The organism is Maribacter orientalis (assembly GCF_900109345.1).
GTDB classification, from domain to species: domain Bacteria; phylum Bacteroidota; class Bacteroidia; order Flavobacteriales; family Flavobacteriaceae; genus Maribacter; species Maribacter orientalis.
Window position 1 is genome coordinate 1 of sequence record NZ_FNZN01000005.1, and the last position, 57,671, is coordinate 57,671.

A 57,671-nucleotide genomic window follows, 5' to 3' on the forward strand; every position below is an offset into this window, starting at 1 on the left:
CCATTTGCTGAACGTACCTTGTATAGCTTTATTATCGAATGCCTTGAACCTATCTTCCGCTGGTAAGAAATCGTTACGGGAAGTTATGGTTCCGCTACCAACGGGGTCCGTCATATCGGCGAGAGCTCCGTTGCAGGTGCCATCATTATCTAAATTGACTCCATTGATTATTGCAGAAATACCACTGTAAGCAACATCGCTTCTAGAATCGTCTACTGTGATGTTGATTGTATAATTTTGAGTGCCATCAAGGTCTGTATCATCAAGTCCGTTAACTGTTATAGTTTGTGCTTCGTTCCAGTTGGCAGTGGTAAAGGTAAGTTCGGTTATAGATAGACTATACTCATCTATATTATCAACGCCCGAAATTAAGAGTACAACATTATTTAAAGGCGCAGTTTTTAAATTTATAGTGAAATCTGCTGTACTACCGTCCTCCGATGTGGATACCGAGGTAGTTGACAACGCTATGTCATTTTCTATGGGGGCGTTTGTTGGAAGGAACTCCCACCGAATAGCATTACTTGTATTATTGACCATGACAGTTACGTTACCATTTGGGTTTTCTCCAAGGTAATAACCGGAAAGCTTGCTTACGATATAAAAGAGACCGTCTCCGGCATCCAAAATTTCCCATAGCTGTGCGTCTGTACTGTTCCCTGCATATTGCCAAACATTTGAATCTGGTGCTGTATTGCCCATTTCTACATCTAAATACTTGCCACTATGGAGTGCCTTAATTTGATAATACCCTTGTATACTAGCATCTTCTAAGGCAAATTGCTGATGTTCGAGGCCTGTGTAATCACCAACTGCTACATTGGCACTATTAGCAAGACCCGCATCAGGTACTTGGAGTGTATTGTTACCTGCCCGGTTTACAATCCGGTAATCACCAGTGCTTGGTGGAGGTAAAGAAGGTTCTAATTGATTAATCCATTCTTCAATTAATTGGACTCCAAGTACGTCTACTTTGTTCTTAGCAATAGGGGGCATCATGATGGTCTGGTCAATTGTGTTCATCCTATGAAACAAAATAGATTTTGACGCGTCTTTTGGAACAAGTATTTTTTCACCTTCAATGCCTATCGGTGTATTCGTGCCTGCCTTAAGTAAATTAGTTTGATTTAAATTATTGAATAATTGAAGATCAAATTGTGCTCTTTGACCGGTAGCTCCAGGTCTATGACAGTAAGCACAGTTTAAATCTAAATAAGATCTTGCTCGTTCATCCAAACTTGCATTGACATCAGTTAACGCTTTATAGGTTTGATATTGTTGGGTTTTCGGATCATCAATAATTTCATTTAAAATCCCTAAATGACTTAATGTTATTAATTGATTGGCGTTGATACCTGTTTTTTCATAAGTAAAATTAGCATTTAAATACCTGGTTCGTGGTCCCAAAGACCCACCGGTGGCAGGATTGTGACATGAAATACAATCTTGTGTGGATGGGTATTTCCATGTTTGAAAAGCAGTACTCCCGTTTGCTTGTTTTATTGGGATGTCTTCCTCAATGCCAGTCTCCAGTAAAAAAGCTTCAGTTTCTTGTTCATTCCACTTGTAGGTTACGAAATAAAACGATCCGTCACTTGCTTTAACGGAAAATCTGGTTTCTAATTTTTTAGTTTTAGAAGGATCATTTACATCAATAGGAAGCTCAAAATGTTTCACGAGAACGGCGCCTACAGGAAACTGCCAATCTCCATTTTCAGAGAAAGAAATCTGCTCTCCTTCAGTATTATAGGTGCCATTGTTAGGTATCGCCATCCACCGTTTCTTTTCGGCACCATCTGACCAAAATGATTCTATCAGTTTATATGGAATAAGACCTTGACTAGGATCCATATTTTGTAAATCAATAAAAGCACCGGTTTCAGATAATAGCTGTGGTACAGTACCTGTCAATCCTGCGCCTTCAACCATCTTATACAATTTAACATTGTCGCCCTGACTCAAAAGATATAATTCACCTTCATTGTCTTCACCAAAGGAGATGATGTCGGTAGGCGAGAATTGTGTAATTACTTCATATTGACCAGTAGAGGTGTCTACCGCCCAAATTTCTTCACCAATTCCATAATCCGCACATATATACTTGCCGTAATATTTCGGCATGGAAGTACCCCTGTACACATATCCGCCTATTAACGCATTAGCCTCAGACCTTGGAAACGCAACCAAAGGGCTTTCGTGAGCCATATCATCCAACAGAGTTGTACAGTCTGTACCCCTAAAATAATTGCCTTCATAAACCGGCCATCCAAAATTCTGCCCCTTTTTAAGCACGTTGATTTCTTCATGACGTGATTCGCCTACTTCCCCAACTATTAAATCACCCGTTAACTTGTCTTTCGTCATTCGATGGGGGTTTCGATGTCCAACGGTAAAATATTCTTCGAAGCGACTTCCGTTCGAATTCGTAAATGGATTTTCATTAGGAATTCCGTAACCAACACCTGAAATTTCATCTGGAAAACGACCATTTTCTGTTAATGTTCTTATAGGGTCGTAACTTTTAGTTGTGTTTTGGTCAACATCAATTCTAAGAACGCCCCCATCTAAATTTGTGGTTACATTTTGGGCTTTTGCATATGCTGATTGATCGCCCGTTGCCAAATACAGAAAACCGTCATTTCCAAAAGTAAGACTCCCGCCCCTGTGGGTAGAACTGAACATCCGCATTTTTATCATGACCATATCATCATTGGGGTCAACGGATAGTGTGTTTGGGTCAACTGTTATTCGTTTTAGAATAAGAAAACTTCCCCAATAGTCTTCCCTTTGACAGCCAAATCCAGAAACATATGTATCAGGATAGTCACGTCCTTGACTATCTTTTGTAGTGTAATAGGTATAAATATAATTTTTATTGGATTGACCAAATTCTGGATGGATCGCCAGACCAAGAAATCCACCGTCCCATACCATGCCCACTTCATTGGACATATCTCTTAAAATATTTTTCTGTGTAACGTTATCATTGTTGTCAAACCAATACATTTTTCCGTCTCGTTGACCAACGATCAATCGATTGGAATTGGGAATACCAGTGAATGTTAAAGGAGAATCGAATGTCAAATTTGGAAAAGCAGGCCTGTAATCTTGATTTGAAGCACTAATATCAGGAAAATTTCCATTAAGAAATGGCGCTATTGGTTCTGCAATCGTTAACCCAGGCTCGTCTAATAATGGCCTAAAGCTAAAATATAAACATGCAGTAATCAATAATAGGGATATCCCTAGAGTAATTTTTCTCATTCGTTTGTTGTTTCGAGTTAATCTGGGGAGATGCTAAAATTATAATAAATTAATGTTAATACCTACGAATTCTGAATAGATTATATGAGGTAAAATGCAATATTTCAAAGGATTACAAGAGGTTTCTCTAGGTTTGAGACATGTCGAAAATGAATAGTAAAGAAACAGTGTATTTTAGCGATTTTATTTGTAATTTGTCTATAAAATTAGGTATTCAAAGTATATTGAATTTAAAAATAATGCTTGAAAAATTCAATGATTAATTGAGCGCTTATAAAATCATTTTGATTTTAAATTTCTTGTTTAAGGAAAGAAAAGTCAATATTGTATTTTTGTATTCGAAATACATAATAGAAAAAGGTTTTATAAGACTATTTAACTCGCTCATAAAAACAATTCTTTTGTATTATTGGCGTTCTATTTTACAAAATATTAAAACATGCTGTCTACTGAGACTTTCACATTAAATCATTATTCATTAAAGGGTAGTGAAAACATTTCTTTATATAAAAATGCTCTAAAAGAAATTGGGTGCGAAAGTGCTTATTATTGTTTCGAGCTTTTAAACAGTGCACAAGTTGAAAACCAACAGCTGCAATTTTTTATTTTTAAATCTTCGGATAATTCTGCGGTCGCAGTAATGCCATATTTACTTAGAAACATTATTTTAAATAATGTGGATACTGGTTTTTTTGATGTAAGTAGCCCATGGGGTTATAATGGGCCCTACTTTAAAGAGGGTTTATCTGCGGAATTAAAGATTCAATTTTGGAATACTGTGGATGATTGGTACTCAGAAAACAAAGTAGTGTCCGAATTCTTACGGTTTAATTTGTTTTTTAATTTCAAAGAATATAGTGGCGAATCAATACATACGTTATATAATGTTAAAGGTGATATTACAGATTGGGATTTATTCTGGTCCAATCTTAAATCGAATACTAGAAATCAATTCCGTAAAGCAGAGAAAACAGGTTTAGAGTTTAAATTGTTCTATAAGAATATTACTGAAAAACAGGTAAAAGACTTTTATCAGGTTTATATCGGTACTATGGATAGGAGGGATGCTATAGATTCTTTCTATCACCCATTAGAATATTTTCTTGATTTTTGGAAGAATAACGAAGAAAAATGTGCAATTGGTTTAGTATATCTAGATGGTTTACCAATTTCTACAGAACTTTTTCTAATTTCTGAAGCTACAATGTATTCTTTTTTAGGAGGGACTGATGCTAATCATTTTAAACTACGCCCTAACGAATATTTAAAAATAAGCGCAATACAATGGGCTAATAAAGAAGGGTTAAACTATTATATGATTGGTGGTGGGCTATCAAATGGAAAAGAAGATAACTTATACTTGTACAAGAAAAAATATTTCCCGTTCGATGATGATATAGATTTTTATACAGGGCGAAAAGTTGTTATGCCAACAAAGTATTTAGAATTTTTAGAGATTTCTGGTATGGATAATAAAGATGCGTTAGAGAATATTAAAGAAGGATTTTTTCCAAGGTATAGAGCTCCAAAATAATAGTTCTAAAATTAGAAAAGTGTTTACATGTGAATTAGCTCTTCATAGACTGTCAAAGTATTCTTAATCATTTGGTGGTTTGTGAAATTAGACAATGCTTTTTCTTTCCCCTTTATGGCAAGGCTATTGCGTAATTTTTCATCTGAAAGTACTTGTGTTAATTTTTGTCCTAATGCTGATGCGTCTTCCATTGGGAATATCATGCCATTAATACCATCATCAATTTGGTCGTATGCGCCATTAGAATCGGCACGTATGGTGCAGCAACCGCTCATCATTGCTTCTACGGCGACTAAACCAAAAGTGTCTGATCGTGAGGGTAAAACGAATACATCAAACAGTTGATAGAAGGGTTTAGGGTCTTGAAAAGATACAATCGTTACCTTTTCTTCTAAATGCTTTTCATGAAGCATGTCATCCAACCATTTTACTTTGCTTTTTGTTAAGTAATCTCCCACCAAAACAATATGTATGTTTTCTTTAATTGTTTGTGATAAATGACTACCAATAGCTTCAACCAGAATATCCGTGCCCTTCATTTCTGAAATCCTACCCACAAAACCAATTATTAATTTATCGGTTGGGATGGCATGTTTTATTTTTAACTTTTTTAGCTCATCATCAGGTATTGAATTTGCAAATCGGTCAGAAATACCGTGGTACACCATTCTAATATGCTCTGGTGGGGAATGCATTACAGATTCGGTGAATTCTTGTGAACCTTGGCTTACCGCTATTAATAGGGTAGGGTGTTTATATCTTGCATTAGGTCTAATGGTATCTGCATGTACAGTAGAAATGAATTTTTTTCTGAGCAACCAAGGAATGAAAGTCAAATTCGGCGAATGGCAATGTATAACATCAGCATTCAATTTTATAAGTAGACCACTTATTATCGAAAGACTTGTTACTGAAGCAAGTATTTTTTTTAATGGATTCCCAGAAGGTTCGGTAAAATAATGAAGATGAACCCCAAGGGTGTTGAATTCAGATTTTAATTCCTCAAAAAAAGTGGTGTCACTTGTAGCTATACTTTTGAAACCACTTGTTATAATGTGTAACTCATGCCCTTTGTTGATCAGTCCTCGCGTAAGTTCTAAAATATTGGTAGCCAAACCATCTTTACCAAAACGCATTACAACAAAGACAATTTTCATTACGAATGCTTTTTTATATGTTTAAATTCCTCCCATGAACTACGTTCAATATCTAAAAACTCCATTTCTGGATTTCCTTGTGGGTCGACTTCAATATCTTCTGAGGAAATTATTTTCATTAATGTTTTCCAAAATATTTTTACATCGGTGGCAAAAGTTAAATTTTCATAGTATTCAACATCTTTTTCAAATCTATCTTCCCAACTAATAAAATTTCTACCAGAAATTTGTGCCAAACCGGTAATGCCAGGGCGTATTAAAAAGCGTTTTTTTTCTCTTTCGGTATGGTAGGGTAAATAACGAATCAATAACGGTCTAGGGCCAATTAAGCTCATGTCGCCCTTTAGTACATTTATAAGTTGTGGTAACTCATCTATAGATGTTTTACGAATGAAAATACCCATGGGTGTTAAACGGTCAGTATCTGGTAATAAATTACCCTGATTATCTTTTTTACTGTTCATGGTCTTTAACTTTAAGACCGAAAATATTTTCTCGTTCTTACCTGGTCGTTTTTGGGTGAAAAAAGGGCTTTCTTTAAAACTAATTGTCAATATAATTATGGAAACTAAAATAATAGGAGACAAAATTATGAGACCGACGAGGGCTAGAATAAAATCTAATGGTCGTTTAAAATAATTCTTATATATCATTTTGGGGAGAATGTTAGTATATGTACTGCAAAACGGCTAAGTTAAGCCATTATTATACTTGCGCAAAAACTTGTAATGGATAAGGCTATTTTTAAGTTCAATTGATGCAAATTTATAATTCTTGCTCTGTATTTATATAAGATTGTTGTAAAGTCCATTGGTTAATAGTATTGGACATATACTCTAAATCTTCTTCGTTATACCGAAAATCTAAATGAATGTTTAGGAGAAATTTATATTCTTGTGCTATTCGATTTTGTGGCCACAACTCGGCCGGATAAATCATGTTAGTAATTAAAAACTGCTTGAAATTTGTAAACAATCCCCAATCTTTAAAGGCTAGTAGGAGTCCAAAAGGGATGTTTTTATCGCGAGTAATTACCTTAAATATTTGTGAAGATTCTAAAGTTTTTAATATAAAGTTCAAATTAGCTCTTTTGTAGGCATTAAAATCTTTGAATAGATTACTACAAATAACATCCTCATGCCTTTTTAAAAGAGGTACAATTTCTTGCGTATTACGAAGTAGCGTTTCACCTTGGCTATTGTTTAATAAAAAGTCAATTTTTTCCTCTTCATTGGTGCAGGTAGCTTTAGTTTTCATCGCGTTTTCAATCAAATCCCACGATTTTAGCATTGGGTTTATTTCCGTATCAATACTAGTGTCTTTCAGAGATTTTAAAGGAATGTCACAATTTCCCATTATCGGTTTCCATGCAATGCCACCAAGTGGTATAGGTAAGGTTTTTCGTAACGATGCAATACAAAAATCAGCATTACTTTCTATACATCCTTTTGAAAGCCAACCATGAGAATGATCTTCAATTACGATTGGTCGCTCCCCCTCTGGTAATACATTTTCTTTGAGCCCCCAAAAGTTATTTGCAATTACAAGGTCTGAAGAAGAAAAGGGAGACCAGTCTATTTGTGCGTCGGCATCAAAAGGATCAATGTCGTAATATTTAATGGCACTGAATTCTTGCTCTAACCAATTTTTCACATAGGGGCAGTAATACTCGGGTAACCAAATATGTTCTATAGCTTTATGCTCTAAAATACAATAAATGACATGCTTAATAGCAAAACGCCCAGCATAGAATAGTTCATGTTCTCCTAGAAAACCAGTATTTGAAATATTGGAAATATGAGCCGTATCACTTTTATGAAATATCGATCCATAACCTATTACACTTTTTTGCATAGTATAAAGAAAACAAAAACTAATGAAAGATAAATTAGAATTCGAAGAAGTTCTTAAATTATGGTTGAAAGGTTGTTTTAAAGCTCAAAAGCTTTTTGAAATTTCTAAATGCTAACCTACCTGCTGTTCAATACTTTGGTATTCCTTCAAAACGGCTGCCCAGACCTCACTTTTTTCAAATCTGGAAGCTATCATCGGACGAGCATTTTTTGCTAGTTTTGTATTCAAAGAATTATCAGTCAATAAAATTTTCATAGCCTTAAAAAGTGCATCCTCGTCTTTTGAAGGGATGATTAATCCATTTTCTCCGTCTACTACGATTTCATTACTACCATTAATATCGGTCACTATAGCCGGTAATCCCATGGCTCCTGCTTCTAGAACAACATTTGGAAACCCTTCTCGGTAACTAGGAAATACAAAAACATTAGACATTGCTAAAAAAGGTCTCACATCATCTTGGTGCCCCACATAAAGTATCGAATTATTGGCATTAATTTTTGCCCATGTTTGATCAGGTAATAAATCCGTTTCACCTATGTGAGCGCCGACCATTACCAATTTAACATTTTCATGTGTTGATGAGAGTTTATCAAAAGCATTAGCCAATTCGTTAACACCTTTATCATTAACTAATCGGCCTATAAATAAAAATACGAAGTCCTCCTCTGAGACACCAATTGTTTTGCGTAACTGGTTATTGTCTTCTTTCGAAAAAAGTTCAGCGGTATACTTATCTAAATCAATACCATTTACATTGCCGTTTGCAATAACTTTCAGTGGTTTTGTAGTCACCTTATAATTTAAAAGGTCATTTTTTACACCGTTCCCTTCTGGATATACATGGGTAGCAAACTTGCAAATTATTTTATCAAAAAAAAGTAAAACTTGTTTCATTGTTCCCGTTTGGGTTGGGAAAATTAAACCGGTGAATGTATGCACCCGTGCTGGTACTCTTGCAAAATAGGCTGCTATCATGGTCAGTAAGCCTGCCTTTGGGGTAATGCTATGCACCATAAAAGGTTTTTCTTTTCTGAATACCACATAGAGGCGATAAAGTGAAATAAGGTCCTTGAAAATACTTATTTTTCGTTCTATGTTTATCTCCTTACCACGAATGCCTTCTCGTTCTCGTAATTTTTGTAGATATTCATGACCAGGGTCAGAACCAATTGCTAGAATATCGTAATACTGGTTTAAAAATCGTAATTGGTCTTCAAGTAACACATATAACGACCCAGATAAGGCTGCTGTACGAATGACTTTTTTTCTTTTATGGGCGTGTATGGGGGCTTTCATAAATAGATTACGATAGAATGTGTTGGGTATAGGAATTTAAAATTGTTTCTTTTTCAAAATCTTTGGCACGTTCTATAACTAGTGTACGGCAATTTTGTAAGTATTCTGGATTTTCAAGACAGTATTTTAGACCTTTTTGAAAAAGTTCTAGATTACCTATTGGAGATAAAATACCAAAATCAGAAATCATAATGTCATCGGTTTTAGGGTCTTCTAATTTCATTATTTCATCTGGCCCAGATTTACAATTCGTCGTTAAAATAGGAAGCCCACAGCACATGGCTTCCAGTAAAACATTTGGAAAACCTTCGTGATTAGAGCCAAACATGAAAAGGTCAGCTTCTTTTAAAAACCGAAAAGGGTTGTTATCAAAACCTAAGAATGTGACTCTATTGCTAATACCTAAATTTTCTACAATTGTATGAAGATGCATTCTTAATGGACCATCACCTAGAATAAAAAGATGAACATTAGGAAAATCTGTAATGGCGGTTATTAGTAACTCTTGATTTTTACCAGCATCCATTCTTCCAACTGTAATGACATTGAATCTATCTTTTTGAAAAATAGAAGTGTCTGGCTTAATTTCATTTATTTTATCAATATTAATTGGATTATGCACTACGGTTATTTTAGATGCATTTATTTTATAATTTTCAATTAGGTCATTGGCATTACCATGAGAGTTACAAATTATCTGATCTGTTTTGGGGTACAATCGTTTAATAAGAAAATTATTAATTTTAGATTGCAAATTACCATACCCATATTGCATACTAGGGTATGATCGTTCACTAATACTTATTTTGTAGGTTTTTTTGGTGAAATATTGAGAAAGAATATTTATATAACTTGGTCTTGTTAATAAGGCAAACGAGTGTGTGATTTTCAACTTTTTCAGCAATCGTGCGTACTTATAAGCTAACCAAGGTAGCTTTAAAAGTTTCAATAGCCCATGTTCATCTCCTTCCGATTTTTCAATAAAATGAATTGGAATATCTTTGGGGATATCATAGCTAATGGTGCTATTCATAAGCAATAAATGCACTTCAATACCTCTGTTTTTAAGGTAGGGAAGGAGGTAAGAGACCACACGTTCAGCTCCGCCACCGGCCAATGAATATATTAAGATTGCTATTTTCATTATTCTGTTTATACGATCGTAATTCCTTTTCCATTACTGGATAGCCATTGACTTAAAACCAATAATTTCCAAATTAAGGAATAGTTATTGGCTTTGCCTGTCATATGATCATCTATAGCTTTAGAAACTTCCTTAGGTTTAATTCCAGGTATTTTACGTAATTCATTTTCATTCAAGGAGGATAAGACGAAATCCTTTAAATCTTTACGAAACCATTCTTTAAAGGGTATTTCAAAGCCTGCCTTTGGCCTATCAAATATTTGTCTAGGTACATACTGATACAAAATATCCTTAAGAATTTTTTTCTGATTATGGGTCACATATTTAAAGTTGGTTGGTAACTTTTGAGCATATTCCACCACTCTATAATCCAAGAGAGGTGAGCGAGCTTCTAAAGAATAGGCCATAGTGGCCCTATCCACTTTTACATTTATATCATATGGTAAATATGTTTTTAAATCAAAATTACCCGCACGCTGATAAATATCGTTTGCAGCGTCAATTAGATAGTTGAATTCAGTTAGATCAGTATCAAATTTTGAAGGTAATTTCCAATTGGGACTAGGGTCATGTACGCTTTTTAAATAGGCTTCTTCCACTGTTTTACTGTTTATTACCATCGCTACCATCTTATAACGGTAATTAGGTAATTTTGACATGCCATTTGCTATAATCTTTCGAATAGAGTAGGGTAGTGCCATGAAGTAATTGATAATCCGTAACCAATCATATCGGTGATATCCTAAAAAATTTTCATCTCCAGCATCACCCGTTAGGGCTACAGTTACCTTTTCTCTAGTATGCTTGGCCAATAACATAGAAGGTATAGCAGATGAATCAGAAAAAGGTTCATCATAAAAATGATTGAAGTTCTCAATTAAATCAAGTCCGTCATTTTTATCGCAAAGAATAGTATGATGATCAGTTTTTAAATGGTTTGCAACCTGTTGGGCATAACTACTTTCGTCAAAGCCTTCATCGTTAAATTTTATGGAGAACGTCTTAACCTTCGTATTAGAGGTTTTGCATGCGAGGGCAGTAATTAAAGAGGAATCTATACCCCCTGATAAAAAAACACCCACTGGAACGTCGGCAAAAAGTCTAATTTTTGTAGCATCTGTTATTAGTGTTTCCAACTCACTTTTAGCATCATTGTAGTTAATACTAAAGTCTTGTTTTTGTTGCCTATCTAAATCCCAATAACAGGTTGTATCAAAACTCCCCGATTGAAGGTCGAAATCGAATTTATATCCTGGCTTTAGTTTCTTTACCTCATTAAATATACTATTCTCTGCAGGTATATACCCCCAAGATAAATAATCATCTATAGCTTTTGAAGATATGGTCAGGTTTTGGTTGAATAATTGTATGCTCGAAATTTGACTTGCAAATTCAAAATTTGTTCCATTCAAATAATAGTAAAAAGGTTTTTGTCCCAACCGATCCAAAGCACCAAATAGTTTTTGATTTTTTTGATCATAAATGACAAAAGCGAACATCCCATTAAAATGGTCTACACATTTATTACCATATTCCAAATAAGCGGCGCAAATGACTTCTGTATCACTACTCGTGTTAAAAGCATACCCTTTTTTTTGTAACTCGCTCTTGATGTCCCTGAAATTATAGATTTCCCCATTAAACACAATGTGAATATGTTCCATATAACTAAATGGTTGATCTGATCGTGTATCTAAATCTATAATAGAAAGTCTATTGTGACCTAAAGAAAGAATACCGTTCTTTGTCTTAAGCTGTGTATATTTCAAGCTATCAGGACCTCTAAAATTGGTGCGTTCCAATTTTTTTTGAACTTGATCTTTAGAATAGGGAATGGTACTACCGTAAATTCCACACATAGTTTATATACTATTTAATTTTTAATATTTCTTTGAATAACGTTTCCCATTGACTACCAATTTTATCGATGGAAAAATCCACACTCGTTTTTAGAGCTTCATTCCCTAAAGAATTTCTGTATTCTTCATCTTCAATAACTTTCATAAGTTGCTTCGACATTTCTTGTTTGTTTTGATTAGCAACCAGAACTCCATTTTTTTTATTTTCAATTATGTCAGAAGGACCCGAAACACAATCATAAGCTATACAGGCGATGCCTTGCGATGTAGCTTCAATAAGCGCCATTGGCATACCTTCATTTCGGGAACACAGTATAAATATAGATGAATGTTGAAGTAGTTGATCAATATCTGAACGATACCCTGTAAAGAGAATAGTATCTGTTAGATTAAGCTCTTTGACTTTATCTTGAAGAATTTTTTTGCCTTCATCTCCCTCACCTACAATTTTAAATTTCCAATCCGGATGGTATTTATTCACTTCGAACGCAATGTCTATCAAATTGTCAAATCCCTTGACTAAATATCGATTAAGATCTCCAATGGCAAGAATACTTTTGTCTCTATTCTTAATTTGTTTATTTATTTTTTGAAAGGAATTAGGATTATGCATTACCCATACGTTTTTATTTCTCCTTTTGAAAAATTCCAAATCGTATTTGGTCAATACAGTTATGGCATCAGCATATTTATATAAAAAATTCCATACAATTTTCTTTTTCCAATCAAGTGCAGTCTCTTTATGGTTTGAATGCTCTGAGGAAATTACCTTAATATCGTAAAGTTTAGCCAAAGGGATGGTTACAGCAGCCATGAAATTAATATGAGAACAGATGATATTGGGTCTATTTTCTTTGAAACGGTAAAATTGTATTAGGTAGACTAAAGCTCTTATTAATGCATAGTTGAATAATAGTAATTTCTTATGAAACCTTTTCCGAATAATGCCTTTATTTAAGGGATATCGATCTCCTTCACTAAACGTGAAGATTCTCACTTCATAGCCAATATCATCAAAGTAATTAGCAAGAGTACTAACCACTCGTTCTGCACCACCACCTTTTAAGCTTCCAATGATTATATCTATTTTCATTTTAGGGACAATTTTTAATTATTATTTTAGATTGAGCTGCTTCCCTAATTTTAAATCCCATTCCTTCGGAAAAATTGGACGATATCCCCCATCGTGATGAAAAGTTAATTCGCCAAAGTATAATTTACCATCAACGTCATAGAGATCAACACGAACATATATAAAACTACTAGCTAATTTTTCTGCTAAATTTATCATTTGATCTAAATTCATTGGCTTTTCTAAGTCTTCATCACTAGGGTCAGTATTTTTGCCATTCTCTTTAGGTGATGACCATTTGAACTTTTCTCTTTCCCAACTTGTTGTATACCAATTTCTATAATGTTGATCTGTTCCTCTGCCCATATCTACACTGATCATTCTAACCTTACCATTAAAACAGTGTAATTTATAATCAAATGGAATATTACCATTTTTATCTTGTAAAAGTTTTTCTACAATTATTCGGGGTTCGATATTTTTATATTGCCATTCCTTAGATTGCTGATAATAATTTTTAGACAATCTTTTCTTTAAATTCTCTCTCAATGATGTCCAGTTTATTGACTTTATGTTGTATACAAAGAAACCACCTCCACTGTCATGATTTGTTTTAATTATTAGCGGCGTATTTTCTGGCAAATTATTTTCATTAATATCTTCGGGATTTTTGGTGTGAAATAATAATGGTACTAAATATTCTTCCCCAATTTTTTGTTTTATAAAATCTCTAACCAAAAATTTGTCAGCACATTGTGTATGTAATGACGTTCGATCATTCAGCTTTAACCATAAAATTTTTTCATTCAAGCTTTTTGGATTCTTAAGATTTGGATATACCCCAAAAATTTTTTTATAGGTAAAAAGAATATGTGCTCTATCAGAAAATAATCTATCCTTGGTGCTATGGAAAAAATAAATTAATACCCTACCAAACAAAGTTTCGTGATAGATTTTATTTAATATTTTATACATGAATTTCAACTTTTTTTACTTTAGATTGAATAAAATTTTGTTTAACTTCTTTTTTTAATTTCTGTATTTCAATAAAAATATACATGGACAAAAAGACATTAAAAAATATAAAAAAATAGCCATGGCTAGCCATGAGTGATAATGATATTACAACTAGAATATATAATAACTCTGGTTTTTTTCTGAATGACCTAAAACTGTTGACAAATAGATAACTATATATTCCGAACATTATTATAAATGGAATAATTCCTGATTCACCAATTACCATTAAGTAAGAATTATGTACGCCTGGATATCTCGAATATCTTCGTTGAAAACTCATATATCCATTACCAATTAATGGTTTGTCCATAATCTTATCATAATAAATTGCCCAAGTCTGGTCTCTTGTATCATGCTTAATAACTTGAGTATTTACTTTTTCATTGCTGAAAATATTTTGAAGTGCTTTAAATCTTTGCTTGTCAAATTTTATACCGGATGAAAACATAAAGATTAGTATTAACGCTAGTCCTCCTATTACGGGGGCCAAAAAGTTTTTTTTATTACGATAAATCGCAATTATGTTAATAATCACCCAAATTATAATAAAGGTTCGAGATAGTGTCAAAAGACCACCAAATGTAAAAACCAGTTGCCCAATATACTTCCATTTAATATTTGTAATTGAAAATGATAATGCAAAACCAATTAAACAAATACTACCAGCGTAATTTGGATTCAAATAAAATCCACTAAACCTTCCGGATGCAATACCAGGAAATACAAGACCATTAAGCACAACACTAAGGCCTCCAATTAATATCACAAAATAAAGATTTTCATTTGATGTTTTTTTAAGAACCTCTACTCCACATATTACTACAAGCATGAAGCGAAAAAATTCTTTGATAAAATAATTATCGGTATCCAAAACATCATAATTTATTGCACTTATTAAAAAATATGATATTCCAAATAAAATAAAGGGGAAAAGTGGTTTACTCTTGGATTTGGTTAATATAAAATATGCAATTAGAAGAATTGAAGTTAAGTAGCTAGTAATAGAACCTATTGACCCTCCAATATATTCTAATAAAAAACCAGGAATATTACATAGCAAAAGTATAAGTATTGCAAATCTTATTATTTTTTCGATAACTATCATTCTAGTTTTTTTTTGGTTAAATACTATAACAGGCAAGTAAAAAACTAAAAAAAATATATAAAGTAAATTACTATTGATACAAATATAATTGTAAAAAAAAGGTTTATCGTCAAATAAAGTCAAGTGGTTAAAAAAACTGATGAAAATAAATATAATGTACTTGACTTCGCTATATGCTGTAGTTAAATTGTGTGTTGGATATATATTTTTTTAGTGCAGAAATGGAATTTTATATTTTATATTTTGTATCAAGTTTTTTATAATGTATAACAGAATAAAAGAGAGCAATATTTTTTATTATAACAACCAAAGTAGTGCAAATTGCAATTCCATAAACCCCGTAATATTTTATTAGAAAAAAATCTAAAATACCATTTAAAATTACGGCAACAAATGAAATATATGCCATTACCACGTTTTTATTCATGCTAGTTAAAAAGTTAACAGATACCATACCACAAATAGTAAATGGAGTATATACTAGAAATATCTGTTGTAAATTTGAAACTACAATTGAATCTGACTCTGTAAATTCATTTCTTTCGAAGAAAAGTTTAACTAAAAAATCAGATAGTATTATACCTATGAATGCGCAAATACTGGCAGCTATAAATAAGGTTTTAATTATTTTCAACCAATATTTAAATGCATTCTCTCTATTTTCCATAATCATTTTGGAAAATTTTGGTAAAAGTACATTGGTTATAGCAACAACGAGTATACTAATTAAAAAAGCGGGAATTTTTAAACTATAATTTATTGCAGATATTGAACCAATTATTAATTGTGCAGCAAAAAATTGATCAATGACACCATTCATTCCTGTTAAAAATCCAGAAGATATTTTGGCAGGTATTTGTTTGAACATTAATATGGCATTGTGATTCTTTAAGTTGGGTCTAGCTATTCTTATAGTTTTCTTTTTAATCGAAATAAATACAAGAAACAGAAATGCTAGAATAGTTCCAGTTAAAGTGCCTACAGCTAAAATTAATTTATCAAAATAGTCCTCAAAGAAATAAATTATAATTATAATTGAAATTGGGATAAAAATACCCTCAAAAGAGGTGAGTTTAAATTCACCTGAGATATTTAAAATACCACTTAAAAGTGATGAGACACCCCAAAAAAAGACACAAGGGAGTAAAATATAAAATTGAGCTTTAACTAGTCCATAATATTCTTCATTGTGACCAGAAAAGAAAAATTCTAAATAAGTATCTGTGAAAATAAAGGCAATAATGATAAAAGCTAAAGATATTACACTTGTAATTAACAAACCTGTTCCTTGGAATGAATCAAGGGAGTTTCCTGTTTTTGTCTCTGCAATATAATTTGGAATAAAAACGCTTTTAAAAGAACTTATAAATACACTCTGAATAAATCCAGGAACTAAAATTGCAATAAAAAATGTATCTAATACTAGTGAAAGTCCAAAATAAGAAGCAACGAGCATTTCTTTAAAGAAACCAAGGAAACTTATTAATAACGTAATAGAGGCAACCAAAATAATGTTTTTGACAACTTCGTTATTACTTAATAAAACAATTTTTTGATAGTATTTATTCAATTCTATAAATTAGAGTTTAAACAACTTTCAATTAATTTCTTCCATCGATCACTTATACTCTCAATGGCATACTTTTTAACTGTTTTTGCAGCTTTCGATCCCAATGATTCTCTTAGAGCAGAATCATTTATTAGGATATTTAATTTTTCAGCCATTACAATTTCATTATTTACCGGTATTAAAAATCCATTTATATCATTAATAATTAATTCAGATGGACCAGTTGGGCAGTTTGTTGATACACAAGGTAATCTAAAATGCATTGCTTCGATTAAAGCATTCGGAAAGCCTTCATAATTAGAACTGAAAGCGAAAATTTTTGCTTTATTATATAATTTCGATACATCTTTAATTCTACCAGGTAGCAGGACCCTATCACTAATTTGAAGTTTTTTAATAAGCTTTTCTAATTTGACTCTATTTTCACCTTCTCCGGCTATTACTAGCTTCCAACCGTTCGATTCTATGCGAGTAAAGGCTTTTAGTAACATTTCTTGACCTTTTTGATTCGATAGGCGACCAACATTGAGGATTATATTTTCCTTAGTTTCTTTGCTATTCATTATTTCCAAATCTGGCGAAATTGGATTCGGGATTATTTTTACTACATCATTTTTTATTTTTGTTATATAAAAATCAGCTATTTCCTGTGTTTGAACAACAATATAATTTGCAGAAGGATAAGTTTTTCGTCGTATTTGCATCCAAAAGTTAGAAATTAATTCTTTATTTGGATTATTCCTTTCACTAATTATAATTGGTATTTTTCTAAACTTTGCAACTAGTATTCCTAAAATATTTGCAATGGTAAGGAAACTGATGATAATATCTATTTTTTCATCTTTTGAAATACGGTTTATTTCTAACAGTAATTTGATATTAAATTTTAGTGCTTTGTAAGTGTTATTACTTGGTGGTATATCTGTAAGATTTGTACAAGAGTGATGTTTGATTTGACTATTCAATTTATAAAATGGCTGTTTATTATCAAAGGTTATAATAATCACTTCGTAATTTTCGGTCAAGTTATTTGCCAAGGTAGTTATTACTCTCTCAGCTCCACCTGAGCCTAAAGAAGGTATTAAAAATGCAATTTTATATTTGTTCATTTTTTAATTTTCAAATATGAAGATCGGGGTTTATCGATAGAGATAATTACTATTCTTAGACTAACGATTCAAATATCGGAAAATTGTTTTTGAGGAAAGATATTAATCCTGTGAATTGTATATTAAATCATTTCTTCACTATCATTTCAATAGCAAAAAGCCCAATATTTATATTGGGCTTTTTGCTATTGAATATATAATAATATTTTTGTGAAGTTAGTTTAATAGTATGAATTCTAAAAATGCCTCTAAATTTGTGAAACCATCACCATCCAAATCACCATTTCTATCATTTGAATCTGAAGGATTTAAACCATTTGCAATTTCCCAATCATCTGAAATTCCATCTTTATCACTATCTATGTAAGGTTGACCATCATTTATTGTTGCAAAACCACCTACTGCGTTTTCATTTGTAATATACTGTCCTGTGCGATTATAGACATCATTCACAATGCGCAAATCAATTGCATCTCTTGACTTAGAAGCTCCAATATTTTCTAAAAGTTTATTTTCTAATTCAATTGGATTTAAAATAAGACTGATACCTGAACTCATGACAGGAGCAGATTTTAATTGTGGTATTAGGTTTGTGATTCCGCTATTAGATACGGTTATATCCCCTCCATTAGAAAGATTGTTATTAATATAAGCTTCTGTGCCATTTATACCCAATTGAGATGTACCCTGTTCCAAACGTACATTTTCATAATCTATAGAAAAGCCAGGTTTTGATATATAAGAATTCCCTATTAAATCCATTTTATTTTGATGTGCTAATCTAGTACCCGCAGTATAATCATAAATTATATTATTAACCATCTCAAAACTACTATCAGGTGTTGTTGATTCAATATTTCTTCCACTATTGTGTGCAAATAAATTTCTATAAATTGAAATGTTATTAGCTCTTTGCCACAATATAAAACCATATCCTGTTTTAATATTTTCAGAAATAATAGAGTTTTGTATAGTTATATTTGTGACACCAATACCACCAATAGCACCTATTTCAATGTTCTCATCTTTACCCCAACTTATTGAACAATGATCAACTATTATATCTTTAATTTCTTTATCCCATGAGATTATTCTTAAAGCATCATCGTCTTGTGTCCCACTTACATAATTCCAATCAACTCCTGGTCTAATTCTTAGATATCTTATAATTACATTTGAATCTGAAATCCAAAATGATGAGCCTTCTAAAGAAATACCATCTCCAGGTGCAGTTTGCCCAGCAATAGTAACGTTGCCATATCCTGAATCAATTACCAATGGAGACTTTAGTTTTATTGCTCCACCAACTTTGAATATAATAGTTCTTTTACCTTTAATAGTTAAGGCATTACGTAAACTTCCAACACCGTCATCGTTTAAGTTGGTTACCTCAACAACAAATCCACCTCTGCCGCCTGTAGTGTTTTTCCCAAAACCTTCTGCACCTGGAAATGCTTTTAACTCTCCCATATCTGTAGGGGTAACTGTTACTGTAGCTTCCTCTTTGGTTGTTTCTCCTGTTTCTTGGTCAACTATTTCAGCGGTATACGTAAAGGTATCCTCTTCTAGTACAGTCGTAGAATTTTCAGATGTGGCCGATTCTTCTGCTGTTGTTGTTTCTTCTGGTGTTATTTCTGAAGATATTGCTGTTTTTGGTATATACGTTAAGGTATTGTTCGTATTTATATTTACCGATCCATTAATGGGAGTTGAAGTTTCTACAATAGTAACATTGGTTTTTTGACTGATATTGTCGTTATTTAAAACATCCATCAGGATAGAATTTTGACCAGGAGCCATAAAGAAACTATCATCTGCCAATAAAGTTATACTTTGAAGATCATCATTTTTTGCGATCACGTATTCTGATAATAAGTCGGCATCTTTGCTGCAAGAAAACAACAAAAAGAAGGTACAAATTGATAGGGTCAATTTGTAAATTAGATTAAGGAATTTGTGCATAAGTAGGTAATTTTCTTTTGAATTAAAAACAATGTTATTTGGGTTACAATTATACTCTAATATTTTAATTCATCGATGAAATAATAAAAATATTCGATGAACTGCAATGATGTGTTGGGGATACTATTAATTTAACGCTGCTATTCATAAATTATTTTTTAAAATCAACTTAATCGATTAAATGTAAATCACTTAAATAGTTGATTAGATAAGTTTGATAACCTTGGTGTTACGTCTGCGTCTGTTGATTGGATGTTTTAGATCGATGTAATGCTTATTTTTTTTTGAATATTCGACAAACAACCAATTTCCTTAACATTTTATTAAAAAAATCTTAGAAACGGTTAATGCTATCCATTTTATTATTAATGGTAAAAAAAGGAATTATATATTGGTAATGAGCATGAGCCGCTGTATTTAAAATAAAAAAAGCTTGTGAGAAATAGTCCATTTCTCACAAGCTTTTTATTCTGTATTTTATGATTTTACAATCTGCCGTCCACATCATTTTTAAGAATACCCTTTACATCGTAAAGAATACCATCTGGTTTAAGCATATTTTTTAGCTCCATTTCTAAAAATTCTTTGTGAGCTACCGTTAAAACAATAGCATCAAATTTTTCAGTAGGGACATCTTTTATAACTTTCATAGTATATTCATGCTCTACTTCTTTTGAAGACGCCCAGGGATCATAAATGGTGACATTTGTACCGTAGGTTTTCAAGTTGTTTATCACATCAACAGCTTTGGTATTCCGTACATCGGGGCAATTTTCTTTAAAGGTGATACCTAAAACCAATATATTGCTTCCTTTTATTTTAATATCACGCTGTACCATTAGCTTGATGACTTCAGATGACACATATTTTCCCATTGTGTCATTCATACGCCTACCGGCTAATATTATTTCTGGGTGGTAGCCGAATTCTTGTGCTTTTTGCGCTAAATAATAAGGATCTACCCCGATACAATGCCCGCCTACCAAACCTGGTTTGAAGGGTAGAAAGTTCCATTTAGTACCTGCTGCTTCCAAAACCTGGTGAGTATCGATTCCCATTAGGTTAAAGATTTTTGCCAATTCATTGACAAAGGCAATATTGATATCTCGTTGAGAATTTTCGATAACCTTGGCTGCCTCAGCTACTTTAATGCTTGGCGCCAAGTGCGTGCCTGCGGTAATAACAGAAGCATATAGCGCATCTACTTTTTTGCCTACCTCGGGTGTTGAACCCGATGTCACTTTTAATATTTTTTCAACGGTATGTTCCTTATCTCCCGGATTAATACGTTCTGGGGAGTATCCCGCAAAGAAATCGACATTAAATTTAAGGCCACTTATTTTCTCTAATACTGGAATACATTCATCTTCAGTAACACCTGGGTATACGGTAGATTCATAGACAACAGTGTCCCCTTTTTTTAAGACTTGGCCCACTGTTTCGCTAGCCTTATATAAAGGAGTTAAAATTGGTCGGTTCGTGCTATCTACCGGTGTAGGAACGGTTACGATATAATAGGTACAGTCTGCGATATCATCCAATTGATTGGAACAATATAGTCCTGTGTCCATTTGAGCAGAATCTTTTAATACGGCTTGTAGCACATCATCTTCCACCTCCAAGGTACTGTCATGACCTTTTCGAAGTTCATCGATACGACCTGTATTGATGTCAAAACCAATAACTGGGTATTTCGTAGCGAATAAACGGGCTAATGGTAAACCTACATATCCTAAACCTATAATAGCAATTTTAATGTCTTTCATAATTCTTTTTTGTTACCTCGGTTACCCTTAGCAAACCTATTTTATATTTAATAACTACTAAATTTATTTCAAATTTTCCCAATACCATTGTACGGCTTCTTTGAGTCCCGATTTTATGTCAAATTTTGGGTCATACCCTAAAAGTTCCTTCGCTTTGTCGATAGAGGCCAGGGAATGAGGTACGTCTCCTGCGCGAGTAGGACCATAAGTGTTTTTTATGTTCTTTATTTCTGAATCAAATTCACTTAGGTACTCTTTTAAGAGTTGGGTAAGTTCATTCAAATCGGTTCGTTCACCAAAGGCTGTATTATATACGGTATTTAATGCTTCTTGGTTGTCGGTAACCATAGCTAGAACATTCATTTGAATAACATTATCGATATACGTAAAGTCTCTTGAAAATGAACCATCTCCATTGATAACGGGAGATTCATGTTTCATCAATTGCATTACAAACTTAGGAATTACTGCAGCGTAGGCTCCATCGGGGTCTTGTTTTCTGCCAAATACATTGAAGTATCGTAGACCAATGGTTTCGATAGCATAAGTCTTACTAAACACATCGGCATATAATTCATTTACATATTTAGTGATAGCGTAGGGGGAAAGCGGCTTTCCAATACTATCCTCTACTTTAGGCATATTTGTCGAATCGCCATAAGTTGAAGAACTTGCGGCATAGACAAAGCGTTTTACTTTGGCATCGCGTGCAGCAACTAACATATTTAAAAATCCAGAGACATTAACATCATTACTGGTAATAGGGTCATTTATGGAACGTGGTACAGAACCCAATGCCGCTTGGTGTAATATATAGTCGACTCCTTCACAAGCCTTATGGCAATCGTCCAGGTTACGAATATCTCCCTCTATTAGTTTAAATTTTGGATAATTTAAAAGTGGTGCTAAGTTTTCACGCTTACCAGTCGCGAAATTGTCCAAGCAGGTTACTTTATTTCTATTTTTCAAAAGGGCTTCACAAAGATTAGAGCCAATAAAACCAGCTCCTCCAGTAATTAATATGTGTTTATTTTTATCTAATTCTAAATTTAACATTAATCTATTTTATTAGGGTTCAAGTAGCTTTTAAGAAATACGTTTTTATAAAAACCTAAAACAATAACTCTGATTTTTTTTGAGAAATTACATTTTAGTTAGTTTTTTAATATTTTTTCTAAATGGCCAAAGAAGTACGAGTGAAATTTTCAAAAACCAATTATGTAATGATTCATAAAAGTCTTTCAAGCTAAATTCTAAATAGCATGATGCTATTACGATTGAGACTAATCTTTTAAAAAAGGGTTTAGGATATCTAACGATATGGTTTTTTTGAAAATAGTTTATAAATAGCAATGAATAAATTGCCATTCCAAACGATTTTTTATCATACTTAAGACTTGACAGGTTATCATCATTGTTCGTATAATATACTCTAGTTACAGAATTAAGAAATTTTGTGAGATACCCTGCCTTATCCACAGTATTCCAAAGATAGGCTTCTGGAATTAGTCCTCGACCGAATATAGATTTATCAATTTCAATTTGCCTCAATACATCTGTTTTTGTAGGCCCCCATTTTTCACCTTGAATTTTATATTTAAAACTAAAATCAAAAGAATTGCAATAAATGTAATCTTCTTTAATATTGGTGCCAATGAAATTTCCATGCTGGTCAATACAATTGGCGGTTATACCACTGATTTTTTTCTTTTCTGAATTTGGTATGGATTCGTATGCTTCATTATAAATTTCAAGTGCATTGGGTAAACATTCGTCATCTGCATCATGAATTAAAAAAAACTCACCTTGGGCTAATGAAATACCCCTAAGAATAGTGCCCAATTTATGAATGTTTTCTACATTTTTAAAAAACCGAATAGGATACTTCGATGTGGTCATAAATTCTCTTACCTCTCCCTCTGTATTATCCGTCGAACCATCGTCAATTATAATAATCTCAAAATCTTTATATGTTTGTTTTTCAATGCTTTTTAAGGCACGGTTAATAGTCTTTTCCCCATTGTAAACCGGTATAAATAGTGAGAATTTAAATTGATAGTGTCCTTTTTTATAAGGTTTAATTATGGGTAGAAATTTATTTAGATTCATGCTATTTCAAAATTTGTTGAAGTTCATTATTAATCAATTTTCCAAATTTTTCTGAACCTTTTAAATTGAAATGTGTAGCATCATAAAATAAATCAGCATTTTTTGCTAAGGAATAACCATCTATAAAATGAATGCCTTGTGAGTCACAATATTTTTCTAGTTTTTCACTAAATCCCTTGTAGTAATTGTTTGTAGATATACTATTATTAATTTTTGACATATCTATTCCTTGCTTATTTACATAATTGCCATATGGTGTTGGAGCGGATATGAAAATTGGAATGGACTCTGTAGATTCTATAGTTTGAATTACATCTAGTAAATAGCTGTCAATTTTATCCATTTTAGGTATATTATCGATTGTTTTATATTCTAAATTTTCCTCAACTTTCCAGGTAATTTTTCGATGCCCTATTTGGTTATCTTCTTTACTCATTAAAAAAGGAATTAAAACGGATTTGAAAAATTTAATTTTTTTGACCATATTTCTAAACCTTAAAAATATTCCCTCAGTAGATATTAAATCATCATCACTAAAGGGGTCAAACAGAATTATTGTGTAATCAGGCTTAATGAATGCTGTATTGTTTATTTGTGGTATTAATTTATTCATTTTTAGACCATCAAAGCCACAATTGTTATACCAGAAATTAATATTGGACATGGCCCAAGTAGTCCATTTTAAATCATTTGGAACGTAAAAGGATTGTGTTGTGCTAGAGCCAATAAAAATATTTTTTTTCCTTTTTATGGTATCTGAAAAGTTTTCACCCAAAAATTTAATGTTATTATATTTTATCTCTATTAGTTTAGGTAGTTCTGGAATAAAATTATTTTCATAAACTACTGCTGAGTTATCTCTATTGTTTTCGATAGGATTAAAAAATTCAAAAGATAGCACAAGACCAAGAAAAGTAATAATAAGATATATTATAATATTTTTAATGAGCTTCAACTTAAAATTGAAAGTAGATAAAACTTGCTTTTTCATTTAATAATAAATTATATATAATAATAATCGATATACAGATGTAACCAACATATCTAATTTTCATATTGTTTTCAAGGAAGAAAAGAATATCCCTTTCGTTTTTTCTAAACAACCATTCCATCACAATGAGACCTACTAATAAAATAATGTAGTATTTGTGTTTATAAAAATCAAAACTTTCATATTTATCTAAATCATTTTTTATAAACATTGCTTTTATGTATGCTCCTGCCGTTTGAATAGAACTGGCCCTGAAAAACACCCAAGCGATTAATACAAAAAAGAACGTTGTTAACATTTGCCAAATTTCTTTTAAATTGGGGAAAATTGAATTCTCTGCTACTATAGAACTGACATACTTTCTGTTTGTTTTAAATATGAATGATGGTATATATAAAATTGCATGGATTAAACCCCAAACTACGAAAGTCCAATTTGACCCATGCCAAAATCCACTTACTATAAATATTACGAAAATGTTTCTTAAAGTTTTTATTTCAGAGTATTGGGAGCCACCTAATGGAAAATATAGGTAGTCCCTAAACCAAGTAGATAATGATATATGCCATCTTCTCCAAAATTCCCCAATATTCCGAGAAAAATAGGGAGTTTTAAAGTTTGACATAAGTTCAAAACCAAGTAATTTGGAAGTTCCTATGGCTATATCAGAATATCCACTAAAATCACAGTAAATTTGAAAAGAAAAGTATATAGCCCCCAGCCAAAGCATACCAGAACTAAAATCTGAATTGTGATTAAAAATGTCATCTATTATTGGAGCTAAGGAATCAGCAATTACAACTTTTTTGAACATTCCCCAAAGAATTAGTCTTAAGCCTTGTACAGCTTGTACATAATCAAATTTCCTTTTTATTAATATCTGAGGTAAAAGATTACTAGCTCTTTCTATTGGACCTGCAACCAACTGTGGAAAAAATGAAACAAAAGATGCAAATGATATAAAGTCTTTAGTTGGAGCTAAACTTTTTCTATAAATGTCAATAGTGTATGACATGGTTTGAAATGTATAGAAGGATATACCAACAGGTAGGATTATGTTAAGCGTCCATTTACTTTTTATTTCGTATCCCAATCCATAAAATAATTCAATGAAAGAATCAACGAAAAAATTATAGTATTTGAAAAATCCCAATACAATTAAGTTAAATAAAATACTTGTCCATAAATAAACTCGTTTTTTATTTTTTGTTTTTTCGCTGTGAATTAATAAACCTATTGTATAATCTACAATAGTGGATAAAAATATTAAGCCTAAGAACCTATAGTCCCACCACCCATAAAATATATAAGAACTTATTAAAATCAATAAGTTTTGTAATTGTAACTTTCGATTAAAAACAAACCAGTATAAGCAGAAAACAATTGGAAAGAATACCGCAAACTCCAATGAATTGAATAACATAGATTTTAAAAGTGTTTAAATGTATAGTAGTTCAGGATATAAATATCTATTTCTCAATGAGTTATTTACTTGATGTTATTACTTATTATAATACACTTTATACCAATCAATAAAACGTTGTACACCCAATTTTATGGGTGTATTCGGTCGATACTCATAATCGGCAATTAAATCATCGACATTGGCCCAAGTTTTTTCAACATCGCCAGGTTGCATGGGGAGCATTTCCTTTTTTGCTACTGTAACTAAGCTTTCTTCTATAGCGGTAATAAAATCCATTAATTTCACAGATTTACTATTTCCTATGTTGTATATTTTAAATAACTGTTTTTTAGAGGTTTCATCAGCGAGAGGTGTTTCTAGGATACGAACAACCCCCTCGGTAATATCATCGATATACGTAAAGTCACGCTCTAAATTTCCATTATTAAAGACTTTAATTGGCTTATCGTTTATAATGGCATCGGTAAATAAAAACATGGCCATATCGGGTCTTCCCCAAGGGCCGTATACCGTAAAGAATCGCAGACCGGTAGTCTTGAACCCATACAAATGTGCGTAGGCATGTGCCATTAATTCATTACTTTTTTTAGTGGCGGCATACAGGCTAACTGGGTGGTCTACAGCATCAGTAGTTTCGAAGGGTATTTTTTCATTAAGGCCATAGACACTAGAGCTACTTGCATACACTAAATGCTTAATGTTGTAATTACGGCAGCATTCTAAAATATTTAAAAACCCAACAACATTACTATCGACATAGGCTTCTGGATTCTCAAGGCTATAGCGAACCCCAGCTTGTGCCGCTAAATTGCAGACTGCATCAAAAGATTGATTTTTAAACAATTCTGGTAGATTTTCTCGATCTTCCAAAGCCAAACGAACAAATGAAAATGCACTTTGACCTTCACTTGGTACTACATTGTTAAATTGTTCGGCTTCACTTCTGATAATGCCGAGTTCTTCTAAACGAGCGTATTTTAGATTAACATCGTAATAGTCGTTGATATTATCTAAACCGATGACTTCATGACCATTGGCAAGTAAACTTTTCGATACAAAAAATCCTATAAAGCCTGCTGCCCCTGTTACTAAAATTTTCATGATTGTCCTATTTTATAATAATTAAAGCCGATCCTTTCCATCGCAGTACTATCCAATAAACGTCTACCGTCAAATACAAAGGCTGGCTTAAGCATCTGTTTGAATATGGTTTTCCAATCATACTCTTTAAATTCATCCCATTCCGTTAAAATGGCAATGGCATGCGCTTCTTCAGTAGCTTTAATAGGGTCGTTAGTAACCGTTACCAAGACTCGGTTTTCTTCAGGTGTCCGTGTATTTAAATAATCAAGGTCAGCAAATATTCGCTCTTTGGCAACTTTTGGATCATAAACGATAATTTCAGCTCTTTCTTCCAATAAAGCATCTACTACGGCTATTGCCGCCGATTCTCTTGTGTCATTCGTGTCCTTTTTAAAAGCCCAACCATAGACTACGATTTTTTTACCTGAAATTGTATTGTAAAGACTAGATATAATGTTTTCCGCAAAACGGCTCTTCTGATAATCATTGGCAATAATTACTTGTTCCCAATAATTGGCTACTTCTGTTAAACCATACGATCTAGCAATATAAACCAAATTAAGAATATCTTTTTGAAAACATGATCCCCCAAAACCAACAGAGGCATTTAAAAATTTAGGTCCAATGCGACTATCAAAACCAATAGCCCTAGAAATCTCTTGAATATTAGCATCGGTTTTTTCGCAGAGTGCAGAAATCGTATTTATGGATGATACCCGTTGCGCTAAAAATGCATTTGCCACCAATTTTGAAAGTTCTGATGACCATACATTGGTTTGTAGAATACGTTCTTTTGGTAGCCAATGTTCATAAATAGCACTTAAAGCATTTTTGGCTGCTTTTCCCGTTGGGGTGTCGTTACCACCGATTAAAACACGATCGGCATGTATTAAGTCTTCTATAGCCGTACCTTCTGCTAAAAACTCTGGGTTGGAAAGAATCTCGAATTTTACCGCATTACCTGTATGGTCTAATATATTCTGTATAGCCTGAGCAGTTCTTACAGGTAAGGTCGATTTTTCAACAACAATTTTATCGTCTTTAGCTACTTTGGCAATATTACGGGCACACAATTCTATAAATTTTAAATCTGCCGCTTGTCCCTTACCTTTACCATAGGTCTTAGTGGGTGTATTTACCGAGATAAATATCATTTGAGCTTCATCAATGGCTTTATCTACCTCTGTTGAGAAAAACAGGTTTTTGCCTCTTCGTTCTCCTACAATTTCTTTTAATCCAGGTTCATATATTGGTAGATTATCTAAATCTGTAGTATTCCATTGTGCAATACGTTCCTTATTAATGTCTACGACAGTTACTTGTATTTCAGGGCATTGTTTTGCGATAACGGACATTGTTGGGCCGCCAACATAACCTGCGCCAATACAGCATATTTTTGTAATCTTTTTCATTAATAGTTTATTGGGATTAAAAAAGCAAAGATTAGAAAATAACGCCCAAATAGAAAATATATTTTAGATGAACTCTTTATTTACGGGGTTTAAAAACCGTTTGATGCGATAAAAGGCATTTGTAATTTCTTTTAACCGATAATATCCACAGATTAAACGAATTATGTTCATAATTCATTCATTTGAGCAAATGTATAGTTAATTTTGAATCTTATATTTGTAACCCTAAATGAACTACCATTGAAAACCATTTCTACACCTACTAAAATATGGCTATCCTCTCCACACATGGGGGGTACAGAGAGAAAATATGTCGATGAGGCTTTTGACACGAATTGGATTGCTCCATTAGGACCTAATGTAAACGCCTTTGAACATTCGATTAAAACACAACTAGGAAATTCAGTTCACGTTGCAGCATTAAGTTCAGGAACCGCAGCTATTCATTTAGGCCTTGAAATATTAGGTGTAGGTAGGGGCGATGAAGTACTTTGTCAAAGTTTTACATTTTCAGCCTCTGCTAATCCAATATTGTATTTAGGAGCTGAACCTGTTTTTGTAGATAGTGAAACAGACACCTGGAATATGTCTCCTGTGTTATTAAGAGAGGCTATTGAAAGTAGAATTAAAGAACATAAAAAACCAAAGGCAATTATAGCTGTTCATTTATATGGTATGCCTTATAAGGTTGCCGAAATTAAAGCGGTAGCGAATGAATTTCAAATTCCCGTTTTAGAAGATAGTGCTGAAGCGTTGGGGAGTACTTATAACGGAGTGTCTTGTGGTACTTTTGGCGATATTGGTATTTTGTCATTTAATGGTAATAAAATTATAACCACTTCTGGTGGTGGGGCTTTAGTTTCAAAAAATAAAAGCTATACTGAAAAGGCGATATTTTTGGCAACCCAAGCGAGAGATGAAGCACCCCATTATCAACATTCTCATGTAGGTTATAATTATAGAATGAGTAATGTACTCGCAGGAATTGGGCGTGGACAAATGGAAGTGTTGAGTGATAGGGTAGATGCTAGAAGAGCAAATCATCAATTTTATAAAGATACCCTAAACGATTTTCAGGAAATCACTTTTTTAGATGAACCAGAAGGTTATTTTTCTAATAGGTGGTTAAGTTGTATCTTAACAAATACGTATGAAATGAGAGAAAAGCTAAGGCTTACTCTTTTGGATGAGAATATAGAATCAAGACCATTATGGAAACCTTTACATTTACAACCAATATTTAGTAGCCATAAACAGTTTATGGATGGAACTTCTGAAGCCCTTTTTGAAAAAGGACTTTGTTTGCCCAGCGGCTCCAATTTAACACAAGAAGATTTGGAACGCGTTGTTACCACCATTAAAAACGTTTTATCATGATACAGAAATATTTAGCGTATAATACAGAGAAATATGCCTCAAAATGGCTAGTGTTAGGTATCGATTTAGTAACCATTGCGTGTGCTTTTGTTTTGTCGTATTTAATACGATTTAATTTGACCTTAGATTTTGAAGTTGAAAATTTATTGTTACAACTTCCGCTAGTACTTATAACCTCATTAGTAGCTTTTCTAATTGTTGGTTCATACAAAGGGGTTGTTCGTCATACAGGGGTTCGTGATGTCTACAATATTTTTAATGCGGTCTGCTTTTCAAGTATATTGGTTATTTTTATAGTCTTAGCCAATAGACAACTTGAGATTCTTAATCAATTTACCATTCCGTTGTCCATCATCATTATCAATAGTCTTATAACGTTTGTTGCCCTTACCGCTTCTAGGTTCGTTTTTAAATCGGTTTATAGTAATATGCACAGTAGCATAAAATCCTATAAAAACGTATTGATTTATGGAGCTGGTGATTCTGGAGTATTAACCCATGGTGCTATAACCAATCATGCGAAGAGTAGATATAGGGTACTTGGCTACATTGATAGGGATGTTAAAAAAATCGGTAAAAATATAAATGGTGTTCCTGTTTTTGGTAGGAAATCTTTGACGGAATCTTTTATTCTGAAGAATAATATTTCAGAGATAATATTTTCAATTCAAAATATAGATTCTAGAAAATTAAGAAAGACGGTTGAAGGGTTGGTTGATTATCCTATAGTGGTTAAAATTGTACCTCCAATTGAAGATTGGATTAATGGAGAATTGAAAGTTTCGCAAATTAAACAGGTTCAAATTGAAGATTTATCTGATATAAGAGACAAAAATCGTATGAATGCGCTATTTGGTGAACACCGCCCAAATATTGTCTTTCACGCAGCTGCTTATAAACATGTACCGCTTATGGAATATAATTCATATGAGGCTATTAAAATTAATATTGGAGGAACCAAAAATGTTGCTGATTTATCTGTATTGCATGGTGTGGAAAAATTTGTTTTTGTTTCTACGGACAAGGCTGTAAATCCGACCAATGTTATGGGAGCAACTAAACGTATTGCCGAACTGTATATTAGCTGTATGCAAAATGAGAATAAAACTAAATTTATTACTACCCGTTTTGGTAATGTTTTAGGGTCTAACGGATCTGTAATTCCATTGTTTAGAAAACAGATTGAAAAAGGCGGTCCATTAACATTGACCCATAAAGATATTACACGCTATTTTATGACGATACCAGAAGCTTCACAATTAGTGCTAGAAGCTGGTGCCATGGGTGAAGGTGGTGAGATATTTATATTTGATATGGGTGAGTCCGTAAAAATATATGATTTGGCTAAAAATATGATCAAGCTTTCTGGATTGCGTTATCCTGAGGATATTGATATTAAAATTACGGGATTACGGCCAGGGGAGAAATTGTATGAAGAGCTTTTGGCGAATGGTGAGAATACCCTACCAACCTACCATCAAAAAATTAAAATCAGTAAGGTTCGTGATGTCGAATATTCTAAAGTACGTTCTAAAATTGATGAGTTATGTATAACCAATATGTTTTTCAGTGGTAATACCGTTAAACTAATGAAGGAAATTGTTCCTGAATATGTTTCAAAAAATTCAGACTTTTGTGAATTAGACAAGCCATCAGTTGATTCTAATGATCAAAATATGACCAAATTAAAAATTGTACAACCCTAACCAGCTTCGGATTCACCGTTGTTAATTAATTATTTTAAAAATGAATACAATAAAAACTAACCGTAGTAAATTCTCTTTATTGATTTTTTTAGGCATACTTGTTGCCTCTTGTGGGTCAAAAAAAGATATCGTTTATTTTCAAGATGCCTCTGATTATGAAACTATAGTTAGTGACAATACACATACCAATACCTTTAAGGTAGATGATGTTATTGGTATTAACGTTTCCACTTTAGATCCCATGGCTAGTATACCATTTAATCTTATGTCAACTGCAAGAGGAGAAGGTAGTTTTAATCAACCACAACAATTGGATTACATAGTTGATAAAAATGGAGATATCGATTTTCCGGTATTAGGAACTGTTAAGGTTTTAGGACTAACCCCTGAGGAGACAAAAGAAGTTTTAAAGGAAAAATTAGAACCCTATTTAAAAGATCCAATTATAAATCTTCGTTTACGGAATTTTACAGTTACTATTTTAGGAGAGGTAAATCGCCCAGGAACCTATCAAGTAAATGGGGAGCAGATCACGGTTCTTGAAGCCATTGGACTTGCAAGTGATTTGGGAATAAAAGGGAAACGTGATAATGTTTTGGTTATTCGAGATTTTAATGGTACAAAGGTGTACACCCGTATTGATTTAACCAGCAAGGCCGCTTTAAATTCTCCTGTGTATTATTTGACACAAAACGATGTCGTATATGTGGAGCCTAATAAGTCTGCTGTAACACAGTCAACATTAGATAATAGGGCGGGTTTGGCAATTTCCATCGCATCTTTGCTTATTACTACGACCGTTATTTTACTTACTAGAAATTAAAAGAAATCAGTTTACTACACTATTCATAACTGCACTATGAGTTTTTCAGAAAAGAAAGAAGATATTAAAAATGTAATTGCCACCTATGCCAAACACTGGAAATGGTTTGTATTATGTGGATTAATGGCGTTAATAATTGCATATTTAAATATTAGATATACCGTACCGGAATATATGGTACAATCGCAGATACAAATTGTACAGGAGAAGAATTCAGGCCCTGAAATGGGTGTTTTTCAAGACCTTAATATTATGGGAGGTTCTTCGAAACAAGTGGAGGATGAAATTGAAATTTTGGCTTCAAGGTCTAATTTCATTGAAGTAGTAAAGGAATTGGGCGCTAATGTGCAGATAATGGCCCTAGGGAAAGTGATAAACACCGAGGTTTATGCTAATCCGCCTATAAAAATTAATTTTATTGCTCCAGACTCTGTGGTGTATAATGCAAACTATAGTTTTTATATTGAGTTTTCTTCGGCGACTACATTTGGCATCGCCGAATTAGAAGGGGCGCCCGCTAAAATATATTCTTATGGAAATGGGATACCTACCCCATTAGGGGATATGGTGATTACGCCAAATGTAAAGGATCCTAAAGGATTAATCGGAAATCGATATCAAGTATCTTTTACCCCTGTAGAAAATGTTGCGCGGTCTCTTAAGGCGGCGGTTACAATTGCGGTTACTGAAGAATATTCTAATATTCTAGATGTATCTATGGTTAGTGCCATACCGGACAAGGCGAAGAATATTATTGATAAATTGATTGAAATTTATAATAGGAATGCTACAGATGAAAAGAGACGGGTTGCCGATACGACTTCTGAATTTATTAATAACCGAATACAATTAATTTCTGGAACACTTACTTCTGTTGATCAAGATGCTCAAGAATTATTAACGCAAAAAGGAATGACCGGTTCAGGTCTTGAAGTTGGTGCTGCCGTGCAGGTGAGTGCCGGTAGTCGTCAAAATTTGGAAAGTGCTAAGGTGCAATTGCAAATGGTAAGTGGCCTTAAAGATTATGTTAATAGTGAAACAGGGTACGATGAAATGCCGGTGGTTGATGTGGGTAGTGGGGCTTTAAGCCAAGCTACCTTGCAATATAATACACTTGTAGCAGAACGTAAGCGATTGTTAAAAAGTGCGGATGAACGGAACCCGATGATTGTAAATTTAGATGAGCAATTAGATGGTATTAAAAGTACGATGCAGTCTAGTTTAAATTCTATGGAGCGCAATGTAGGAATGAACGTAAGTACCCTAGAAAGCCAATTGGGTCGTATACAGGGAACTATTTATTCCGCTCCGGAAAACCAACGGGAATTGCGAAATATTACCAGGAAACAGGAAACAACCGAATCACTCTATTTATATTTATTGCAAAAAAGGGAGGAATCACAGATTGCTTTTGCGTCTGCAGAACCAAAATCAAATGTTATTGATAAGGCATACGTATCTAGTCCGACACCAGTTACGCCTAAAGTAAAAATAACATATTTAGCTGCCTTAATGCTTGGTCTGTTACTACCTTTCGGAGTTGTTTTTGCTAAGGATCAATTAGACACCAAAATACATAACAAACATAGTTTAGAAACACTTACTAAAGATGTTCCTGTGTTAGGGGAATTACCGAGTCTTTCTAAAAAAGATAGCAAAATAATTATTAGTGATGATCGCTCAGTTCTGGCAGAAGCATTGCGAATTATTAGGGCTAACCTAGACTTTTTAATAAAGACTAGGTATGCAAGTGATAAGAGCAAGAATAATGTTATTTACGTAACATCAAGTACACCGGGAGAAGGAAAAACATTTGTTTCTACTAATCTTTCGATGATATTATCAAGTACACAAAAGAAGATTTTATTGGTTGGTGCCGATATTCGAAATCCAAAATTATATTCTTTCTTTTCTGGTGATTCTGTAGATAAATTAAAGACTCCATCCAGAAATAAAGATGCCGGTCTTACAGAGTATTTGTTAGATGATTCAATACTGGTGAAAGATATTATTAGGCCTATGTTAGTGCATAATAATACTATAGATGTCATCTATTCTGGTAAGATTCCACCAAACCCTGCAGAATTATTAATGAGTACAAAGGTTAAAGATTTATTAGATGAGGTATCTGAACTTTACGACTATGTAATTGTAGATACAGCTCCAATGATGGTGGTAAGTGATACGCTATTAATTGCACCTTATGCAGATCATATCATATACGTAATTAGGGCTGGTGTAACGGATGAAACTGCTGTTAAATTTCCATTAAATCTACGTGAGGAAGGTAAATTGAAAGGCGTATCATTTGTAGTGAATGATGTAAGCTTGGATAATTTAGGTTACGGAGGAAAATATGGTTACGGCTACAGCAAGACCAGTAAGAAATGGTGGAAGTTTTAAACCACCTTATTTAAAATTATAAATCGTTTTTTCAATTATAGGCTTAATAAGCATCAGTGTTTTTTCATTGATGCTTATTTTTTTTAAAGAATTCAACTGAGAAATTTTGTGAACATCACTAGCCATAAAATCTATTAAATTATTCTTTAATAACCAATTGGCTGCTTGATTTACTTCTTTACCATAATAATCACTCAAGGACAATATGTTTAATTGAAACAATAATCCCTTGCCTTTTAGTTTCTTATATTGTTTCAAGTGATTATGCAAGTACGCATATCTTTCAGGATGTGCGAAAATAGGAAATAGACCCATATCTGCAATTAATTTTACAGACTCGTTGAAATTTATCGAGGCTTGTAAATAGGACATTTCTATAAGGATGTAACTTTTTGAAAGTGGCATATATTCCTGGTCTTCAAGAAGTTTTTCGAACCCAGAATCTATCATGTGCTCTGCGGCTACATCAATATGTACATGGTCTAAATTATTCATTTTAAGACCGTTTTTAAGTAAGTTCAGAGAACTATTTATTGTTGCAGGATTATTAGGATAATAATTTTCCATGATATGCGGCGTACATATAAAATCAGTAACCCCAAATTCACCAAAACCTTTTATAAGTTCGATAGACTCATCTACAGTTTTTGCGCCATCATCTATACCAGGTAATATATGATTGTGAATATCAATGAAACCCTCAAGATGGTCAATTAAAAAATGTTTTTTACTAAAAAAGCTGAACATAAAGTTTATGTGGTTTTTATTATTTGCCGATACAGGAATTTTAATCCTATATAAATAAGTAGCTACCGTGATTTGAGGTACAATAAGTCCCGGAAAGTGCACGGAAATTATCAGTACCTAATATTTATGCAAATATAGTGTATAGCTATGGGTTAATTTTTATGGCTATCAAATGAATCTGAACTTAATCTGCACTTCAAATAATTTTGAATCCGTGCTTTAAGCTTACGTTTTTTTTATTTTCAATTCCGCCCTTCATGTATCCTAACTCTGAACTTACATTCTAAAAATATCTATGTAATTGGTCATAGCCGAAATAGGATACCTAAGGAATCTGAACCTATCGATTACTATCAAAAGGTTTTATTGGAAAATAACGTCTTAGGATAATTATTGATTTCTAGAAAAATAATAAAGAATTTGCTAATGTTCAACATTTTTAAACATGAACCACTTTAAAGGAAGATTACCTGAAATTATGTAGTTAGCTATTGATATTATATAGATATGAATCTGTTGACGGTATTATCTGTATTAAACGATTAAATACCTTTTTAATATGATTCATTCGTTCCTTATTGAACTTTATTTTTATTTAAGGCTCATGATATTTGAAAGGCATTATCCTCCATCAGGTTACGGATAGCTTCTGCGACCAAGGGGGCGACATTGATGATATCGACCTTCTTTTCCATGAGTTCTTTACTCAGTCGATGCGGAGGAATACTGTTCGTTATCACAATTTTATCCAAGGCCGGATCTTTCAGCGTTTCATTAGCTGCAACTGAAAAAATGCCATGTGTGGCCACCGCATAGACTTTTTTAGCCCCCGCTTGTTTACATGCCTTGGCGGCCCTTAGCAGGGTAGTTCCCGTACTAATGAGGTCATCTATAATGATGACGGTTTTGGCACGGACCTCTCCAAAGATCTGTGCTGTTCCCCCAACGACGCCTTCACTACGGGTTTTGTGCATTACGGCCACAGGAATCGGTGTTTTTTGTTCTTTTTCGAGGGTTTTCGCAAATGCCATGGCACGTTTTATACCTCCGCTATCTGGGGATAATACCACGGTTTCGGTTTTTTTAAGCAATGGGGTAAAATAGTTCGCAAGAAAACCCTTGGCTTCTAGGTGGGTTGTAGGTATCCGGAACGCATTTTCAAAGGCCTGTACATTATGTACATCCAGGGTCACCAGCCTATCCGTTCCCAGGGCCTCGAATAAACGGGCAACATATTGGGTGGTAATCGGGTCATAGCTCTTGGTCTTTTTATCTTTTCGGGAATAGCACAAATACGGGGCGATTACCGTAACCGTAGCTGCCCCCGCATCTTTTAATGAACCGATAAAAAACAATACCCGGCACAGTTTGTCATTGACCGTTAGTTGGGGGTCCCCATAGAGGCTGTATATGATAAAGATGGCCTTGTTCCTCACATCTACCAATGACCGTATCTTATGTTCCCCTTCCGAAAAGTCCCGTTCCTCGTGGACGCTCAAAGTACCCCCTATAGCTTCTGCGACCATGCTGCCGAAAGCTTTACTGGGTTCCAATGCAAAAATCAGGTTTTTGGTAGTGTTCATTAGATTTTATTTGATGTAATAGCCATGTTTCCCGTGAAATTGAAAAAAACAAAAACATAATACAATGATACTAGTCAGTCGCAACCGATGATCTACATCATTGTAAAAGGGGAATAGGCCTTATAATTTTATTGACATCGTGGTAGGATGTTAAAACACGGTAGATGCACGAAAAAAGTCAATTTAAAACAGGGTATTATGGCACATTCCAATACATTCAAGTTCAAGTATAGACTGACATTATTTTTAGTCATGGGCATGGCGACCATACTTTTTTCCTGTAAAAGGGCTGCGGAAAAGACTAGTGAAAAAATCATAGAAGAGTCCATGGGTGATGAAGCCAAAGTAGCTATAGAAGATGAGAAAATAGGTATTGAAACCGATGAGGGTGCCTTTACCACAGATGCAACGGCACATAATTGGCCCAAGGAAATTTCTAGGGAAGTACCCGAATTTACATACGGTAAAATAACAGCGGTTACTACGCAAGAAATGGAAGGAGATATGAACTGGGCACTCATTTTTGAAGAGGTGCCCCAAACTGCCCTGGAGCAATATAAGGAGCAGCTGGTGAGCAAAGGTTTTGAAATCAAGTACACGATTACTACCGGAACCGGAGGCCATCTCACCTGTGAAAAAGGGAAACTCACCGTGATGGCTATGGTGGGGGATGGGAGTGCTACGCTTACCATTGGTTCCCAACCGTGAGATCCTACAAGAATAGATAATGGCAAAAAAAATCACTTTATGTTTCTCTGGCGATGTAATGACGGGGCGTGGTGTTGATCAGATTTAACTATTAGACCGTAATTTCTCAGAGATATAACTAAATATTATCACCATAATTGCTTTCTGTTAATAATAGAATCTATGTATTACACTATTTGCGACCATGTAATTTTATTTTATACGGGTTAAATAGATAGAAGGACTATTGAACCTGTCAAAACCATAGAATTTCTACAATTTTGATAGTTATACGCTTATTTTTACTAAAATATACGGACTATGCTTCATTTAAAATTAGCAACAGACCCACGTTGGGTTACTATTGTTGAAAAAAATATAGAAGAAATACTAACAGATCATGCATGGTGTGAACAAAAAGCCGCTACCAATGCGATTACTATAATTACACTAAACTCTGAATACCCTGATTTAGTTACTGATTTGCTTCTTTTAGCACAAGAAGAATTAGTTCACTTTCAAATGGTACATGATATTATTAAAAAGCGCGGTTACACTTTAGGTAGAGAGCGTAGAGACAGCTACGTTAACGAGCTTTACAAGTTTATGAGCAAAGGTGGCAACAGACTTCAATCGATGGTAGATAGGCTCTTATTTTCTGCTATGATCGAGGCAAGAAGCTGCGAACGTTTTAAACTACTTTCAAAAGAAATTAAAGACCCAGAGCTTTCTAAGTTTTATAATGATTTAATGATTAGTGAAGCAGGGCATTATACAACTTTTATTGGTTTTGCTCGTAAATACGGTCAAGATATAGATGTAGATAAACGCTGGCAAGAATTGGTGGAATTTGAGGCTAAAGTGATTAAAAATTATGGGAAAGAAGAAACCATACACGGTTGAAAATATAGTGCTTTTATAATCTGTAAGTTTATAACGATAATTCATTCCATTAAGAATTTAGCTTTGTTATTTGATGATTTATTTTTGGATAGGCAGCTGAGTAAGCTAGATTTACCAATTTGGTAGGCAAGGGATGGGAAGGAAATCAGTAAATTTAGAATTTGTTCATCAGCTGCCGTTTCCCAGTCAAGCCTGAACAAATTATCATCAAAATCATAAAGTATGAAATTGCCCTATATCTTTTTAACAACAGTTTTTCTTATTTTTTCTTCTTGTCAAACTAAAAAAGAGGAAGATTCGAAATCAGAACATGAACAACGACCAAATATCTTGTTCATTTTAGCAGATGATTTTGGTTTGGAGGATATGAGCTTTGTCGGCAGTACATATTATGAAACTCCTAATATTGATAAGTTGGCATCTCGAAGTATGGTATTTACTCAGGGTTATGCTGGTAGTAGAGTTTGTAGTCCTTCTAGAGCTACTATTATGACCGGTAAGTTTACTGCCCGTCATGGAGTTACCAATTGGATTGGGGAGAAGTTTGGAGAAGATTGGCGTTCTATGGGTAGACATGATAAATTGTTGCCTGCAGATTATGTGCATAATTTACCAAAAGAAGACATTACGATTGCAGAGGCACTTCAAGATAATGGGTACACTACTTTTTTTGCAGGTAAATGGCATTTAGGTGATGAAGGTTCTTATCCTGAGGATCATGGGTTTCAATTTAACAAAGGAGGATGGGATAAAGGTAGTCCTATGGGTGGCTATTATTCCCCTTTTGATAATCCCAAATTAGAAAATAAGTATGACGGTGAAAATCTTTCTATCCGTCTTGCAAAAGAAACCAATGATTTTATTACTATGCACAGAGATAGTAGCTTTTTAGCTTTTCTATCTTTTTATGCGGTTCACGGACCTATAGAGACCACTCAAGAAAAATGGAATAAGTATCAGCAAAAAGCCATAGTAAATGGTATTGCCAATGATGGATTTACAATGGAAAAGAAATTGCCAATCCGAGTTACTCAAGATAATCCAATATATGCCGGATTGGTTGAAACCATGGATGACGCCATAGGGTTGGTTTTAGATAATCTTGAAAATCTTGGATTAGATAAAAACACGATTATCATATTTACATCTGATAATGGGGGTGTTTCTTCAGGCGATGCCTTTTCAACTTCCAATTTACCTTACAGAGGTGGTAAAGGATATCATTGGGAAGGTGGTATTCGAGAACCTTATTTAATTTATGTTCCCAACCAAACATCCGAAGGTATGGCAAGTGACTATCCGGTAACAGGTGCAGATTTTTATCCAACTATTTTAGATTATGCTAATATTGAATTAAAGGCTGAGCAACACAAAGACGGAATCAGTTTAAAATCTTTGATAAATGAAGGAGCGCTATTGCCGGAAAGGCCCTTATTTTGGCATTACCCACATTATGGAAATCAAGGCGGTGATCCTTCTTCGGTTATCAGAAAAGGAGATTGGAAATTGATTCATTATTATGAAGAAGATGCTGATGAGTTGTATAATTTGGCAGTAGACCCATATGAAAGTCAAAATCTGGCAGCTAATAATTCTGAATTAACCGAAAGCCTATATGAAGAATTGAAGAACTGGCTTATTGAAGTTGAGGCAAAATTTCCTGAAAAAGAAGAAAAATTTGATGCAAAAAAGCGTTTGGAGTATGATAAAAAAATAGTAAATGAACTTTTACCTAAACTAGAAAAAGAACGATTAAAATTGTTAGAAAAGGACTACCAACCCAATAAAAATTGGTGGGGTAGTAAAACTACTAAAGATTAGTTTTTTGTAATCGAACCAATTATTAGAGCTATACATTTCCCATACTTATATAAAGATATGAAGCGAATATGTTTACAATTTAGATTTTTTGTTACTCCTATACTATTGATACTTTTAGCTATGGTAATAGGTTGTAAAAAAACAGATAAAAAGGAAGGTGCATCATTAGAAATGAAAAGTCCCAATATTATTATAATCTATGCTGATGATTTAGGTTATGGTGATTTAAGTTCCTACGGTGCTACTGAGATTAAGACCCCAAATATGGATAGACTGGTAAACGAAGGGATAAAGTTTACCAATGGATATGCATCTTCAGCAACGTGTACACCCAGTAGATATGCACTATTAACAGGCGTCTATCCTTGGAGGAACAAAAATGCAAAAATCCTTCCTGGTACTGCCCCGTTATTAATTGACACGACCCAGATGACGGTAGCTAAATTATTAAAGCAAAACGGTTACAAAACAGGTATTGTTGGTAAGTGGCATTTAGGCCTAGGTAATGGTCAAGTAGATTGGAACGGTCATATAACACCCGGCCCTAATGAAGTAGGATTTGACTACAGCTATATTATGGCTGCTACACAGGATCGTGTACCTACAGTTTATATTAAGAATGGAAGAGTTGAGAATCTTGATCCCAATGATCCAATTGAAGTTAATTATGATGAAAATTATGAAGGACAACCAACCGGCAAAGACAGTCCTGAACTTTTAAAGATGAATTGGCATCACGGGCATAATAATACAATTGTAAATGGTATTCCCCGTATAGGCTTTATGAAAGGTGGAGATTCAGCCAAATGGATAGATGAGGAAATGGCACCACAATTTTTAGAAAAGGCCAAAAATTTCGTTACCACCAATAAAGACCAGCCCTTCTTTTTATATTATGCTTTACAACAGCCTCATGTGCCTCGAACGCCAGCACCAGAGTTTGTAGGGAAGTCTGGAATGGGTCCAAGGGGTGACGTAATTTTGGAAGCGGATTGGTGTATTGGTCAACTGTATGCTACGTTAGAGGAACAAGGTCTTCTGGCAAATACACTAATCATTTTTACAAGCGATAATGGTCCGGTATTAAATGACGGATACTATGATGATGCCGTAGAGAAAATTGGGAACCACACACCATCGGGACCTTTAAGAGGTGGTAAATACAGCCTTTTTGAAGCTGGGACAAGGGTGCCTTTCGCAACCTACTGGAAAGGAACTATAGCACCGCAGATTAGTGAAGCATTAGTTTCACAACTAGATTTTTTAAGTTCTTTAGCATCATTAATAGGTGATGATTATAAAGGTAAGGACAGTGAAAATTTCATGGATGTTTTCTTAGGTAAAAAGAATGTTGGTAGGGAAAATCTAATATTAGAAGCTACTTCAAGAACGGCATTACGCTCTAAAGATTGGATATTGATCCCTCCATACAAGGGTGCTCCTATAGCCGAACAGGTTAATATAGAATTGGGAAATAGTTTAGATTACCAGCTTTATAATCTTTCGAATGACATTGGGCAAACTACAAATATTGCCAATACAGAACCTGAAAAATTACGTGAGATGATTAAAATTTATGAATCCATTAGAGGTACTGTGGACTCTCCAACAGAAACTTTAGAATTGAAATAATTGTTGAGTTGAAAGTTTGATACTTTTAAGGTAAATTTAATTTGAAGTACCTATGAACCAACAGATGTATTGCATTTTCGTATTTTATAATCTTTAAATAGGATGCTAGTAGAAAAATGCCTCCAATAAGCTGAACATATTCAAATGTTTTTGCATAAATTTCTTTATCGGCATCATCTGAAGTATCATAGTTAACACCCCATTTCTTTTTTTTTCTCTTGACACAAGAAGCTCCTGAAAGTCTATTGATATTTGAAGGTATGTACAAACCAAGTAAAGTATTTGTCCAGCTTCAGTTATTATTGCATGTAATTGGGCTGCAATCCCGATTTTGGTTCGAAAATTGGCTATTTATTTTTGTGTTTTTTTAATGTGGTACTTGTTTAAAACGTATAATAAAGTTGTTAGTCTTTATTTTTCTTATGAAACAACTTATCCCACAAATGATACATAACCATAATGGTTGTAATTAAATATAACCACCATCCATAATAGCTAACAGAAGCAATCACTTCTAATAGTATCAACAAACCACCAAGACCTAAAACTAGACCTACCAAAACCTTCTCAAAGAACCCAATCCTAAATCTATCCTTACTCATGTATATCAATTAGCATTGGCGTGAATGTAGTCAACTAAACAGGATATTAAAAAGAGTAGGGGAAATATAAACGCTGTTCAACACATCCCCAACAAGCTCTGCGGAGTAACATAGCACCACCTGATTTCTGAAAAAATGTTAAAACTCAGCAGAGTAGTAGGCAATTTGCTACATCATTTCCCCTTATGTCTCAAATATGATTTAAAAACGATAGCTAGGTACAATATCGGTACAAAAATGTGCTAAAAAACGCTAAATATTGCACAGTGCTACAAAGCCTAATTTATGAAAACTCATATATTATTGAGGTTTACGGGTATTTTGTAAGTATAGTTTTGTGATGTTATTTGCCGATACAGTATCTTCTTATCCCCGTAAACATTGTGGTAGGGGCGTCTGAGGTGGAAAATAGGTGAACACTTTTGCTTTCCTTTAGTCGGATAATGATTTCAATGATTATTGTTTTAGGTCTTCCATGGAGTAATGAATACTCTCATATTCTTCGATAATGTCTGAAATTCTCAAAAACTCTTTAGCCAAAGGATCATCCAATGGTGTATTGTCATCGACCACATCGATTAACTCTTCTAGACGCAGGTTTGCTTTGACGTATTTTTATATGTAATAGCTTTTTCCATTTAAAGTTTCATTTCAGGTGCTTTGGAATATCACTTCGACCATGCAAAACTCGGACAATACGAATGCGATCTGGTAAAATTCGGTAAAAAATGATATGGGATACATGCGGAAGACTATATAATCCAACTTTTATTTCATCCCTTTGTTTGCCTATGTCTGGATTTGTGGTCAACGCCTCAAAATACTCTCGTAAGCCCTCTAAATATTTTGTGGCCTGTGAATGCCCAAATTTATGGATTCCAAAATCATAGATTTCTTGAAGGTCATTTTTGGCGGCTTCAGCAAGAACGAATCGATTCATTGAGCTTGTTTCCTAGAAGCTATGATATCGTCAACGCTTATATCGCTGTCTGGGCCGTTCCATCCTTTTTCAATCTCGACCCTTAAATCTGCGATTACTTTATGGCGGTATATCTGATGCAATCGAAGTGCATCACGAATTACCTCACTATTGTTTTGATACTCCCCAGAATCGACCTGTTTGGAGATATATTCCTCTTGTTTTTTAGTAAAACTAATGTTCATGTCTTTAAGGATTAGAGCATAAAAATAATAAACTTATCTATATTTAGCAAATATGGATACAATAAATATTGGCTTTACGTGTCCATTGAAGATTTGACTTCCCAAATCTTACCCAAAAACCGGATAGGGCGCACCCTACTTTTTGCTTTTGGGTTCTCGCCATTTTTGGTAAAGCTCGACTGCCTCTGGGCTGGCCTCGAAGAAAGCCCTGAAATGCCCGACCGTATTTTCTTCTCCCTGTCCATATGCTTCTTGCTTTATATCGGAGATTCGTGAAACTTTATAAACGGAGAATCCCAAAACCAAAATAATGCAGACCAATAACCCCACGAACAACCGTATTGCCCATTTCGGAATAGTCATGGATTTTTTAATGTAGTAGACCACGTTCGCCATCAATTTATGTTGGTCTTCGATCGCTTTCATTTGGTCATCATTGTATCGCCTTAAGATAAAATCAATGTCTTTCGTGTCGGGCTTGATCTTGTCAGTTCATCAAAAAAGTTTGCATCTTCTCCATGCGGCTGATCGAGTTTTCGAATTCCTTTATTTCTTCGGTCAACAATTCCGCTATTTCGTCCAGTTTTGCCATAATCTTAAATTTCCATTCCTAATCCTATCGATTTCTTAACGGCCATTGTAATTGTTTTTTTAGCGATTGTAACTGCCAAGTTGGGCGATACCCCTACCGTCTTGCAAACATCGTTAACGTATTTTCTTTGGCCATTTTTTGAACATCATTTTTATCAAACCCGATCCGTTCCGCTATTCGTCCCATTGACATGGAACGGTGTACTGCACTTCCCTTTAGGTTCCGGTCCATGTATTCGAAGCGGAAACCTCGCAGCTGATTCGATTTATTGATGCTTGGAATGACCTTTACATCATTTTGTTTCATGTATTTGATATACTGGTCAAAATTTTTGGGCTTCATTTCGACAATAACCTTCTCATGGACCTGCTTTATTTCCTGGCGTATATTCATTACTTCGTTCAATTTTTCCTGTTGTACTTCCCTTACCGTGGTCAAACCCATTTGCTGGGCTACTTTTTCTGCCGCCTGCTGGCTCCGTTTCCCAATGTAGCTGTCCTTGTATGCCTTGCCGTCAAAACCGATGCGGTTGACGTATAAATGGATATGCCGATGGTTTTTATCCTGATGCACAAAAGCGATCGCCTGGCGTTCCTGTAGTTTCATTTCCTTGATGAACCTTTCCGTAATTTCCTTCAGTTCATTTTCTTTCAATCCCTTTCCATCTTCTATCGTGGGACTAAGGACGAAGCTCAAAGTGTACTTTTTACACAGGTGGTTCTGGGATTGTATGATCTTGAATTCCTGTGTGATCTCTTCGGGATTGTCCCCTGCCAGATGTTCGCGATGGACCACCTGGGCATCTTTCTCCTCGTTCCATCCGTAACCCATGGAAGCTCCCGTATGCGATATGGATTTTCCCATGCCTATCATTTCTTGAAATTATAAAGATGTTCCCGTATCTCGTTTGCCAGTTGTATCACTTCATCGGCCATTTCCGGATTCCGTTTTCGGTACATATTCCCAATACGTTTAAAGTTAATCTGATATTTAACAAGCAATTTGTACACAGCGATCTGTTCATCGGAAAACCGTTCTACGATCCGATGGTCGAAGGCGGCACGGCGACAATATTCGCTTATGGAAAGTCCGCTCTTTTTGGCCTTGATCTTGAGCAGCTTCTTCTCATAAATGGAACATCGAAATTGTACAAATTCCTTTTTCACTTTAGGTTTTTTATCTTTTTCAATCGAAGGTTACTTTGATAAATCATATATCAAAAACCCGACTAACAGTTCCCATCCTTTTGCGACCAACGGGAGCAAAAGCAAGATTTGTCATGACAATGACACATCTTGAATTCTTACTCAGACGCATTTTTACGCCTACCTTCCGTTTCTTCTTTTCCACATTTCATTTATATCTTTATATAAATAGGATTTATCGATACATCCTCTATGGTTTTGTATCAACCATTCCGTAGCTTCATTTCCTGCCTTATCGTTGTCGAGATACAATTCAATATGTTTGAACCGTTCGTTAAATTTCATGGCTCTTTTTAGAAAGGACAGCGAGTTTAAAATCAGGAAAGACATGTTCTCGTGACGGAAGTTGGTGACAGTCAAAAAATCGAACAATCCTTCCGTTACCACTAGCTGCATACATCCGTTTGAAAAATAGGTAATGTCCTTTGGGGAAGAGGAACTCTTATAGTACCTATTGCGAAGTTCCCAACCACCGGAATCGTTCCGTAGTCCGATACCGAAATAGTGGTTTCCTTTCCGTGAGTAATGGACTTCCTTACAATATTTATTGGCGGTTTCCAGCGTTATGCTCCGCTCGTTTAGGTAAGCTTTCAACCCGTAGTGCCATATAGGGAGGGTACTTTTTATAATGAAGCCATCGTTCTTAGGTGGTTCAAAAGGTTGCGGTTGAAAAGAAAAAGAGGGCAGTATGTTGGAAAGGAAGTCGAGCGCATCCGTCAAACGGCAGTCGTAAAGCCGGACGACCAGATCGAGGGTGTTCCCACCGAAGCCCGACCCATGGTCGAACCAAAGGTTCTTGATTTTCGATACTTTGAAAGAGGCTTGGGTCTCTCGCCGGAACGGGCTTAGGAACCAAGCTTCTTTCTTCGTTTCCCTGCGGGGAAAGTGCCCTGCCTTTGCCATCGTTTTCACGATGCAGACGGCACAGGCTTTTTTCCAGCATATTTCTTCCCTTTTCATCTGCGCTTGTTTTTAAAGGTGTAGTTGAGGGCCTCGGTCTCGATTTCCAATCTTGACATTCTACCGTTCTGAAGAAGCCAAGCGTTGAGTTTGGTCTTTTCAAAGAAAAGCATCTTGCCATTGGGTTTTGAATGGGGTATATTTCCAGAGGCCGGCAATTTGTATAGTTAGCTTCTCGATATTCCGGTATAGACGCAAGTTTCCTCAAAGGTGAGTACTTCCTTATTGGCTATTAAAAGCCGTTCCAAACGATCAAGTCGTTCGAGGATTAAATAATTGTCCATTTGTTTCTTTTTAGGGTTACGAAATGAACAAAAGCGCTTTTGTTTTCTTTTGAAGAATTCCTTGGATAAAGGTAAAATAACGGAAGGGGTAAAGCTTGATATTTCGTTTTTAGTTATTCATAAAAATCTGATAAACAAATACGTACATCAAATCAATTCATATGAAACCATATAAAATTGAATAAAATAAATTTGGTCTCAAATGAATTCTAATGAAACCATTTGGTTTTTATCAAAAATGGGAGAATGTTGGGTTATCAACAATTTAAAATTGTTAAACACAAAAATTTCAGTTTAAAAAGGGTCAATTATATTGTTTTAGGCGCAGTCCATAACATAAACGTCTTGAAGAAAATTTCCATTCTTATGATGAATACTGTCCTTTATGTTGTTCGTTTTAAGAGGCTAAAAATTACGGACAAGCAGCCCAGATATTGATATTTTAACTAGACTCAATAAGGGTAGATTCTTTAAATTCATTAGCATATCAACTCCAATAAGGTCAGAAACTAATTTGCGGATAATTGTTAATTTAAGCGGTCCCTCGATTCAATTGGTAAAAACTTGAAGGTGTATCATACAAATTGGTTGGTTCGACAACCCACTTTTTACAAATTTCGTTTCAAAATATTCAGTTCGTTAGTTTTAATAACATAACCAACACGCACCATTGAGGTGAATTGCTCGTAATTTATCAGGTTTTCCGCATGACCCACGAACCATTCCAACATAATATATTGGTTAGATTTGCTCTTGAAAGGTCGATAATACAGGCGTGTTCGTAACATTCCCTTAAAATCCCACATCAATCCTTTCCTTAATTTCATTTCCAAACTAAGCTTATCAGGTAAAAAATCATGTGAAGCGGTAAGCTCTCCAAGGCCTACATAATCCAAAAGGTCTGTATTGCCGCTCTTGTATCCAAAAGGCACCCAACCCTTGATTGTTACAATTGTTTTAGAACTAATAGCCGTTTTGTATTCAAGACTGAATCTGTTCCAACTTCTGGAAAAAATACTGTCCCTACCATTGGATTCATGCTCAAAATTAAAACTACCTATACCTCGTAGCCTATCATTCTTGTCAAAAAACGCTCTGCCGACCCCAATTGTGGGATTAAAGTTGATTTCCTTAAAAGGATACGATTCTTTATAGATATCCCAAAATGCTTTTTGACTATAAGTAAGGAATAAGTAGGTGTCCCATGGCAAGACACTTCTGCTTATCATCTGTTTAAAACTAATCTGGTATTTGGCATTAGCGGTACTGCTGTTTATAGTTTTGTTGGTTGGGACTCCGGTAATAAAATAATTGTCTTTGTGAATGGTAAAAGAAGGTATTCGTTGCATTGAATCCTTAAAGGCCGAACGCTTTAGGGTCTGTCCTTGCAACTGAAAGCTTGAAATAGCAACTATAGTCAGAGCAATTATAGTTTGGATGGAAATCAAGCGTTTATGTTTTATTACAGTCATATTGCGTTTAATTGATGCCGTACATTCAAATAAAGATTTGAAAAAGTACCGTTTTTTTTAATGACAACACTTAAAATTGTTAGCTGCGGTCCCTCCGCTTTTAGAAGTGCTCTAGATGGTACTATTGGTTACTATTTACTCCGAATAGGCACCGGATGAATACGTCAGTTCATAGCTATGCGTATAAATCTCGAACACGATGCCGAACGGATCTTCTACGTAGCACATTTTGTATGGCTTGTCATTGGGATAATACTCCCTAATAAGCATCCGCTGTTTACCTCCAGAGGAAACTATTTTTTCTACCAAGGCTTCGATATTTGGATCTTGAATACAGAAATGGAAAAGTCCCGTATCGAATGGGTTGAATTCAGGAGCCTCCTTTACGCCATGGGGAAAGGAAAACAGCTCTATTCCTATACCGTCCGAGGTGGACATATGCGCTATTTCAAACTGTTCCCAATCGTCCCCAAACACATCTATGCACATTATGCCTATGGCCGTATCGGATTCTTTTTTAACTACAGAGGGCTGCATGATAACGTACCAGCCCATAACATCTTTATAAAATTTTACTGCCTTTTTTATATCCGGTACTGTAATTCCGATGTGCGAAAATGATTTTGGATAGGTCATTTTATCTTTCATAATCTATTATTTTAAACTGTTATTATTTGTATGTGATTGCGAATTCATCTTTCAAATTGCATACTTTTTCAATCTTTTTAGCATAACGCTATTACAAGTCTTCTAACAATGCCAGAGTATTATTTGAGAAAGTCAGCGTGTTTGTAAGAAGGATTAGGGTATTTATAAAAACCTTCTCCAGTAGACACTCCTAATTTTTTTTCATCAATAAATTTTTCTTTAATGTATGCTGCGGTTTTAATTTTGATGGGGTCTTTTGTTTTTTCAGCAGTCATTTTACTAACGTTATAAAAAGTTGTGATACCCACAACATCAATCATAGCGAAAGGACCCGTGGGAGAACCAGTTGCTTTCATCCAAGTTTTATCTATCGTTTCATAATCGGCTACTTCTTTTATAATTAAATCGGTTGCTGTAAAAAAGAAAGGCACCAACATTGAATTTATGATGTAGCCAGATTGCTCTTTATTTAAAGGTAGCGCAAGCATTCCAATAGCTTTAGCAAAGGCAACAACATCTTTGAAAACGTTAGGGTCAGTACCAGGATGTCCCATAATTTCTGCCGTATTATGCTTCCAAATACTATTTGCAAAGTGCAATGCTAAAAATTTTGAGGGTCTTTTAGTTGCTTTTGCAAAATCACTTGGCAGAAGCGTAGAAGAATTGGTTGCAAAAATGGTTTTTTCGGGAGCTACTTTTGCTAATTGTTCGTAAAAACTAGTTTTTATTTTTGGATTTTCAGGAACAGATTCAATTACTAAATCGGCATCTTTTACAGCTTCTTTTAAGTCTGAAGTATAACTTAAGTTTTCAAGTGTCTGGTCTAATTGTTCTTGAGTTGCATTTAAATCTGTTTTGTATGCTTCACTCAATATGCTGAATTTTGATTTAGCTTTTTCTAAAACTTCATCATTAATATCGTAAACCATTACTTTAAATCCGTGAAAAGCGGTTTGAAAAGCGATTTGGTATCCTAAAACACCGCTTCCGGCTGTAGTTATATTTTTGAAATTCATAATTTTTCTATTTATTGGTTACTGTTAATTTTACTTCAATGTTACCACGTGTAGCATTGGAGTAAGGACATACTTGATGTGCTTTTTCTGCCAATTCCTTTGCTTGTTTTAAGTTTACTTCTGGTATATTTACCTCTAATTCTGCCGCTAAACCAAAGCCACCGTTTTTGATTCGGCCGATGCTTATTTTTTGCATTTACGCTTGTTTCGCCTGTCTCTATTACGCCTTGTGTAATAACTAAGTTTAAGGCATTATCGAAACAAGCTGAATAGCCTGCTGCAAAAAGCATTTCAGGATTGGGGTAGTCGTCATTTGCGCCACCCAATGCTTTTGGACTTCTTACTTCAAGGTCTAAAACGTTGTTTTTACTTTTTACATGGCCGTTCCGACCACCTGTTGCAGTTGCTTCTGCTGTATATATTGCTTTCATTTCTAAAATTTTTATTAATTAATAGGTGTTAAATTGATGTTCAGCTTAATTCTTTATCTGTTTAAACTAAACTTATAATCACCTTTCCTTGTGCTCTTCCAGTAGCCAAGTATTCATAAGCATCAACGCCATCCTCGAAAGCATAAATTAGGTCGACTACGGGCTTGATTTCACGGTCTTCAACCATTTTACTGATAAGTTTCAACTGTTTAGCATTAGGTTGCATCCATGTAAGTTTGTAGGTAGCGGATTTCTTTTCAATCAGTTTCGATAACTGTTCGGGCAACTCGTAATCCGTCATACCCATTTGCTTTGCCGTGTCTTGGTCAGGAGGACCTACTATGGTAGTCACCCGTCCCCCTTCTTCAATGATTTCAAAGGCTTCATTGGTGTACTCATCCCCTAGCGTGTCAAAAACGATATCCAGATTTTTTGCAACGGTTTTATAGTCTTCCATTTTATAATCAATGACACGGTCTGCTCCCAAAGCTTTCACCCAGTCTACATTTTTGGTACTTGTTGTCGTATAAACAATGGCGCCTTTAGCTTTGGCATACTGAATCGCAAAACTACCTACCCCACCAGATCCTGCATGGATTAGAACCCTGTCATTTTCTTTCAAACCAACGCGTTCCAAAGCCTGAATAGCTGTGAGGCCCGCCAATGGCAGACCAGCCGCTTCTTCAAAGGAGCTATTTGTTGGTTTCTTGGCAACAACATCACTATTGATGGCCACATATTCCGCGACCGTACCCATTTGTTCTTGCGGCACTCTAGCGTATATTTCGTCGCCAACTTCAAAATTACCTACGTCCACACCCTTTTCAACCACTATACCGCTAACATCAAAACCAATGGTACATGGAAATTCTAAGGCAATCATCTCCCTCAAGTGGCCTTCAACCAATTTGTAATCGATGGGGTTTAGCGATGCTGCCTTGACTTGAACTAGAATATCATTCGATGTTATAGACGGTTTTTCTATCTCGTTGATGGATAAACTGTCTTTAAGAGCTCCGTATTTTACTATTTGTAATGCTTTCATGCTTTTTATGTTTTTAAGTTAACGTTCTGTTATTTCTCCATGCCTGCCATGAACCCGCCGACCATAACACCCAAGCAATCAGGACTGGTTGGAAGAAGAGTCGGATCAATCGGGTCCTATCCGAATCAAGTGATCCAAACGCATCTTTTCCATCCAAATATTGAGCGATATTACCAGGGAATACCAGAATAAAGAATAGCGCCAATGCCCATCCAACGTTCACACGTTGCTTTTTCCATAATAGTAAGGCCAGACCTAGGCTTATTTCAACAATTCCGGATAAAATAACCACGAGGTCCTTGCTTAGTGGCATCCAATCCGGAACCTGGGCTTGAAAATCTATCCGGTTAAACGTTAAGTGGCTATATCCGGCAAAAATCATAAAGAGGGCCAATAAAATTCTGAAAATGTTCTGTGTTAGTGTTGTTTCTACTACTTTTTTCATAAGATATATTGTTGTGCGTTGTTTGTGTTGATTTAAAATTTATGCTCACCCATTCAAACATTTTTTTATAGACATTTTCCCCAATCGGCTTTTTTGAAAGTATTAAATCATGCATGCCATTTTCTATTTCGCAAATAGTTACGTTTCCTTTGATTTTATTGGCATAATGTCTTATATGGTCAATATTCAATACCGCGTCTCCCTCTTTTAGTTTCTCGGACCAGTGGTTTTGGTAGATTGATTTATCACTATGCATCACCAATATCGGCACATCTACAACGAGTTTATTTTTTAAGTTCTCTTGTGCTTCATGGATAGCACTGATGAAACCTAGATTTATCTTGGGTATATCATGAGGTTTCCATGCAAGGGAATACTCCCATTCCCCATATTTGTCCTGGTGCAAACTATGGCCATATAGTTTTGAAAATCCTCCTGAAACAGTTTTGTTAGGAAAATACCTGCCAAGAAAAGACAGTATCGGGATTCCCATCTTTCTCTCAAAATCATTTAAATTGAATTCATAAAACGGACTATTGCAGAGCACACCATGAAAAAGAGTACTATTTAGATGATTCACGGCATAATTCGTTACAATAAGACCTCCTGTAGAGTGCCCCATTAAAATGACCTCCTTGTTTTTTTCCGATTTAATGATTTGTAAGGCCATGTTTATTTCTTCATCATATTCCAATAAAGACCGTACATTATTAAGTTTTTGATGGCTTAGATATGACCGCCCGTACTTGCGTAAATCCAAAGCATAAAAATGAAATCCATTTTTATTATATCGCTTGGCTAGCTCTTTTTGAAAAAAATAATCATTAAAACCGTGCACATATAAAATGGCCTTGTTGGACATGGTATCTAACTTTCGCCGTATTAGCGTAGCCACTACTTCGCCTTCATAATCGTCAGGAAAGCATAAGGTTATGCTCTCAAACCTATCATCAAGTATATCTGTTACATAAGTAGTGGCAGTATTTTCAATGAATTTAAAGTCCTGCATTCGATTTAGTGTGTGATTGTATTCATTACTCTTTTTTTCTTTTTAACGCGTCTATATATTTTGTACTGAAGCAATACTGCCATTGCGACAAACGCAACAAGGGTGATGAGCAATAATATATTGATCTCAGGTTTAATGGACGATACGTCTCCTCCGTAAAAGGCTATCTTTCTGAATCCACTTAAGAACTGGGTCAAGGGAATGTACTGGGCGGTATTCGTTATAGCATCGGGAAACGTCAGTGTTGGCCATGTAAATCCACTAAGTACGAAAGCAGGGGTTGAAATGACCATCAACAACTCGGTAGCCTTTAGTTGGCTCGGAATTGCTATGGAGAACAGCATTCCGATAAACATAGAGCCCAATGTCAATAAAGCTGTCAAAACCAGCATGGGGAAATTGAATATATCGGCATCGATCTTAAAATAGACAATGAACAAGCTTACGATTGCCCACATCATGGGTATCATCAATAAAAACGGTGTGGATTTAAGGGCGATGTGGTATAAGGAAGATTTGCTATTTTTTATGAGTTCTTCAAAGTAGCCGTCTTCAAAATCCCTGGCAAAAACCAGTGCCATTCCCAGAAAGATAATTTGTTGCATAATCGTGGCAAGCAAACCCGGGAGCATAAAAGTTAAATAGTTCCCCGTAGAATTGTACAACTTATTAAAGTTGATTTTAAAAGGTTCGAAGGAGGTTGTTGCCTGGTTAGGATGTAGTCCCTGTTTTTTGAGGCCTTCTATTTCTATACCGGCATTCAGGGTAATTAAGACCGATTGAATATTCTTACTTGCGGTATTGGCATTCAGTATATTCGCCATATTCAAATCGACCCTTATTTCAGGGTGTCTTTTTTGGAGAAGATCTGCCTCGAAATTCGCAGGTAAGGTGATTACTGCAGTATATTGTTCGGTGGGCATTTCCTTTAAAATGTTCCCTGGAATGTATCTCACATCGGTCACAAGCAATACTTCATTGTCCTCAAAGGCATCGATAATCTTGTCCGAAGTAGGACTATGGTCTAAATCTATGATAACGAGAGGAAGGTCTAGCACTTTTGCCTGCTTATAGACATAGCCAAATAAAATTCCGTAAAATATGGGCGCCCCAATAAAAATAGCAAGCAGCACATTATTTGAAAATATGCGCTTAAATTCTTTCCGGAGTAATCTCAAAAATTTTTTCATACCATGATTATTTAATAAGAATGGTAGCATTCATATAAAATTTCTGTTGTAAAATTTCCTCGGTAGGAACGACCTTCAACTCATAAATGGACTCGGACAATTCATATAATGGAGCCGTACTCGTAATGTCGGCATATCCTGGTAGCTGCTTTATTGCTGTAATTTTTGCCTCGATTTCTTCCTCGGTATATGGATTAACAATGGTAAGTGGTTTGCCCAATTCGAAATCATACACTTTGGATTCGGGAATCGTAAACCTAAAATAGACGCTGTTATTTTTATAACCATTGAACAACGCATACCCTGGGGTAAGTAATTCCCCTTCTTGAAGACTGATGGTTTCTATGGACATGTCCGCCGGGGCAATGATAAATTTCTCATCGGCTGCGGCAAGTACTTCTTCTTTTGCACCGATCGCCCTGTCCAGCTGGCCTTTGGCTTGGTCTAGTTGTTCTACCCTGGCGCTTTTGCCTACCTCGCTGCGTTTAGCCTCCAAAGCGGCGATGTTGGCCTTAGCCATATCAAGTTTCATCTTTACTTCATCCAATTGCTGCCCGGTAACCAGCGAGTCGTTATACATGGCCTGTAACCTATTATAGGATTGCTGGGCAAAATTAAGTTGTGCCCTCCCCGCATCGATTTGACCATTTATTTGATTTAGTTGCTCAACGGTTGCACCGTTGGAAGCCATATTAAATTGACCCTTAGCCGATGTAATGGCACCTTCTGCCTGCACAAGTTTGGCGTTTACCTCCGGAATATTCAAAAGTGCTAGGGTATCCCCTTTTTTTACGGTCTGCCCTTCCTCAACATACACCTTATCGATTCTTCCGGCGAGTTTGCTGCTAACGGAGATTGTTTCGAACTTTACTTTCCCTCTGAAAGGAGTAATCGACGAGTCGTTTCCGCAAGAACTTAAGGCGATAATTGCGACGAAGCCCGTTACTATGTTTCTAAATAATTTCATTTTTCTAACCTTTTAAGCTCCACTAGTAATTAAGGGACCCTTTCGCATAAAGCAATTCAATGAACGCCCTTCGTTGATCAAAAAAGGATTCTTGTAATTTGAAATTGGATTTTTCCAAATCGTTCAAAGCCTCCAACATATCGGTAATTGAAGCCAAATCGTTTTTATACTGTTTATTGACCATTTTATAAGTATCCTTCGCCAACTCAATTTCTTTTTGAACCATATTGATCTTCTGAAGGGATGAATTATACCCTAGTTCAGCTTTGGTGATACCAAGAGAGATCATTTCTTGGGCATCCTCGATTTGTTCTCTATATTTTCTTCCTTCAATTACAGATTTCTTACTGTTCAAATAGGATTGATTACCGTCAAAGATGTTCCATTTCAAACCCATTCCAACGAACCAAATAGGGTCTAACAACGACAAATCGTCTTCTATAAATTCATAATGCCCTTTTAAGGCAAGCTTAGGCACAAAGCTGTTTTTTTCCATTTTCGCCTTGTAAAGAGTTGCTTTTTCAGCTTCCTCTAAGGCTTTGACCTCATTTCGCTTTTGAATAGTTGATAATGAGTCGTTCACGAACGGCCGTAATTGAGGCTCAATCAGTCTTAAACGTTCCCTATTTTCATTTGTAAGTTGATGTAGTACCTCTATCAGCAGTATTTTATTTTGATTATACTCCAACTGTTTGGTTTTTAATTGCTGCTGTGCCAGTTCAATTTTTTTTCGGCCAATGGGCGTGGCAAGGCCGTTCTGGATGGATTTTTTTACGTAATACTCTTGTTCGTTTAAGTAGTTTTTAGAAGTGTTCAATACTTCTTCGGAGGCATAGACCAGCGCAAGTTTGTCATAGGTCTCTATTATTTTTAGTGCTAATTTGTCCTTTTCGGCCATACCCAAATAATTGAACGAAGCTTCTTTATGCCTACTCGCTTTAAAAGCATTGCTCGCTTCGAATCCGCTAAAAAGTACCCAATCCAGATCAACGGAGGACCTTAGGATATTTTTGTCCTGCAAATTGGTAATTTCCGTTAGCGGAACATCATTGGGAAATTCAGCATTAAAAGGAATTCCCGTGGCCTCTTTTATTAGTAATCTTTGCGTTGCAACCAATAGATTTCGTGTATCGCTGTCAAATGTGATATCATCGTTCAATCGCGTATAGCTTCCATTTATGGTAACCTTGGGAAGGAAAGTAGATTTTGCCAATCGCTGATCAACTTTTGCCTGCTCGGCTTCAAAACCATTGATTTTTATACCATGGCTTTTATCCAAGCCTTTAGCTATAAGTTGAGCAAGCTCCGGATCAAGCTGTTGTCCTATTACCTCATATTGTGCAACCAATACAAAGGCTACGGATACACCTATATTTATTAAAAGATTTCGATACATTGAAGTGTTTCAAAGATAAGGTCTTAACTATTTTACGAACTACATCAGGCCTTTTTGTTATTATCAATTTTAACTGGGGGAGTTGCAAAATAGAAGCGTGTTTAGTGTGAGAATGGCATTAATATCCCTTTCAAGTAAATTAAATTTAGACAATGTATCATTAGATTTTTAACCCATTCCGAATAAATAGTGCTTTTAAAAAATATTGAAAATGGAAATCAAATTAAAGATGTCAGCATATTTCTCATGAAAATTACAGCTTAAGTCCAATATGTTCATTATACAAAGCATATGAGTCATTGCGAACAATTTTAGAGTCTTTTAAAACGGCCTTTTTACAGGAGGATTTCAGTAAAGCCAAAATTCATCTTCCGGAGCGTCCCATTTATGGTCTTTTTTAGTATTCTCGTTAATTAATCTTTTATTGGACATTTGATGGTAGTAGAAAAGTCTTCGAAAAGTTCTAATAAATATCCAGATTCAATTCAGGAATTAGATTAGCTGCTTCCTTCATTTTTTCATCGATAATCTTGGTATAGATTTCCGTTGTTCGAATTTCACGATGACCCAATCGTTTTGATACTGTTAAATATCTGCTCCATTTTCTAACAGCAGTACAGCATTTGTGTGTCTTGCACTATGGAAGGTGATATGTTTAGTAATTCCAGCTTTCATGCACCATCTTAGAATTTCGGTATTATAGACTGCTCCATATTTAAGTCCTCTGAAAACCCGGTCGCTTTCGTTAGTTCTTTTGCCTAAAAGCTTTCGCGACTGCTCAGAAACATAAAGGTATTCTAGCCCATCGGTTTTTTTCTGTCTAAAGA

The 57,671-nt window shown here is 34.7% G+C and carries 50 protein-coding genes and 1 pseudogene (1 of these 51 running past the window's edge); 9 read left to right on the top strand and 42 right to left on the bottom strand.

The features are described from left to right. The coding region (locus BMY56_RS11995) for a PQQ-dependent sugar dehydrogenase (RefSeq protein WP_177170964.1) at positions 1-3,264 on the bottom strand (3,264 nt) is incomplete at its 3' end. A 439-nt stretch (positions 3,265-3,703) separates the two neighbouring features. On the opposite strand from BMY56_RS11995, the gene BMY56_RS12000 reads away from it, so the two are divergent. After that, positions 3,704-4,798 (top strand): GNAT family N-acetyltransferase, encoded by a 1,095-nt coding sequence (locus BMY56_RS12000; RefSeq protein ID WP_091624498.1) that lies wholly within the window; start codon positions 3,704-3,706, stop codon positions 4,796-4,798. A 23-nt stretch (positions 4,799-4,821) separates the two neighbouring features. Here the strand turns inward: BMY56_RS12000 and BMY56_RS12005 are convergent, their stop codons facing one another. The 19 genes from BMY56_RS12005 to BMY56_RS12095 form a co-directional block, all read right to left on the bottom strand. Beyond that, on the bottom strand, positions 4,822-5,955 hold the full coding sequence (locus BMY56_RS12005; RefSeq protein ID WP_091624501.1) for a glycosyltransferase family 4 protein: 1,134 nt from the start codon (positions 5,953-5,955) through the stop codon (positions 4,822-4,824). Beyond that, positions 5,955-6,605 carry a sugar transferase gene (locus tag BMY56_RS12010; RefSeq protein ID WP_091625031.1) on the bottom strand — a complete coding sequence of 217 codons (651 nt, stop codon included), beginning with the start codon at positions 6,603-6,605 and terminating at the stop codon, positions 5,955-5,957. The genes BMY56_RS12005 and BMY56_RS12010 overlap by 1 nt, the downstream gene beginning before the upstream one ends. A 115-nt stretch (positions 6,606-6,720) precedes the next feature. Continuing rightward, complete coding sequence (locus tag BMY56_RS12015; protein WP_091624504.1) at positions 6,721-7,809, bottom strand: hypothetical protein; 1,089 nt, start codon at positions 7,807-7,809, stop codon at positions 6,721-6,723. Positions 7,810-7,920: 111 nt separating this feature from the next. Further along, positions 7,921-9,108 carry a glycosyltransferase family 4 protein gene (locus tag BMY56_RS12020; protein WP_091624507.1) on the bottom strand — a complete coding sequence of 396 codons (1,188 nt, stop codon included), beginning with the start codon at positions 9,106-9,108 and terminating at the stop codon, positions 7,921-7,923. Positions 9,109-9,115: 7 nt separating this feature from the next. Beyond that, positions 9,116-10,252, bottom strand: coding sequence for a glycosyltransferase (locus BMY56_RS12025; protein ID WP_091624509.1), 1,137 nt, complete (start codon positions 10,250-10,252; stop codon positions 9,116-9,118). 8 nt (positions 10,253-10,260) lie between these two features. Beyond that, a complete protein-coding gene (gene asnB, locus BMY56_RS12030) occupies positions 10,261-12,111 on the bottom strand; it encodes an asparagine synthase (glutamine-hydrolyzing) (RefSeq protein WP_091624512.1) in 1,851 nt (616 codons plus the stop codon). A 10-nt stretch (positions 12,112-12,121) separates the two neighbouring features. Further along, positions 12,122-13,204, bottom strand: coding sequence for a glycosyltransferase family 4 protein (locus BMY56_RS12035; protein ID WP_091624514.1), 1,083 nt, complete (start codon positions 13,202-13,204; stop codon positions 12,122-12,124). Positions 13,205-13,225: 21 nt separating this feature from the next. Beyond that, the gene (locus tag BMY56_RS12040) at positions 13,226-14,158 is read right to left on the bottom strand and encodes an ATP-grasp fold amidoligase family protein (RefSeq protein WP_091624517.1); all 933 of its coding nucleotides are present in this window, start codon (positions 14,156-14,158) and stop codon (positions 13,226-13,228) included. Continuing rightward, complete coding sequence (locus tag BMY56_RS12045; RefSeq protein WP_143057818.1) at positions 14,151-15,308, bottom strand: O-antigen ligase family protein; 1,158 nt, start codon at positions 15,306-15,308, stop codon at positions 14,151-14,153. Before BMY56_RS12045 ends, BMY56_RS12040 begins: the two co-directional genes overlap by 8 nt. A 229-nt stretch (positions 15,309-15,537) precedes the next feature. Beyond that, positions 15,538-16,878, bottom strand: a complete 1,341-nt coding sequence (gene murJ / locus BMY56_RS12050) for a murein biosynthesis integral membrane protein MurJ (protein WP_245737212.1) — start codon at positions 16,876-16,878, stop codon at positions 15,538-15,540. A gap of 2 nt (positions 16,879-16,880) precedes the next feature. Then, complete coding sequence (locus BMY56_RS12055; RefSeq protein WP_091624523.1) at positions 16,881-17,987, bottom strand: glycosyltransferase family 4 protein; 1,107 nt, start codon at positions 17,985-17,987, stop codon at positions 16,881-16,883. Between the two features lie 216 nt (positions 17,988-18,203). Then, a complete protein-coding gene (locus tag BMY56_RS12060) occupies positions 18,204-19,949 on the bottom strand; it encodes a hypothetical protein (RefSeq protein WP_091624525.1) in 1,746 nt (581 codons plus the stop codon). A 485-nt stretch (positions 19,950-20,434) separates the two neighbouring features. Further along, positions 20,435-21,715 (bottom strand): nucleotide sugar dehydrogenase, encoded by a 1,281-nt coding sequence (locus BMY56_RS12065; protein ID WP_091624528.1) that lies wholly within the window; start codon positions 21,713-21,715, stop codon positions 20,435-20,437. A 63-nt stretch (positions 21,716-21,778) separates the two neighbouring features. Next, the gene (locus BMY56_RS12070; protein WP_091624531.1) at positions 21,779-22,771 is read right to left on the bottom strand and encodes an SDR family oxidoreductase; all 993 of its coding nucleotides are present in this window, start codon (positions 22,769-22,771) and stop codon (positions 21,779-21,781) included. Between the two features lie 87 nt (positions 22,772-22,858). Further along, complete coding sequence (locus BMY56_RS12075; RefSeq protein ID WP_091624534.1) at positions 22,859-23,824, bottom strand: glycosyltransferase family 2 protein; 966 nt, start codon at positions 23,822-23,824, stop codon at positions 22,859-22,861. Between the two features lies 1 nt (position 23,825). Next, positions 23,826-24,815 (bottom strand): hypothetical protein, encoded by a 990-nt coding sequence (locus BMY56_RS12080; protein WP_091624536.1) that lies wholly within the window; start codon positions 24,813-24,815, stop codon positions 23,826-23,828. Continuing rightward, positions 24,781-26,142 (bottom strand): MBOAT family O-acyltransferase, encoded by a 1,362-nt coding sequence (locus tag BMY56_RS12085; protein WP_317040620.1) that lies wholly within the window; start codon positions 26,140-26,142, stop codon positions 24,781-24,783. The genes BMY56_RS12080 and BMY56_RS12085 overlap by 35 nt, the downstream gene beginning before the upstream one ends. 174 nt (positions 26,143-26,316) lie before the next feature. Then, positions 26,317-27,342 (bottom strand): NAD-dependent epimerase, encoded by a 1,026-nt coding sequence (locus BMY56_RS12090; protein WP_091624542.1) that lies wholly within the window; start codon positions 27,340-27,342, stop codon positions 26,317-26,319. Further along, positions 27,339-28,736 (bottom strand): nucleotide sugar dehydrogenase, encoded by a 1,398-nt coding sequence (locus tag BMY56_RS12095; RefSeq protein ID WP_091624544.1) that lies wholly within the window; start codon positions 28,734-28,736, stop codon positions 27,339-27,341. The genes BMY56_RS12090 and BMY56_RS12095 overlap by 4 nt, the downstream gene beginning before the upstream one ends. Before the next feature lie 288 nt (positions 28,737-29,024). Here BMY56_RS12095 and BMY56_RS12100 point away from each other — a divergent pair, with 288 nt between their 5' ends. The 4 genes from BMY56_RS12100 to BMY56_RS12115 are packed head-to-tail and all read left to right on the top strand — an operon-like array spanning position 29,025 to position 35,045. Next, positions 29,025-30,113 carry a DegT/DnrJ/EryC1/StrS family aminotransferase gene (locus tag BMY56_RS12100; RefSeq protein WP_091624547.1) on the top strand — a complete coding sequence of 363 codons (1,089 nt, stop codon included), beginning with the start codon at positions 29,025-29,027 and terminating at the stop codon, positions 30,111-30,113. Continuing rightward, complete coding sequence (locus tag BMY56_RS12105) at positions 30,110-31,819, top strand: polysaccharide biosynthesis protein (protein ID WP_091624549.1); 1,710 nt, start codon at positions 30,110-30,112, stop codon at positions 31,817-31,819. Before BMY56_RS12100 ends, BMY56_RS12105 begins: the two co-directional genes overlap by 4 nt. Positions 31,820-31,859: 40 nt before the next feature. Then, positions 31,860-32,642, top strand: coding sequence for a polysaccharide biosynthesis/export family protein (locus BMY56_RS12110; RefSeq protein WP_091624552.1), 783 nt, complete (start codon positions 31,860-31,862; stop codon positions 32,640-32,642). A gap of 36 nt (positions 32,643-32,678) precedes the next feature. After that, the gene (locus tag BMY56_RS12115) at positions 32,679-35,045 is read left to right on the top strand and encodes a GumC family protein (protein WP_091624555.1); all 2,367 of its coding nucleotides are present in this window, start codon (positions 32,679-32,681) and stop codon (positions 35,043-35,045) included. A 6-nt stretch (positions 35,046-35,051) separates the two neighbouring features. Here the strand turns inward: BMY56_RS12115 and BMY56_RS12120 are convergent, their stop codons facing one another. Together BMY56_RS12120 and BMY56_RS12125 are read right to left on the bottom strand one after the other, a co-directional pair. Next, positions 35,052-35,792, bottom strand: coding sequence for a tyrosine-protein phosphatase (locus tag BMY56_RS12120; RefSeq protein WP_091625036.1), 741 nt, complete (start codon positions 35,790-35,792; stop codon positions 35,052-35,054). Positions 35,793-36,394: 602 nt separating this feature from the next. Then, positions 36,395-37,375: a ribose-phosphate diphosphokinase gene (locus tag BMY56_RS12125; protein ID WP_091624559.1), complete on the bottom strand. Its 981-nt coding sequence runs from the start codon at positions 37,373-37,375 to the stop codon at positions 36,395-36,397. Between the two features lie 198 nt (positions 37,376-37,573). Between BMY56_RS12125 and BMY56_RS12130 the strand changes: the two genes are divergently transcribed. The 4 genes from BMY56_RS12130 to BMY56_RS12145 all read left to right on the top strand — a co-directional run bounded on the left by BMY56_RS12130 (position 37,574) and on the right by BMY56_RS12145 (position 42,418). Then, the gene (locus BMY56_RS12130) at positions 37,574-38,083 is read left to right on the top strand and encodes a hypothetical protein (RefSeq protein ID WP_143057819.1); all 510 of its coding nucleotides are present in this window, start codon (positions 37,574-37,576) and stop codon (positions 38,081-38,083) included. A gap of 300 nt (positions 38,084-38,383) precedes the next feature. Further along, positions 38,384-38,965 (top strand): MiaE family protein, encoded by a 582-nt coding sequence (gene miaE, locus BMY56_RS12135; RefSeq protein WP_091624566.1) that lies wholly within the window; start codon positions 38,384-38,386, stop codon positions 38,963-38,965. A gap of 222 nt (positions 38,966-39,187) precedes the next feature. Then, positions 39,188-40,786 (top strand): sulfatase, encoded by a 1,599-nt coding sequence (locus tag BMY56_RS12140; protein ID WP_091624569.1) that lies wholly within the window; start codon positions 39,188-39,190, stop codon positions 40,784-40,786. A gap of 57 nt (positions 40,787-40,843) precedes the next feature. Next, on the top strand, positions 40,844-42,418 hold the full coding sequence (locus BMY56_RS12145) for a sulfatase family protein (protein WP_091624571.1): 1,575 nt from the start codon (positions 40,844-40,846) through the stop codon (positions 42,416-42,418). Between the two features lie 25 nt (positions 42,419-42,443). Here BMY56_RS12145 and BMY56_RS12150 read toward each other — a convergent pair whose 3' ends face one another. From BMY56_RS12150 to BMY56_RS19085, 20 genes and pseudogenes are all read right to left on the bottom strand, one after another. Continuing rightward, on the bottom strand, positions 42,444-42,686 hold the full coding sequence (locus tag BMY56_RS12150) for a hypothetical protein (protein WP_091624574.1): 243 nt from the start codon (positions 42,684-42,686) through the stop codon (positions 42,444-42,446). 136 nt (positions 42,687-42,822) lie between these two features. Further along, positions 42,823-43,020 (bottom strand): hypothetical protein, encoded by a 198-nt coding sequence (locus BMY56_RS12155; protein ID WP_091624576.1) that lies wholly within the window; start codon positions 43,018-43,020, stop codon positions 42,823-42,825. 646 nt (positions 43,021-43,666) lie between these two features. Continuing rightward, positions 43,667-43,960 carry a type II toxin-antitoxin system RelE/ParE family toxin gene (locus BMY56_RS12160; RefSeq protein ID WP_091624578.1) on the bottom strand — a complete coding sequence of 98 codons (294 nt, stop codon included), beginning with the start codon at positions 43,958-43,960 and terminating at the stop codon, positions 43,667-43,669. Continuing rightward, on the bottom strand, positions 43,957-44,184 hold the full coding sequence (locus BMY56_RS12165; protein ID WP_091624581.1) for a type II toxin-antitoxin system ParD family antitoxin: 228 nt from the start codon (positions 44,182-44,184) through the stop codon (positions 43,957-43,959). Before BMY56_RS12165 ends, BMY56_RS12160 begins: the two co-directional genes overlap by 4 nt. A gap of 135 nt (positions 44,185-44,319) precedes the next feature. Then, entirely contained in the window at positions 44,320-44,667 is a 348-nt protein-coding gene (locus BMY56_RS12170; protein ID WP_317040625.1) for a DUF6730 family protein, read from the bottom strand. 4 nt (positions 44,668-44,671) lie between these two features. Further along, entirely contained in the window at positions 44,672-44,776 is a 105-nt protein-coding gene (locus BMY56_RS19075) for a DUF6730 family protein (RefSeq protein WP_317040621.1), read from the bottom strand. Between the two features lie 93 nt (positions 44,777-44,869). Beyond that, positions 44,870-45,640: a relaxase/mobilization nuclease domain-containing protein gene (locus BMY56_RS12175; RefSeq protein WP_245737213.1), complete on the bottom strand. Its 771-nt coding sequence runs from the start codon at positions 45,638-45,640 to the stop codon at positions 44,870-44,872. A 5-nt stretch (positions 45,641-45,645) separates the two neighbouring features. Next, positions 45,646-45,942 carry a mobilization protein MbpA gene (mbpA, locus tag BMY56_RS19080; protein ID WP_091624587.1) on the bottom strand — a complete coding sequence of 99 codons (297 nt, stop codon included), beginning with the start codon at positions 45,940-45,942 and terminating at the stop codon, positions 45,646-45,648. A gap of 159 nt (positions 45,943-46,101) precedes the next feature. After that, on the bottom strand, positions 46,102-46,701 hold the full coding sequence (locus BMY56_RS12185; protein WP_218144566.1) for a toprim domain-containing protein: 600 nt from the start codon (positions 46,699-46,701) through the stop codon (positions 46,102-46,104). 1,132 nt (positions 46,702-47,833) lie between these two features. Beyond that, complete coding sequence (locus BMY56_RS12200) at positions 47,834-48,697, bottom strand: phospholipase A (RefSeq protein ID WP_091624594.1); 864 nt, start codon at positions 48,695-48,697, stop codon at positions 47,834-47,836. Between the two features lie 135 nt (positions 48,698-48,832). Further along, a complete protein-coding gene (locus tag BMY56_RS12205; RefSeq protein ID WP_091624597.1) occupies positions 48,833-49,345 on the bottom strand; it encodes a VOC family protein in 513 nt (170 codons plus the stop codon). A 119-nt stretch (positions 49,346-49,464) separates the two neighbouring features. Continuing rightward, entirely contained in the window at positions 49,465-50,361 is an 897-nt protein-coding gene (locus tag BMY56_RS12210; RefSeq protein WP_091624599.1) for a 3-hydroxyacyl-CoA dehydrogenase, read from the bottom strand. Between the two features lie 7 nt (positions 50,362-50,368). Beyond that, a pseudogene (locus BMY56_RS12215) lies at positions 50,369-50,792 on the bottom strand (organic hydroperoxide resistance protein). 61 nt (positions 50,793-50,853) lie between these two features. Beyond that, entirely contained in the window at positions 50,854-51,837 is a 984-nt protein-coding gene (locus BMY56_RS12220) for an NADP-dependent oxidoreductase (protein ID WP_091624601.1), read from the bottom strand. 13 nt (positions 51,838-51,850) lie between these two features. Continuing rightward, entirely contained in the window at positions 51,851-52,282 is a 432-nt protein-coding gene (locus BMY56_RS12225) for a DoxX family protein (protein WP_091624604.1), read from the bottom strand. Next, complete coding sequence (locus tag BMY56_RS12230; protein ID WP_091624605.1) at positions 52,200-53,291, bottom strand: alpha/beta hydrolase; 1,092 nt, start codon at positions 53,289-53,291, stop codon at positions 52,200-52,202. Before BMY56_RS12230 ends, BMY56_RS12225 begins: the two co-directional genes overlap by 83 nt. A gap of 5 nt (positions 53,292-53,296) precedes the next feature. Then, positions 53,297-54,481: an ABC transporter permease gene (locus tag BMY56_RS12235; RefSeq protein ID WP_091625039.1), complete on the bottom strand. Its 1,185-nt coding sequence runs from the start codon at positions 54,479-54,481 to the stop codon at positions 53,297-53,299. A gap of 7 nt (positions 54,482-54,488) precedes the next feature. Further along, on the bottom strand, positions 54,489-55,448 hold the full coding sequence (locus BMY56_RS12240) for an HlyD family secretion protein (RefSeq protein WP_091624608.1): 960 nt from the start codon (positions 55,446-55,448) through the stop codon (positions 54,489-54,491). Positions 55,449-55,470: 22 nt separating this feature from the next. Next, positions 55,471-56,844, bottom strand: coding sequence for a TolC family protein (locus tag BMY56_RS12245; protein WP_091624610.1), 1,374 nt, complete (start codon positions 56,842-56,844; stop codon positions 55,471-55,473). 585 nt (positions 56,845-57,429) lie between these two features. Then, on the bottom strand, positions 57,430-57,671 hold the 3' portion of the coding sequence (locus tag BMY56_RS19085) for a site-specific integrase (protein WP_317040622.1). The gene runs 136 nt beyond the window's last position; only the last 242 of its 378 coding nucleotides appear in the window; its start codon lies beyond the right edge, outside the window; the stop codon is at positions 57,430-57,432.

What these genes read in the sequence shown, in the direction of transcription:
- BMY56_RS12140 (WP_091624569.1), top strand. Translation starts at nt 39,188, where the DNA reads ATGAAATTGCCCTATATCTTTTTAACAACAGTTTTTCTTATTTTTTCT.
- BMY56_RS12070 (WP_091624531.1), bottom strand. Translation starts at nt 22,771, where the DNA reads ATGTTAAATTTAGAATTAGATAAAAATAAACACATATTAATTACTGGA.
- BMY56_RS12165 (WP_091624581.1), bottom strand. Translation starts at nt 44,184, where the DNA reads ATGAACATTAGTTTTACTAAAAAACAAGAGGAATATATCTCCAAACAG.
- BMY56_RS12015 (WP_091624504.1), bottom strand. Translation starts at nt 7,809, where the DNA reads ATGCAAAAAAGTGTAATAGGTTATGGATCGATATTTCATAAAAGTGAT.
- BMY56_RS19075 (WP_317040621.1), bottom strand. Translation starts at nt 44,776, where the DNA reads ATGGCAAAACTGGACGAAATAGCGGAATTGTTGACCGAAGAAATAAAG.
- BMY56_RS12120 (WP_091625036.1), bottom strand. Translation starts at nt 35,792, where the DNA reads ATGTTCAGCTTTTTTAGTAAAAAACATTTTTTAATTGACCATCTTGAG.
- BMY56_RS12220 (WP_091624601.1), bottom strand. Translation starts at nt 51,837, where the DNA reads ATGAAAGCATTACAAATAGTAAAATACGGAGCTCTTAAAGACAGTTTA.
- BMY56_RS12245 (WP_091624610.1), bottom strand. Translation starts at nt 56,844, where the DNA reads ATGTATCGAAATCTTTTAATAAATATAGGTGTATCCGTAGCCTTTGTA.
- BMY56_RS12100 (WP_091624547.1), top strand. Translation starts at nt 29,025, where the DNA reads ATGGGGGGTACAGAGAGAAAATATGTCGATGAGGCTTTTGACACGAAT.
- BMY56_RS12175 (WP_245737213.1), bottom strand. Translation starts at nt 45,640, where the DNA reads ATGGGAAAATCCATATCGCATACGGGAGCTTCCATGGGTTACGGATGG.
- BMY56_RS12055 (WP_091624523.1), bottom strand. Translation starts at nt 17,987, where the DNA reads ATGAACAAATATAAAATTGCATTTTTAATACCTTCTTTAGGCTCAGGT.
- BMY56_RS12145 (WP_091624571.1), top strand. Translation starts at nt 40,844, where the DNA reads ATGAAGCGAATATGTTTACAATTTAGATTTTTTGTTACTCCTATACTA.
- BMY56_RS12075 (WP_091624534.1), bottom strand. Translation starts at nt 23,824, where the DNA reads ATGAATCTAAATAAATTTCTACCCATAATTAAACCTTATAAAAAAGGA.
- BMY56_RS12210 (WP_091624599.1), bottom strand. Translation starts at nt 50,361, where the DNA reads ATGAATTTCAAAAATATAACTACAGCCGGAAGCGGTGTTTTAGGATAC.
- BMY56_RS12235 (WP_091625039.1), bottom strand. Translation starts at nt 54,481, where the DNA reads ATGAAAAAATTTTTGAGATTACTCCGGAAAGAATTTAAGCGCATATTT.
- miaE (WP_091624566.1), top strand. Translation starts at nt 38,384, where the DNA reads ATGCTTCATTTAAAATTAGCAACAGACCCACGTTGGGTTACTATTGTT.
- BMY56_RS12000 (WP_091624498.1), top strand. Translation starts at nt 3,704, where the DNA reads ATGCTGTCTACTGAGACTTTCACATTAAATCATTATTCATTAAAGGGT.
- BMY56_RS12115 (WP_091624555.1), top strand. Translation starts at nt 32,679, where the DNA reads ATGAGTTTTTCAGAAAAGAAAGAAGATATTAAAAATGTAATTGCCACC.
- BMY56_RS12060 (WP_091624525.1), bottom strand. Translation starts at nt 19,949, where the DNA reads ATGCACAAATTCCTTAATCTAATTTACAAATTGACCCTATCAATTTGT.
- BMY56_RS12020 (WP_091624507.1), bottom strand. Translation starts at nt 9,108, where the DNA reads ATGAAAGCCCCCATACACGCCCATAAAAGAAAAAAAGTCATTCGTACA.
- BMY56_RS12110 (WP_091624552.1), top strand. Translation starts at nt 31,860, where the DNA reads ATGAATACAATAAAAACTAACCGTAGTAAATTCTCTTTATTGATTTTT.
- BMY56_RS12080 (WP_091624536.1), bottom strand. Translation starts at nt 24,815, where the DNA reads ATGAAAAAGCAAGTTTTATCTACTTTCAATTTTAAGTTGAAGCTCATT.
- BMY56_RS12045 (WP_143057818.1), bottom strand. Translation starts at nt 15,308, where the DNA reads ATGATAGTTATCGAAAAAATAATAAGATTTGCAATACTTATACTTTTG.
- BMY56_RS12035 (WP_091624514.1), bottom strand. Translation starts at nt 13,204, where the DNA reads ATGAAAATAGATATAATCATTGGAAGCTTAAAAGGTGGTGGTGCAGAA.
- BMY56_RS12095 (WP_091624544.1), bottom strand. Translation starts at nt 28,736, where the DNA reads ATGAAAAAGATTACAAAAATATGCTGTATTGGCGCAGGTTATGTTGGC.
- BMY56_RS12040 (WP_091624517.1), bottom strand. Translation starts at nt 14,158, where the DNA reads ATGTATAAAATATTAAATAAAATCTATCACGAAACTTTGTTTGGTAGG.
- BMY56_RS12240 (WP_091624608.1), bottom strand. Translation starts at nt 55,448, where the DNA reads ATGAAATTATTTAGAAACATAGTAACGGGCTTCGTCGCAATTATCGCC.
- BMY56_RS12200 (WP_091624594.1), bottom strand. Translation starts at nt 48,697, where the DNA reads ATGACTGTAATAAAACATAAACGCTTGATTTCCATCCAAACTATAATT.
- asnB (WP_091624512.1), bottom strand. Translation starts at nt 12,111, where the DNA reads ATGTGTGGAATTTACGGTAGTACCATTCCCTATTCTAAAGATCAAGTT.
- BMY56_RS12005 (WP_091624501.1), bottom strand. Translation starts at nt 5,955, where the DNA reads ATGAAAATTGTCTTTGTTGTAATGCGTTTTGGTAAAGATGGTTTGGCT.
- BMY56_RS12125 (WP_091624559.1), bottom strand. Translation starts at nt 37,375, where the DNA reads ATGAACACTACCAAAAACCTGATTTTTGCATTGGAACCCAGTAAAGCT.
- BMY56_RS12065 (WP_091624528.1), bottom strand. Translation starts at nt 21,715, where the DNA reads ATGAAAGACATTAAAATTGCTATTATAGGTTTAGGATATGTAGGTTTA.
- BMY56_RS12090 (WP_091624542.1), bottom strand. Translation starts at nt 27,342, where the DNA reads ATGAAAATTTTAGTAACAGGGGCAGCAGGCTTTATAGGATTTTTTGTA.
- BMY56_RS12025 (WP_091624509.1), bottom strand. Translation starts at nt 10,252, where the DNA reads ATGAAAATAGCAATCTTAATATATTCATTGGCCGGTGGCGGAGCTGAA.
- BMY56_RS12205 (WP_091624597.1), bottom strand. Translation starts at nt 49,345, where the DNA reads ATGAAAGATAAAATGACCTATCCAAAATCATTTTCGCACATCGGAATT.
- BMY56_RS12225 (WP_091624604.1), bottom strand. Translation starts at nt 52,282, where the DNA reads ATGAAAAAAGTAGTAGAAACAACACTAACACAGAACATTTTCAGAATT.
- BMY56_RS12130 (WP_143057819.1), top strand. Translation starts at nt 37,574, where the DNA reads ATGGCACATTCCAATACATTCAAGTTCAAGTATAGACTGACATTATTT.
- BMY56_RS12160 (WP_091624578.1), bottom strand. Translation starts at nt 43,960, where the DNA reads ATGAATCGATTCGTTCTTGCTGAAGCCGCCAAAAATGACCTTCAAGAA.
- BMY56_RS12155 (WP_091624576.1), bottom strand. Translation starts at nt 43,020, where the DNA reads ATGAGTAAGGATAGATTTAGGATTGGGTTCTTTGAGAAGGTTTTGGTA.
- BMY56_RS12230 (WP_091624605.1), bottom strand. Translation starts at nt 53,291, where the DNA reads ATGCAGGACTTTAAATTCATTGAAAATACTGCCACTACTTATGTAACA.
- BMY56_RS12105 (WP_091624549.1), top strand. Translation starts at nt 30,110, where the DNA reads ATGATACAGAAATATTTAGCGTATAATACAGAGAAATATGCCTCAAAA.